This window comes from Streptomyces sp. NPDC005706 (assembly GCF_040631045.1).
In the GTDB taxonomy this organism is placed as follows: domain Bacteria; phylum Actinomycetota; class Actinomycetes; order Streptomycetales; family Streptomycetaceae; genus Streptomyces.
On record NZ_JBEXYS010000021.1, the window covers coordinates 57,179 to 114,849 of the forward strand.

The following is a 57,671-nucleotide window of genomic DNA, read 5'->3' on the forward strand; positions in this document are numbered from 1 at the left end:
CGACGGAGTGATCCAGCGCCGGGACAAGCCCGACGCCGCCACCTACATCGGCTCCGGCAAGGCGCTGGAGCTGCGCGACATTGTCATCGACACGGGCGCGGACACCGTCATCTGCGACGGTGAGCTGAGCCCGGGCCAGCTCATCCAGCTCGAGGACGTCGTCAAGGTCAAGGTCATCGACCGCACGGCCCTGATCCTCGACATCTTCGCGCAGCACGCCAAGTCCCGAGAGGGCAAGGCGCAGGTCGCCCTGGCGCAGATGCAGTACATGCTGCCCAGGCTGCGAGGCTGGGGTCAGTCCCTGTCCCGCCAGATGGGTGGCGGTCGCGGCGGTCTGGCGACCCGTGGCCCCGGTGAGACCAAGATCGAGACGGACCGGCGCCGTATCCGCGAGAAGATGGCGAAGATGCGCCGGGAGATCGCGGACATGAAAACCGGCCGCGAGATCAAGCGCCAGGAGCGCCGGCGCAACAAGGTGCCGTCCGTGGCCATCGCGGGCTACACCAACGCCGGAAAGTCCTCCCTGCTCAACCGCCTGACGGGCGCGGGCGTCCTGGTCGAGAACGCGCTGTTCGCGACCCTCGACCCGACCGTCCGCCGGGCCGAGACCCCGAGCGGGCGGCTGTACACGCTGGCCGACACCGTCGGCTTCGTCCGGCACCTGCCGCACCACCTGGTCGAGGCGTTCCGCTCCACCATGGAGGAGGTCGGCGACTCCGACCTGATCCTGCACGTGGTGGACGGCTCGCACCCGGTCCCCGAGGAGCAGCTGGCCGCCGTGCGCGAGGTGATCCGGGACGTCGGCGCCACCGGCGTACCCGAGATCGTCGTGATCAACAAGGCGGACGCGGCCGACCCGCTGGTGCTCCAGCGGCTGCTGCGGGTGGAGAGGCGCTCCATCGCCGTCTCGGCCCGCACCGGCCAGGGCATCGAGGAACTGCTCGCGCTGATCGACAACGAGCTGCCCCGCCCCTCGGTCGAGGTCGAGGCGCTCGTCCCGTACACCCACGGCAAGCTCGTCGCCCGCGCCCACACCGAGGGCGAGGTGATCTCCGAGGAGCACACCGCGGAGGGAACCCTGCTCAAGGTCCGGGTGCACGAGGAGCTGGCCGCGGACCTGGCGCCCTACACACCGACGCCCGCGGCCTGACCCCAGGGCGACCCGGCGTGTGCGAGAGGCCCGCCACCTCGTTGCGGGTGGCGGGCCTCTCGTCATCGGCTCACGGGTCTCGTCACCGTCCGCCGTACGCGCGGCCCATGTCCGGGTAGAGCGCTTCGGCCTCCTTGCCCAGCCGCGGGGCGGCGAGCCAGGGGTGGCGGACCGGACGACGGCAGGATCCCTCCTGGCCATCTCGCCGCAGTCCGGTCCCGTGCGGTGCGGCAGGCTTTACCGTCCGGCGAACTTCTTGCTGACCGAGTCGTAGACGCCCTTGGCCACCTCACCCAGACGGGGGCCCGCCAGCCAGCCCGCGCGCACCGGGCCGATCGAGGTGTTGGACACCAGGGCGGACTTGCCGTCCGAGCCGGTCTCCACCCAGCCGCCGCCGGAGGAGCCGCCGGTCATCGTGCAGCCGATGCGGTACATCGTCGGGTCCGACTTGGCGAGGGACAGCCGGCCCGGCTTGTCCTGGCACTGGTAGGCCAGCTGGCCGTCGTACGGAGCCGCGGCGGGGTAGCCCGTCGCAGTGATGCTCTGCACCTTCGGCACGGCCGGGGCGCCGAAGTTCACCGGAAGCGCTCCGCCGACCGTCTCCTCCAGCGACTTGCCCGCGTTGCCCTGCTCCGGCGTCACATGGATGACCGCGAAGTCGTACGAGGCGCCGTTGCCGCCGGTGCGGCCGCCCTGGTCGATCCACTGCTGCGAGGTCTTCGCCGCGTCGGCCCACCAGACGCCGTACGGGGCGACCTCGGCCCGGCTCGCGTCCTGCAGCTCGGCGTTCGACCTGCCCTGGTTGTTGTACGACGGCACGAAGGCGATGTTGCGGTACCAGCCACCGCTCTTGCCGGCGTGCACGCAGTGGCCGGCCGTCCAGATGAGGTTGGACTTGCCCGGGTGCGCCGGGTCCTGCACGACCGTCGCCGAGCAGACCATCGTGCCCTCGGGAGAGTCGAAGAAGACCTTGCCCGACGTGGCCGCGTTGGCGTGGTACGGCGGCCTGACCGCCTGGGCCGTGACCGGCGCCGGGGTCGGGTCCGTCACGCCCTGGTCGCCGGAGATGTCGTTGTCGTCGACGCGCTTGGCCGGGTCGTCGGCGTCCCGCATCCGGTCCGGGTCCCACAGACCCTTGATGATGGGGTTGATGAAGTCGTTGGCCTCGCGCAGCCAGTCGTCCCTGTCCCAGTTCTGCCAGGCGCCGTTCTTCCACTTGTCGACATCGATCCCGTGCTCCTTGAGCTTCTGACGGATGTCGTCCGGGATCTTGATCTTGCCGTCACCGGTGCCGCCCTGGGTGGCGGCGGCGGTCGGCCTGTCGTCGGCGTTGTCGTCACCGTCGCCGTTGCAGGCCGTGGCGGTCAGCGCCAGTGCCGAGACGAGGGCGACCGTCGCCGGCACGAGGGAGGTCCTGCGCGGCGCGCCCCTCCCTCGGCGAACGGTGAACGACGGCCGTATGGATCGCATGCTGTTGACTCCCCCTGAGATGAAGGTACTCGGCGCTTCGGTCCCGGCACCGGCACCGCACTCATGGGGAGTTGACGCCGGTCCACTGGTCCGCTGGGAACGGCATCACACACTATGCGTTCGCTGTGGGGGAGTTCCGACGGTCCGGCAACGGTTCGGCTACAAGCGGCCTGACCTGGAAGCACACGAGCCGCGGTTCCGTGCCCTCACGTCGTGGAGGACACGGAACCGCGGCTCGGCCGGTGCGGTGGCACGGGCGCCCGGGAGCCGGGGGAGTCCGGGGGCCCGGCAGCGCCCGGTCGTGCGGGAACCTCAGTCGCCGTGCAGGGCGTTCCTGATGGCGCCGACGGCGATCCTGCGGGCGACGCCGGTCGCGTGGCAGTCGCGCAGGCTGTCGAGCATCAGGAAGTCGTGCACCATTCCGAGCACCCGTACGGCGGTGACCGGGACGCCGGCCTCGCGCAGCCGGGCCGCGTAGGCCTCGCCCTCGTCGCGCAGCACATCGGCCTCGTCGGTGATCACGACGGCGGGCGGCAGGTCCCGGAGGTCGTCGAGGGAGGCACGCAGCGGAGAGGCGTAGCGCTCCTTCCGCTGGGAGTCGTCGGTCGTGTACTGGTCCCAGAACCAGAGCATGCCGTCCCGGGTGAGGTAGTAGCCCTCGGCGAACTGCAGATAGGACGCGGTGTCGAAGTTCGCGTCGGTCACCGGGTAGAGCAGCACCTGAGCGGCGAGGCGGACGTCACCGCGGTCCTTGGCCATCTGGGCGAGGACCGCGGACATGTTGCCGCCGACGGAATCGCCGCAGACGACCATGCGGGAGGCGTCGAGGCCCAGCTCGGCACCGTGCTCCACGACCCACCGCGCGACGGCGTAGTTCTGTTCGATCTGCGTGGGGTATCGGGCCTCGGGTGCCCGGTCGTAGACGGGGAAGACCGCGGCCGCGTCCGTCCCGACGGCCAGCTCGCGCACGAGACGGTCGTGGGTGTTCTCGTCGCCGAAGACCCAGCCGGCGCCGTGGATGTAGAAGATCACCGGCAGCGGGCCCTCGGCACCACCTGGCTTGACGACACGGACGCGGACGGTGCCCCACTCACCGGCGTCGACGTCGGTCCAGCTCTCGTCGACGGCCGGTTTGTCCACCCCTTCGCCGCTCTGCAGGCCGGCCAGGATGTCGCGCCCCTGCGCGGGAGGCACCTCGTAGATGCGGGGGTGCGCGGCGGTGGCGTCGGCGAGTTCCCTGGCCGCCGGCTCGAGCCGCGGCGTGGGCGGCGGGGGCAGGTTCGTCATGATCAACCTCCAGCGGATTCCGGTGCGGTGCGATCAGGGGCGCGGGCGGTGCCGGCCCGGTGCCGGGCACGCTCGCCTTCCAGCTTGCGCGGACATCGGGTGGGCGGCATCACGAGCGGCGAGTGGGTGGGGGCGGGGCGCTGGGGGCACCAGGGGGGGGTGCCACATGTGCGGGGACGCGGGGGCGGGGGCATCGGGAAGTTCGGCCCACCGCCCAGGGATCACAGGGATTACGGGGCAACCCGTAACCCTTGGGCCGGTGCGAGGTTGTAGGGGTGGGGGGTCCGCTGCCTGTGCCCGGTCCCCGCGGATCAACTCGCCTCTGGACAGCGGGGAGGACAGCGAGTCGTGGCCGTGACCGAGTCGATGGCTGAAGGTGCGTACGGGGAAAAGCGTGCGGTGCACGAGGGGATCCTGAGGCGCCAGTCGGCGCGTGAGTCCGCGGCCCGCACCTATGCGCGTGCCCTGCCCATCGTGCCCGTGCGGGCGCGGGGACTGACCATCGAGGGCGCCGACGGCCGCCGCTACCTGGACTGCCTCTCGGGAGCCGGAACCCTCGCCCTCGGCCACAACCATCCGGTGGTCCTGGAGGCCATCCGAAGAGTCCTCGACTCCGGCGCCCCGCTCTCGGTCCTCGACCTGGCGACGCCGGTGAAGGACGCCTTCATCACCGAGTTGTTCCGCACCCTGCCGTCCGGGCTCGCCGGCCGTGCCCGGGTGCAGTTCTGCGGGCCGGCGGGCACCGACGCCGTCGAAGCGGCGCTCAAACTCGTCCGCACCGCGACCGGACGCACCGGCATGCTCGCCTTCACCGGCGCCTATCACGGCATGACGGCCGGGGCCATGGCCGCCTCCGGCGGGGCCGGCGACGTACGGGTCGCGCGGCTGCCGTACCCGCAGGACTACCGCTGCCCCTTCGGGGTCGGCGGCCCGCGCGGTGCCGAACTCGCCGCGCGCTGGACCGAGTCCCTCCTCGACGACCCGAAGTCGGGCGTACCGCTCCCCGCCGGGATGATCGTCGAACCCGTCCAGGGCGAGGGCGGCGTGATCCCGGCGCCGGACGGCTGGCTGCGCCGCATGCGCGAGATCACCGCCGACCGGTCCATTCCGCTGATCGTGGACGAGATTCAGACCGGCGTCGGCCGCACCGGCGCCTTCTGGGCTGTTGAGCACAGCGGTGTCACACCCGACGTCCTGGTCCTGTCGAAGGCCATCGGCGGCAGCCTCCCGCTGGCCGTGGTCGTCTACCGCGACGACCTCGACGCCTGGCAGCCCGGCGCCCACGCGGGCACCTTCCGCGGCAACCAGCTCGCCATGGCCGCCGGAACGGCCACCCTGGCCCACGTGCGTGAGAACGCACTCGACGAGCGGGCCGCCGTCCTGGGCTCGCGGATGCTGTCCCAACTCCGCGAGCTGCGGGCGGCGTTCCCGTGCGTGGGTGACGTCCGGGGGCGGGGGCTGATGATCGGCATCGAGCTGGTGGATCCGGAGAGCGAGGCAACCGGACCGGGCGAGGATTCCTTCGCCGACGATCACCGGCTCGCCGCCGAAGGTCTCCGGCCGAGCCGCACGCCGCACCGCGCCGACCCCGAACTCGCGGCGGCCGTCCAACGCGAGTGCCTCCACCGGGGGCTCATCGTGGAACTCGGCGGTCGCCACGCCGGTGTCGTACGCCTCCTTCCACCGCTGACCATCACCGACGAGCAGGCGGCAGCCGTCATGGACCGCCTGGCCGACGCGGTGGCGGCGGCCCGCCGACAGCAGGACCACGGCCGCCGGCACCGCCATCACGACACCCCCGGCCCCGGCAATCACTAGCAGCCCCACCGGAGCAGCCATCGGAGCAGCCCCACCACCGGGGCCCGAGGAGCCGCCCACACCCGGTCCCTCCGTCGTGCCGAACGCACGCGGACGCGCGCCACGCGGCTGCCCGGCCCCCGTTCGGGCCCGCGACGACCGCACAGCGGCACGACCGCACGGCGGCGGAACGGACGGCGGCCGAGCGGACGCCGGGCGGACGGACGACGGGCCGTCCAGACGCGAACATCCCACCCCCCCCCGTATCCACAGCCCACCCCCTCCCGAGGAGCCGTCTTGAACGCCACCCCCGCACCCGACGGCCGTTCCGGCAGCCCCGACGAACACGGCGACTCCGGGACCCAGCCCTCTCACGTCCCGCTCGCCGAGTCGTTCCCCCAGCAGAAGCGACGAGCCCCGGACAGCATGAGCGCGGGAGCCCCTGACGCCGACCCGCTGGAGGACCCCGATCCCGGCACCGCCGCCCAGGCCGCCGCCGTCGAGAACCTCCTGCGCTGCTGGGTACGGGAGACCGGCCTCGCCGCCCCCGCCACCGGCACCCTTCGTATCCCGCTGCTCCGCAGTGGCACCGCGCTGATCGTCCAGATCCGGCACTGGTCCCCGGCGGGCTGGCACCGCTTCGGGCCGGTCCGCCTCGCCGGCGCCGAGACGGCTCCGCCCGTCGACGCGATCACTCTCGCGGCCCTCCTCGCCAGGGAGACATCCGGTGGCACCCGCGACACCCCCGGTGTCCCGGAGCAGCCCGGAGCCGTAGGCGACGGTGGCGACCTGGTCGCCAGGGTGGCCGACTCCCTGCGCCGCACCACGACGTTCATCAGCGACCGGCGCGCACGCCCGGACGACGGCCCCGACCTCTTCCTCAGCGCCGAGCAGTCCCTCCTCCTCGGACACCCCCTGCACCCGGCCCCGAAGAGCCGGGAAGGCCTGACCGAGGCCGAAGGCCCGCTGTACTCGCCGGAGTCACGCGGCTCGTTCCCGCTGCACTGGTGTGCCGTGGCCCCCTCCCTGCTGGCGGCCGACTCGGCCTGGACCGAGCGCGGCCGCACCGTTCCCGCGGACCGGCTCACCCAGCGGCTCGCCGGAACCGTCCCTCCCCTGCCCGACGGATACGCCGTGCTGCCGCTGCACCCCTGGCAGGCCAGGGAACTCAGGCACCGCGAGGCGGTCGCCGCCCTGCTCGACTCCGGAGCCCTCCGCGACCTCGGTCCGCTCGGCTCACCCTGGCACCCCACCTCCTCCGTACGCACCGTCCATCGACCCGACGCCCCCGCGATGCTGAAACTGTCGCTGGGCCTGCGCATCACCAACTCCCGTCGCGAGAACCTGCGCAAGGAACTCCACCGCGGAGTCGAGGTGCACCGGCTGCTGCGCGGCGGCCTCGCCCGTCAGTGGCGGGCCGCGCACCCCGCCTTCGACATCGTCCGCGATCCCGCCTGGCTCGCCGTCGACGATCCTGACGGGCGGCCCCTGCCCGGCCTCGACGTCATGATCAGGCACAACCCGTTCGCCCCGGCCGACGACGTGAGCTGCCTGGCCGGACTCGTCTCGCCCCGGCCCCTCGCCGAACCGGACACCGCCCCCTGGCCGACCAAGGGACCCTGGGCCCTGCGGTCACGCCTGGCGCGGCTCGTCGCGCGGCTCGCCGCACGCACCGGGCGCCCCGTCGGAGCCGTAGCCGCGGAGTGGTTCCTGCGCTACCTGGAACAGGTCGTCCGGCCCGTGCTCTGGCTGGACGGCGAGGCCGGAATCGCCCTCGAGGCCCATCAGCAGAACACGCTGGTCCTGCTCGACCGCGACGGCTGGCCCGCCGGCGGCCGGTACCGCGACAACCAGGGCTACTACTTCCGTGAGTCCCGGCGAGCCGAACTCGACGCGCGGCTGCCCGGCATCGGCGTGCACAGCGACACCTTCGTCGCCGACGAGGTGACCGACGAACGCTTCGCGTACTACCTCGCCATCAACAACGTGCTCGGGCTGATCGGCGCCTTCGGCTCCCAGCAACTCGCCGACGAACGACTGCTCCTTGCCGCGTTCCGCGGGTTTCTCACCGATGCCGCCTCGGGCCCACTCGCCCTGCGGACCCCGCTGCCCGGCCTGCTGCTCGAATCACCTGTCCTGCGCTGCAAGGCCAACCTGCTGACCCGGCTGCACGGCATGGACGAACTCGTCGGCCCGGTCGACACCCAGTCCGTCTACGTCACCATCGCCAACCCCCTTCACTCCTGAACGAACCGCCCTGCCCTTCCGCGTCTCCCTCGAACCTCCACCCCCTTCGCTGAAAGGAGCGCACCGTGCCCTCCACCGACACCAGTGCGGACACCGCATCCCCCGAGGACGGCGAGGCCACGCTGCATCTGCGCCTGCCCGCCGAGTTCGTCGCCCTCTTCTCCACTGCCGACCTGCTCGACGACGTGTCCGGCTGGGGGCCGGTCCTCACCCCTGCGGGCCTCTTCCAACTGGTCCCCGTGCGCCTGAACGACGACCTTCCGCTCATCCACCGCTGGATGAACGACCCCGCTGTCGCCGCCTTCTGGGAGCTGGCGGGACCCCTGGAGAGGACCGAGGACCATCTTCGGGCCCAACTCGACGGCGACGGCCGCAGCGTGCCGTGCCTGGGCGTGCTGGACGGCGTCCCCATGAGCTACTGGGAGATCTACCGGGCGGACCTCGATCCGCTGGCCCGCCACTGTCCGACTCGTCCGCACGACACCGGGATCCATCTCCTCATCGGGGAGGCCGCAGACCGGGGGAGAGGACTGGGCTCCGCGCTCCTCAAGGCCGTGGCCGATCTCGTCCTGGACCGTCGTCCCGCCTGTGCCCGGGTCGTCGCCGAACCGGATCTTCGTAACACCACCTCCGTCACCGCCTTCCTGCGTGCCGGGTTCCGATTCGCGTCCGAGGTCGACCTGCCCGGCAAGCGGGCCGCCCTCGTGATCCGGGACCGCGTCCCGAACCGGCTGACGTAACGAATTGTGATGACGCCGTCGCATTGAGTACGAACGGCGGCTCGGTGAGGTTCCCGGCCGCCGAGAGAAGATCCGGAAGTCCGGCGAAGCCCGCCACAGCCAACCCCCCGCTCAGGAGTCCCGGCAGTGATCCCACCCCCCGCCCCCGCCTTGACCGCCCGTTTGTCAGTGCCGGGCCGTAGGGTGGTCGGGCTATGACGAAGCCCTCACTCCCCGAACTCCTGCATGCCGCCGTCGCAGCCGTCGGCGGCACGGAGCGCCCCGGCCAGGTGACCATGGCCGAAGCGGTCGCCGAGGCGATCGACGACGGATCCCACCTGCTGGTCCAGGCCGGCACCGGCACCGGAAAGTCGCTGGGCTATCTCGTTCCCGCGCTCGCGCACGGGGAGCGAGTGGTCGTCGCCACGGCCACGCTCGCACTGCAGCGCCAGCTCGTGGAACGCGACCTGCCGCGCACGGTCGACGCCCTGCACCCGCTGCTGCGCCGCCGCCCGGACTTCGCCATGCTCAAGGGCCGGTCGAACTACCTGTGCCTGCACCGCTTGCACGAGGGCATGCCGCAGGACGAGGAGGACGGGCTCTTCGACCAGTTCGAGGCCGCCGCCCCCACCAGCAAGCTGGGCCAGGACCTGCTGCGCCTGCGTGACTGGGCCGACGAGACGGAGACCGGTGACCGCGACGGCCTCACCCCGGGCGTCTCGGACCGTGCCTGGGCGCAGGTGTCGGTGTCCTCGCGGGAGTGCCTGGGCGCGTCGAAGTGCGCCTACGGCGCCGAGTGCTTCGCGGAGATGGCGCGCGAGCGGGCCAAGCTCGCCGAGGTCGTCGTCACCAACCACGCCCTCCTGGCCATCGACGCCATCGAGGGTGCCCCGGTGCTGCCGCAGCACGAGGTGCTGATCGTGGACGAGGCGCACGAACTCGTCTCCCGGGTCACCGGTGTCGCCACCGGTGAACTCACGCCCGGCCAGGTCAACCGCGCCGTGCGCCGGGCGGCCAAACTCGTCAACGAGAAGGCCGCCGACCAGCTCCAGACCGCCGCGGAAGGCTTCGAGCGGCTGATGGAACTGGCTCTGCCGGGCCGTCTCGAGGAGATCCCGGAGGACCTCGGCTATGCGCTGATGGCGCTGCGGGACGCGGCCCGCACGGTCATCACCGCGCTCGGCTCGACCCGCGACAAGTCCGTCCAGGACGAGGACGCGGTCCGCAAACAGGCGCTGGCCTCGGTCGAGAGCGTGCACGACGTGGCGGAGCGAGTGGCCAACGGTTCCGAGTGGGACGTGGTCTGGTACGAGCGTCACGACCGCTTCGGCGCCTCTCTGCGTGTCGCGCCCATGTCGGTCTCCGGACTGCTCAGGGAGAAGCTCTTCGCGGACCGCAGTGTCGTCCTCACCTCGGCGACGCTGAAGCTGGGCGGCGATTTCAACGGCGTCGGCGCCTCCCTGGGGCTCAGCCCCGAGGGCACGGAGGGCGAGGATCTGCCGCACTGGAAGGGCGTGGACGTCGGTTCGCCCTTCGACTACCCCAAGCAGGGCATCCTGTATGTCGCGAAGCACCTCGCGCGCCCCGCGCGGGACGGCGAGCGCTCCGACATGCTCGATGAGCTGACCGAACTGATCCAGGCGGCCGGCGGCCGCACCCTCGGACTGTTCTCGTCCATGCGCGCCGCCCAGCTCGCCGCGGAAGAGCTGCGTTCGAGAATCCCCGAGTTCCCCATCCTGCTCCAGGGCGAGGAGACGCTCGGAGAGCTGATCAAGAACTTCGCCGCCGACCCGCGGACCTGCCTGTTCGGCACATTGTCGCTGTGGCAGGGTGTCGACGTCCCGGGCCCGAGCTGTCAGCTGGTGGTCATGGACAAGATCCCGTTCCCGCGCCCCGACGACCCGTTGATGAGCGCCCGGCAGAAGGCGGTGGAGGACGCGGGCGGCAACGGCTTCATGGCCGTGGCCGCGACCCACGCGGCCCTGCTCATGGCCCAGGGCGCCGGCCGTCTGGTCCGCGCCTCGGGGGACCGTGGTGTTGTCGCGGTACTTGATCAGCGGCTCGCCACCGCGCGGTACGGCAGCTACCTCAAGGCGTCACTGCCCGACTTCTGGTACACCACGGACCGCAACCAGGTGCGCAAATCGCTCGCGGCGATCGACGCGGCCGCGAGGCAGAGGGAAGAGAAGCAGACGCAGGAGGCGTGAGGCGGCTGGTCCGGACGGCTTCGCCCGGACCAGCACCTGCACGACGGTCCGTGCGGCCGCCCCCGGGCGAGTCCGGACAGCACAGGGCCCCGGAACCGGCGCAGGGGTCCCGGGGCCCGGTCTGGGGGACGGGCCGCGTCCGGCCCGCCCGCCACGGCCGTCACACGCGCCGCAGCACAGCGACGACCTTGCCCAGAATGGTCGCGTCGTCGCCGGGAATCGGTTCGTAGGCCGCGTTGTGCGGCAGGAGCCAGACATGACCGTCCTCGCGCTTGAAGCGCTTGACGGTGGCTTCGCCGTCGAGCATCGCCGCGACGATGTCGCCGTTCTCGGCGACCGGCTGGCGGCGGACGGTGACCCAGTCACCGTCACAGATCGCGGCCTCGATCATGGAGTCACCGACGACCTTGAGGACGAACAGCTCGCCGTCGCCGACGAGCTGGCGGGGCAGCGGGAACACGTCCTCGACCGACTCCTCGGCGAGGATCGGTCCACCGGCGGCGATACGGCCGACCAGCGGGACGTAGGACGCGGCGGGCTTGCCGGCGGTGTCGGTGGGCTGCACCGACACGGCCTGGTCGGAGCCGCGCACCTCGTACGCGCGTGGACGGTGCGGGTCGCGGCGCAGGAAGCCCTTGCGCTCCAGTGCCATCAGCTGATGCGCCACCGAGGACGTGCTGGAGAGGCCGACGGCCTGGCCGATCTCGCGCATGGACGGCGGATATCCGCGTCGCTGCACCGAATCCCTGATGACCTCGATCACCCGCCGCTGCCGGTCGGTGAGTCCGGAGCTGTCCGCCCGGATACCCGGAGGTCGGCCAGGCAGGGAGCGCTTGTGCCCCTCGGGATTCGTGGCTTCGTTCATCGCATGTACCGGCTCGACTCGGCCCATGGAGCGGTCCTGGGCGGTGATGGTGGCACTGTCTGCGGTGGTGGTCACGTCGGCCCCTCTCGATGGTCTCCCTGCTGGACAACGGTAGTTGCTTTCGAAAGGTTGCGCCAAACACACGTTCGAGTGAAAAAGTGCGATTCGCCTGACGTGATCATGTGTCTGGGTGTATGGCTAACGCGGTATCTGGCGGGCAAAAGCGCCCATTGCTGTACTCTTCACCGCCGGGATCGGCGACCTCACGGGTTGTGCCCTCAGTCTGCCATCCGGAACCCGGTCCACCCGGATCCGGGCTCCCTTCTGCGCCGGAGTCCCACGCGGTCTCCGTGCGGCGCCCACCGTATCTCCGTAACCGCAGGATCGATACGTCCCTGCGCCCGCGTGTTCGGAAATGCCGCCGGCGGGTATTCGGGGCGTGCTCCGGCGCGGCGACACGCGTGACCGCCTCGGTGTATGGGCCAAGCCCTACATCTAGTGGTTGGATGCTTACCGCAGCCCACAAGTTGTGGTCCCCCGGGTCTGAGATGGCTCCACGATCGCCTATGCTTAGGGCTGCTTCGAGGGGCCCATGTGGTCCGGCGGGGCTATTGAGTCTGCTGTGAGGAGGGTTGGAGATCATGCACTGCCCCTTCTGCAGGCACCCCGACAGCCGCGTGGTCGACAGCCGTACGACCGACGACGGCACGTCGATCCGCAGGCGCCGCCAGTGCCCTGACTGCTCCCGTCGTTTCACGACCGTGGAGACGTGCTCGCTCATGGTGGTGAAGCGGTCCGGAGTCACCGAACCGTTCAGCCGCACCAAGGTCATCAACGGCGTGCGCAAGGCATGCCAGGGACGGCCTGTCACCGAGGACGCACTCGCCCAGCTCGGCCAGCGGGTCGAGGAGGCGGTGCGGGCCACCGGGAGTGCCGAGCTGACCACCCACGACGTGGGCCTGGCCATACTCGGCCCGTTGCAGGAGCTCGATCTTGTCGCCTATCTGCGATTCGCCTCCGTCTACCGGGCCTTCGACTCGCTCGACGACTTCGAGGCCGCGATCGCGGAGCTGAGGCGGGCGCGAGGCCCCGCCGCGGACGACGGGGACGCGGGAACAGGGAGCCAGGAAGACGAACGCGGGCCCGGAGGGACCACCGAGGTCCCCGTGCCCGCCCACGCCGCCGACTGACCGGCGCGACGGAACCCGGACGGACGCCCGGGTTCCGGCTCGGAAGGCGGCGACCGAAGACCTGTCGCGGGTGGCAGTTGAGGGCTCCCGCGATACCAGACAGAACACCGTGCCACGGAACATCGGGGCACTTCAGGGCGTTTTCGCCCGTACAGGGAGGCGGCATGACAGAGACGGCGAGCGGTCCGGCACGAGGTTCCCGAGCCAAGGGAGCCAAGGCGGGTAACAAGGGACTGCACATCGAGCGCATCCACACCACCCCCGGCGTACACCCGTACGACGAGGTGGCCTGGGAGCGCCGTGACGTCGTCATGACCAACTGGCGCGACGGCTCGATCAACTTCGAGCAGCGTGGCGTCGAGTTCCCCGACTTCTGGTCGGTGAACGCGGTCAACATCGTCACCAGCAAGTACTTCCGGGGTGCCGTCGGCACCCCGCAGCGCGAGGTCAGCCTCAAGCAGCTGATCGACCGCATCGTGAAGACGTACCGGAAGGCCGGTGAGGACCACAAGTACTTCGCCTCGCCCGCCGACGCCGAGATCTTCGAGCACGAGCTGGCCTACGCCCTCCTGCACCAGATCTTCAGCTTCAACAGCCCCGTCTGGTTCAACGTCGGCACCCCGCAGCCCCAGCAGGTCTCCGCCTGCTTCATCCTGTCCGTCGACGACTCCATGGAGTCGATCCTCGACTGGTACAAGGAAGAGGGCATGATCTTCAAGGGCGGCTCCGGCGCCGGCCTGAACCTCTCCCGCATCCGCTCCTCCAAGGAGCTGCTCTCCTCCGGTGGCAACGCCTCCGGTCCCGTCTCCTTCATGCGCGGCGCCGACGCCTCCGCCGGCACCATCAAGTCCGGTGGCGCCACCCGCCGCGCAGCCAAGATGGTCGTGCTCGACGTCGACCACCCCGACATCGAGGACTTCATCCAGACGAAGGTCAGCGAGGAGGAGAAGATCCGCGTCCTGCGCGACGCGGGCTTCGACATGGACCTGGGCGGCGACGACATCACGTCCGTCCAGTACCAGAACGCCAACAACTCGGTCCGCGTGAACGACGAGTTCATGACGGCGGTCGAGTCGAGCGGCAAGTTCGGCCTGCGCGCGCGTATGACCGGTGAGGTCATCGAGGAGGTCGACGCCAAGGCGCTCTTCCGCAAGATCGCCGAGGCGGCCTGGGCCTGCGCCGACCCGGGCATCCAGTACGACGACACCATCAACACCTGGCACACCTGCCCCGAGTCCGGCCGGATCACCGCGTCGAACCCGTGCAGCGAGTACATGCACCTGGACAACACGTCCTGCAACCTGGCCTCGCTGAACCTGATGAAGTTCCTCAAGGACGACAGCAAGGGCCACCAGTCCTTCGAGACCGAGCGCTTCCAGAAGGTCGTCGAGCTGGTCATCACCGCGATGGACATCTCGATCTGCTTCGCGGACTTCCCGACCCAGAAGATCGGCGAGAACACGCGCGCGTTCCGCCAGCTCGGCATCGGCTACGCCAACCTCGGCGCCCTGCTGATGGCCACCGGCCACGCCTACGACTCCGACGGCGGCCGTGCCCTCGCCGGTGCCATCACCTCGCTGATGACCGGCACGGCCTACCGCCGCTCCGCCGAGCTGGCCGCCGTCGTCGGCCCGTACGACGGCTACGCCCGCAACGCCGACGCCCACAAGCGCGTCATGAAGCAGCACGCCGACGCCAACGGCGGGGCCGTCCGCATGGACGATCTGGACACCCCGGTCTGGGCCGCCGCCACGGAGGCCTGGCAGGACGTCGTCCGCATCGGCGAGAAGAACGGTTTCCGTAACTCCCAGGCGTCCGTCCTCGCCCCGACCGGCACCATCGGCCTGGCGATGTCCTGCGACACCACCGGTGTCGAGCCCGACCTCGCGCTGGTGAAGTTCAAGAAGCTGGTCGGCGGCGGCTCGATGCAGATCGTCAACGGCACCGTCCCGCAGGCCCTGCGCCGCCTGGGTTACCAGGAGGAGCAGATCGAGGCGATCGTCGCCCACATCGCCGAGAACGGCAACGTGATCGACGCCCCCGGCCTCAAGCTCGAGCACTACGAGGTGTTCGACTGCGCCATGGGCGAGCGCGCCATCTCCCCGATGGGCCACGTCCGCATGATGGCCGCGATCCAGCCGTGGATCTCCGGCGCCATCTCCAAGACGGTCAACATGCCGGAGACGGCGACCGTCGAGGAGGTCGAGGAGATCTACTACGAGGCGTGGAAGCTGGGCGTCAAGGCGCTCGCCATCTACCGCGACAACTGCAAGGTCGGCCAGCCGCTCTCCGCCAAGACCAAGGAGAAGGAGAAGGCCGAGGTCACGGAGAAGGCCGAGGCGGCCATCCGCGAGACGGTCGAGAAGATCGTCGAGTACCGCCCGGTCCGCAAGCGCCTCCCCAAGGGCCGTCCCGGCATCACCACGTCCTTCACGGTCGGCGGCGCCGAGGGCTACATGACCGCCAACTCCTACCCCGACGACGGTCTCGGTGAGGTCTTCCTGAAGATGTCCAAGCAGGGCTCGACCCTCGCGGGCATGATGGACGCCTTCTCCATCGCCGTCTCCGTCGGTCTGCAGTACGGCGTGCCCCTGGAGACGTACGTCTCGAAGTTCACCAACATGCGCTTCGAGCCGGCCGGTATGACGGACGACCCCGACGTGCGGATGGCGCAGTCGATCGTCGACTACATCTTCCGCCGCCTGGCGCTGGACTTCCTGCCCTTCGAGACGCGCTCCGCGCTCGGCATCCACTCCGCCGAGGAGCGCCAGCGGCACCTGGAGACCGGTTCCTACGAGCCCGCCGACGACGAGGTCGACGTCGAGGGCCTGGCGCAGTCGGCGCCGCGCGCCCAGGAGCTGAAGGCGGTCGCCACGCCGAAGGCCGAGGCCGCGGTGGCCGAGCCGGCCCCGAAGCAGGCGCACACCAGCGCCGAGCTGGTGGAGATGCAGCTGGGCATCCAGGCCGACGCCCCGCTGTGCTTCTCCTGCGGTACGAAGATGCAGCGGGCCGGCTCCTGCTACATCTGCGAGGGCTGCGGCTCGACCAGCGGCTGCAGCTGATGACACGCCGTTCCTGAGGTAAGGGGCGCCGGCAATCGCCGGCGCCCCTTACCTGTGCGCCTTCGCGTCAGGGGTGGCGCCTGCTGCCCATGACACGGGGGAAGGCCGCCGGATCCTCGTCGTAGCCGTGGACGCCGGGGTGGAACGTCCACCCACCGGAGTCGTCCCGCAGGAACTCGCCGATCGTGGCCGCCGTGGCTTCGGGGACCGAGGCGAAGTCGTCCTCGGCGAGCACGGTGTAGCCCTCGCGGATGCGCATGGCCGGGCCGAGCACGTCGGCGAAGGTTTGGTGCCCGGTCCGCTGCTGGATGACCACACCGACCACCACGCGCGCGTAACGGCCGTCGAGCCGGTCGAGCTCGAGCGTCATGACCTCGTCCCAGCCGAAGCCCTTGCCGTCGGTGCTGTCCCGGTTGAGGAAGATCGTGCCGTCCGGGGAACGGCTGTCGAAGTGCACCAGATAGGCCGGCGCCCCGTACGGGGCGCCGGACTCGAACGGCCCCGCCACGATGTCCAGATCGGTGGGCGGTCGGCCCGCCGGACTGGGGTCCCATTTGAGCGCGACCTCGACCTTGCGGATTCCCTTGCTGAAGCCAGCCACCGGGCTTCGCCACCCCCTTGAAGTGCCATGCCTGTCAACTGCCCCGAAGTCAGGGCCGTTTGTTCATCGTGCCACGTGCGCGGGGAGCGTGCGCGGGCGATCTAAGCCGGAGCGTGACCGGTGCCACGCCCGGTGGCCTTACGATGGCGCGGTGCTGGTCAAGTGGATTCGCTGCACCGTGGTGGACCGCCGCGGCTTCGAGCGCGGGCAGCGGAAATGGGCGGGGCTTCCGGGGGAGCCGGGTTTTCGGGGGCAGGGCGGAGGCTGGAGCCGGCAGCGGCCCGGGGTGGCGCACCTCTTCACCTTCTGGGAGAGCCGCGCCTTCTACGACTCCTTCATGGCCCGCTCCCACGACCGTCTGGCGGCCGCCCAGACCGGCACGTACAAGGATCCCCAGGTCAAACTGTTCGAGTACCGATTCGACGTGAAGACCGGCTTCGAGCCCCGGTTCACCGACTCCGACCTGATCCGCGTCGCCCTGTGCAGGGTCCACGAGGAGCGCGTGGAGCACTTCACCCTCATGCAGGAGAAGGTCTGGAACCCCGCCATGGCCGGCTCACCCGGCATGATCCGGGGCATGTTCGCCGAGGCGCCCGAGCAGGAGTTCCTGATCCTGTCCATGTGGCGGTCGGCGGCCGAGCACGGCAAGTACCGCACCGAGCGCGTGGAGCGCCTCGCCCTGCGTGCCCAGACGGAGGCGGACATCGCGGCTCTGACCGGTGACATCGTGGAGCTGGAGCCGTCCTGGACGGTCTGAACCGGCGCATCGAGGATGAAGTGGAGCTTCTGGACAGTTGGTGAATCCAACGCGGGGACGACGCGGGGAGCATGCGCCCGTGAGCGCCCCTATGCGCGGGATGCGTGTGACCTACGCCGTATGGGGCCCGTACGAGTCCTCCACCGTCCCCCGTTCGATCTAGGGTTTCGGCATGGCACGACCACGGCGCATCGTCCTTGTCCGGCACGGCGAGTCAACGGGCAATGTTGATGACTCCGTGTACGAGCGGGAGCCCGACCACGCTCTCGCCCTGACCGAGCGCGGCCGGAGACAGGCGGAGGAGACCGGAAAGAAGATCCGGGAGCTCTTCGGCCGGGAGCGCGTGAGCGTGTACGTCTCCCCGTACCGCCGTACCCACGAGACGCTGCGCGCCTTCCATCTCGACCCCGGCCTCATACGCATGCGGGAGGAGCCCAGGCTGCGCGAGCAGGACTGGGGCAACTGGCAGGACCGCGACGACGTGCGCCTGCAGAAGGCGTACCGGGACGCCTACGGCCACTTCTTCTTCCGGTTCCCGCAGGGCGAGTCCGGCGCCGATGTCTACGACCGGGTCGGCGGCTTCCTGGAGAGCCTGTTCCGCAGCTTCGAGGCGCCGGACCATCCGCCGAACGTGCTGCTGGTGACGCACGGGCTCGCGATGCGGCTGTTCTGCATGCGCTGGTTCCACTGGACGGTGGCGGAATTCGAGTCGCTGTCGAACCCCGGGAACGCCGAGATGCGGACGCTCGTTCTCGGTGACGACGGCAAGTACACCCTGAACCGGCCCTTCGAGCGATGGCGGGACCCGGTACCGCACTGGGGTTCCGGATAGAGTGGCAGACCGATGACCGCTGACTCCTCTTCCCTCGAGCGCCTGAACCGCGCCCTGGCCAGCCTGCGCGGACTGGCGGTGGGAGACGCGCTGGGCTCGCAGTTCTTCGTCCCGGCGAACTATCCCCTGCTCAAGCGCCGCGAGCTGCCCGCGGGCCCCTGGCAGTGGACGGACGACACGGAGATGGCCTGCTCCGTGGTGGCCGTCCTGGCCGTCCACCACCGCCTCGACCAGGACGCGCTGGCCGGCTCGTTCGCCGAGCACCACGACTTCGACCGCGGGTACGGCCCGGCCGTCAACCGGCTGCTCCGCCTCGTCCGCGAGGGCGAGGACTGGCGCGAGGTGGCGGCCGGTCTCTTCAACGGGCAGGGGTCCTGGGGCAACGGCGCCGCGATGCGCATCGCGCCGCTGGGTGCCTGGTACGCCGACGACCCCGAGCAGGCGACCCACCAGGCGGAGATCTCGGCGTATCCCACGCACCAGCACCGCGAGGCCGTGGTGGGTGCGATGGCCGTCGCCGCGGCCGCCGCGCTGGCCGGGTCGCTGGGCGGGCCGCCCGGCCCCGAGGCGCTCCTCGACGGTGTTATCGCACTCATTCCGAAGAGCGCTGTCGGCGCGGGCCTGCGCCGGGCCCGCGACATGCTCGACTACGGCGATCCGGCCACCGTCGCGGCCGTGCTGGGCTGCGGTCGCCGCACGTCGGCCCACGACACCGTCCCGTTCGCCCTCTGGTCCGCCGCGCGGGCCCTGGCCGACTTCGAGACGGCGTTCTGGACGACCGCCCAGGTCGGCGGGGACGTGGACACGACCTGCGCGATCGTGGGCGGCGTGCTCGGTTCCGGCAAGGCGGGCACGCCACCCGCGCCGTGGGTGGAGCGGACCGAGGCGCTGCCCGGGTGGGTGCCGACGGGGTTCTGACCCCTGCTCGTCGTCACGCCACAGAGGACCGGAAACTCTCCGTACCCGCCGGGAACTCTGTGTGACCGTCCGCCGTTCTGCAGGTAGCCGTCGCCCGCGTCGATGCGGACGACGGCTCGGTCCTGGCAGGCGAAGGCGGGAGGGGGTGTGCGGTGATGGCGGTCGTCGTCGCTGTGCCGGCCGTGCTTGTCCCGCTGCTGGTCTCCGTGTCCGTATGGGTGATGCGGACGGCCGGGCCGCAGCGTCTCCCGTTCTCCCGGCCGCGGTCCGGCTCGTCGCGGTTCCGCGCGGCCGCGGGCTGGTCAGCCGATGCCCGGGCCCGCCGTGCCGGCGAGGGCTTCGAGATCGCTCTTCCGGACCCTGATCACCAGCCAGGCGGTGAGGAACGCGAGCACGGCCATGGCGGCGGCCGGGACGAAGGCCGCGGAGATCCCGTGAGCGAGCACCTCATGCCCCCAGGGCGCGGGCAACTGGTGCGTCTTGGCGAACTGCGCCTTCTGCTCCGGAGTACCGCCGGCGAGGAACTTCGGCAGTTGCTTCTTCGCCTCGTCCGTGCTCGCGGAGCCGAAGACGGTGGTCAGGATGGACAGGCCCAGCGAACCACCGACCTGCTGGGTGGCGTTGAGCAGCCCGGAGGCCGCGCCCGCCTCGTGCTGGGCCACACCGGAGACGGCCGTGACGGTGACCGTCACGAAATTCAGGCCCATGCCGAACCCGAACACCAGCATCGGTCCCAGCACGCCGCCGAGGTAGGAGCTGTCGGGTGTGATGAAGGTCTGCCAGACCAGTCCGGTCACCACGAGCGCCGAGCCGGTCATCATGAAGGGCTTGGGGCCGAGCGTGGGCAGGAAGCGCTGGGACAGGCCCGCGCCGACCGCGATCGCGAAGGTCACGGGGAGGAAGGCCAGGCCGGCCCTGATCGCGCTGTAGCCGAGCACGTTCTGCACGAACAGCACGATGTAGAAGAACATGCCGAACATCGCGGCGGCGAGGCTCAGCATGATCACGTACGTGCCCGAGCGGTTGCGGTCGGCGAACATCTTGAGCGGGGTGATCGGTTCCTTCGCCCGCAGCTCGGTGAGGACGAACGCCACCAGCAGCACCACCGCGGCGCCGAAGGACCCCAGGGTGAGACCGTCCCGCCAGCCCTCCTCCGAGGCACGGATGAACCCGTACACCAGCGTGGCCATGCCGGCCGTCGACGTGAGCGCACCCGCGATGTCGAACCGCCCCGGGTGCCGCTCGGACTCGCTGATGTACAGCGGGGCGAGGAACGCGATCAGCAGGCCGATCGGCACGTTGACGAAGAGCACCCACCGCCAGTCGAGCCAGTCGGTCAGCATGCCGCCCGCCAGCAGGCCGATGGCGCCACCGCCCGCGGACACGGCGGCGAACACGCCGAAGGCCCGGTTGCGTTCCGGGCCTTCGGGGAACGTGGTGGTGATCAGGGCGAGCGAGGTGGGCGAGGCGATCGCGCCGCCCACTCCCTGCAGGGCGCGCGCCGCGAGCAGTTGCCAGGGCTCCTGGGCGAGGCCGCCCAGCAGCGAGGCGAAGGTGAACAGCAGGATGCCGGCCATGAACACCCGGCGCCGGCCGAGGATGTCGCCGGCCCGCGCGCCGAGCAGCAGCAGACCGCCGAAGGTGAGTGTGTAGGCGCTGACCACCCAAGTGAGGTCGGTGGTGCTGAACTTGAGAGCGTCTTGAATGTGCGGGAGCGCGATGTTCACAATCGTCGCGTCGAGTACCACCATGAGCTGGCAGGCCGCGATGACGGTCAGCGCGATGCCGGGATGCCCGTCCCGGCGGGCCGCGCCGGGTTTCCGTTCCTGAAGCAGCTGAGAGGTTGTCACCATGGGTCCCCCACAAAGGCGTTAGTGAACGCTTGCGTTCACTTTCGTGTCAACGGTAGTGAGTCCCCGACAGTGAACGCAAGCGTTCACTTAATTCCGCGTCACGTATCGCGTCCCCCTTGCTGCGACGTGACGCGGCCCCACCCCGGAACCCCCGCTTCCCTTGCATGCTGGAGAGTCACAGATGGATACCTCGCGCTGGACGGCCGCTCCCGCTCAGGCGGCCACTCCCCGTCGGCGCGGCGCGGTGCTCGAGCGCGCGATCCTGGATGCCACCCTGGAGCAGCTCAGTACGGTCGGCTGGAACGGTCTGACCATGGAGGGCGTCGCCGCCGGCGCCCAGACCGGGAAGGCGGCGGTCTACCGCCGCTGGCCCTCCAAGGAGGATCTGGTCGCCCATGCCCTTGAGGCCGGACTGCCCCGCGTCGAGGAAGTCCCCGACCTGGGCAGTGTCCGGGAGGACCTACTGGCCCTGTGCCGGCGTGCACGGGACGCGATGTTCTCGCTTCCCGGTTTCGCTCTGCGTGCCGTGATTCACGAATGCGATCCAGCGCAGGTGGAACGCTTCCACAGCGTGATCTTCGAAGGGGTGGTCGAGCCGATGATCGAGCAGCTCCGCGAGGTCGTCATCCGTGGCATCGGTCGAGGGGAGGTGCGCCCGGACGCCGACAATGGCTACGTCTTCGACGCCGTTCCGGCGATGATGATGTACCGATCCAAAATGTGCGCCAGCGAATGGAGCGATCAGGAGCTCGAGGAGATGATCGACCGGCTGATGATGCCGCTGCTGAGGCAGTACGGTTCCGGGTCCTGATCGATGGCCTCGCGCCTCCGGCCCGTTCTGGAGGGCCGGGGTGTCGCGCGGCCCTGTCGGCGGCGTAACCTAAGGGCGCCATGCCGTACGAACCACCTACACACACCGTCGAGCGCTCCCTGCGCGCCACGACCGGAGCGAAGGTCATCGCCGGTGTCGACGAGGTGGGGAGGGGCGCGTGGGCGGGCCCCGTCACCGTCTGCGCGGCGATCACCGGACTGCGCCGGCCGCCCGAGGGCCTGACCGACTCCAAGCTGCTGACCGTGAAGCGGCGCACCGCACTGGCCGGGATACTGCAGTCCTGGGTCACGGCCTATGCCCTGGGGCATGCGTCCCCCGAGGAGATCGACTCCCTGGGGATGACGGCAGCGCTGCGGCTCGCCGCCGTCCGCGCCCTGGACCTGCTGCCGGTCCGCCCGGACGCCGTGATACTCGACGGCAAGCACGACTACCTCGGTACCCCGTGGAAGGTGCGCACGGTCATCAAGGGTGACCGGTCCTGCGTGGCCGTCGCGGCGGCGTCGGTGATCGCCAAGGTTCAGCGCGACAAAATGATGGCCGAACTGGGTATCGACCATGCAGACTTCGGATTCGCGGACAACGCCGGGTATCCGTCGCCCGTGCACAAGGCGGCACTGGAGGAGCGGGGGCCCACCCCGTACCACCGCTTGTCGTGGGCGTATCTTGATGCGCTGCCCCAGTGGCGGCACCTCAAGAAGGTCCGCAGCTGGGCGGACGGAAGCGTTCCGGAGATCGAGGGTCAGATCGGCTTCGACTTCTGACGGTTCCGCTCGCACTGATGTGCCACCCGGCTGACCGTGCCGCACCAACGTTTGATAAAAATCAGCTCATGCCTCTCATTCCCGAGGAGCCTCAGATTCACGAGAGTGCCCAGGGTCCCCGCACCGCGCCGACCCCACGCCCCGTACCCGGCCCCCGTCCCGCGGCTCCGTCCCGCCCCGGTCGTCCAGGCCCCCCGCGGCCCGCGCCGCCGGTGCAGCGCGCTTCGCGTGACGCGGCTCCGGCCAAGCCGGCCCCGTCGGGCCCGGCCGCTCCCACCGCCACCGCTCCCACCGCCACACCGGCGACTCCGCAGATCCAGTTGATCCCTGCCTCGGCCGAGGGTGCGCTCGACGCCGCCGAAGAGGCAGTGGACCTCCTCCTGGACTCGGGCCGCGCCCCCGGAGATGTGCTGGTGATCACCACCGATTCCCAGCACCCGTGGGCGGAGCACGAGTTGTCCTTCGGAGAGGCCTCCTACTGGAGGCAGCACGACGCCGGTGACGACGTCTTCTACACGGACGCCGTCCACGCCTCCCGTGCCGCGACCCGGCCCGTGGTCGTCGCGGCCGTCAACGGCGACTCCGCCGCCACCGCCCTCCCGCTGGCCCACTCGCGGGCCGGTGCGCTGCTGATCGTCTGCGGTGACCCGCAGCAGATCAACGCGCTGCTGGGCGCAGGCGTCTGAGACACGTCCCGGCCCCCGCGGGACCGGGCATGACGAAGAGCCGCTCCGACGACATCCGTACGGCGCGGCTTTCGGCATGCCCGGACGACCTTGCAGCGGCTCTTCCCCTCGTGCGAGCCGGCCCCGTTGCCGGGAGCCGGCAGCGGCGGTGTGGGAAGGCGGCGTCCCGTGGCAGTGCGTGGGCGGCCTGCGCAGGGCCGGCGGCCGTCGTCAGCCGTAGCCGCGGCGCGCCCGGTGACCGGCCCGTGCCGTGCGCCGGACGTGTCCGGAGCCCCGAGCTCCCGGACGGGCCGGCGTCAGCGTGCGGCCGCGCGGCGCAGGACCTCGGAGACCGGGCCACCGGTGCGGGGAGGCAGGGGCGGGGCCTGCGACATGGCGAAGGGCTCGGGTTCCGAGTGGGCGTTCGGATGGCGTCCGCCCCGTCCCTCACCGAGGACCTGCCAGCCGTCCCCGGTCAGCGTGATGTACGCCCCGCAGCGCAGCCCGTGCAGCGTGCAGGCGTCACGCAGTCCCCACATCCAGGCCCCGTCCTCTTCGGTCCAACGCGCTTCGCCCTCACGGCAGTAGAGCAGCACGGCGGTGCGCACCGGGGTACGGCGGCGCAGGTCGTGCGGGATCACCCGACGCAGCTGGGCCAGCAGCGCGTTGCGGAACATCCAGCCGTCGGCCGGTGCGGGGCGCCGTATGAACGACGCGCTGGCGCACAGCCGTTCCTCCGGATCCAGGACGGCCACGACCGCCATGGACGGCCGGGGACGATGGCGGGCATGCAGCCCGCTGACGATTTCCCGCGGGTTGCGCAGCAGGGGGATTCCGGCGGCTGCCCACTCCGCGGGCTCGAGCAGGCGACTGGCGGAAGCGGCGGACGCGGACGTCGACAAGGAGGCCGCCGAGGACGAGGCGAATCCGAAGGTCACGTTCCTCCCTTCGGCTACGCGCCCACACTGCGGGCGAGGTCGGATTCGGGGGAGCGCGCACCGCGGCGAAGCCCACGGATCATGGGCGAGCCGTGCGGGGAGCGGACTTCAATTCTTCCTGTCGAACTTGGATGCGGCAACGAGCAATTGGAGCCGCCGACGGTTATCTGGCGGTGCGTGGCTTATATCCCTACCCACAGGGGACGCTGACGACCCCTTTGGCGCTCCTCCGTGGCACCTCCGTGTCCCCCCGAGCCGCGCCTGCCCGGCTCGCGGGGGTGCGCTGTCACCCCTGGACGGCCAGCACCAGGGGCAGCACCCCTTCGGCGCCGGCCCTTCTGAGCAGGCGTGCCGCGACGGCGAGGGTCCAGCCGGTCTCGGTGAAGTCGTCGACCAGCAGGACCGGACCGGGCGCCTCGGCGAGCGCGGAGGCGAGGGCGGGCGGCAGCGTCAGCGAGCCGTCGAGGGCCTTGAGCCGCTGGGCGCTGTTGCTGCGCGGCAGCCGGGGTGCGTCCCCGGCGTACTGCACGGAGCCGAGCAGCGGCAGCCGGCCGACCTCGGCGATGCGGGCGCCCAGGGAGCTGATCAGTGCGGGCCGGGAGCGGGAGGCCACAGTGACCACACCCACAGGCCGGGCCTGGGCACCGGCCGCCCCCGAAGCCCACCCGCCCGGGCCCTTCGCCCAGTCGGCCAGTACGTCCACCACGGCTCGCGCCACGTCGTCGGGCACGGGCCCGTCGGGGGCCTGGGGTGCCAGCAAGGGCCGCAGCCGGTTTCCCCAGCCGATGTCCGACAGCCGTCCCAAGGCCCGCCCGGACGAGGCCTGTTCTGCGACCGCGATGCGGCCCTTGAGACTGATGCCGATCGCCGGGAGTCCCGTCGGCCACATGCGGCGGGGCTCCACCTCGACCCCGGCACGGCCGAGGTCGACGCGCGCGGCGTCCAGCGCCGCCGTCGTGGTGTCGGCGGTGAAGCGCGGCCCCGCGCAATTGTCGCAGCGGCCGCAGGGCTTGGCGCCCTCGTCGTCCAGCTGCCGCTGCAGGAACTCCATCCGGCAGGTCGTGGTGGACGCGTACTCGCGCATCGCCTGCTGCTCGGCCCCTCGCTGCCGGGCCACCCAGGCGTACCGCTCGGCGTCGTAGGACCACGGCTGCCCGGTCGCGATCCAGCCGCCCTTGACCCGCCGCACCGCTCCGTCCACGTCGAGGACCTTCAGCATCGTCTCCAGTCGGGAACGGCGCAGCTCCACCAGGGGTTCCAGGGCGGGGAGGGACAGCGGCCCGTCGGACCGGGCGAGCACGTCCAGAGTGCGGCGGACGAGGTCCTCGGAGGGGAAGGCGAGCGAGGCGAAGTACTGCCAGATCGCCTCGTCCTCCTTGCCCGGCAGCAGCAGCACCTCGGCGTGCTCGACGCCACGGCCGGCGCGGCCGACCTGCTGGTAGTAGGCGATGGGGGAGGACGGCGAACCGAGGTGCACCACGAACCCGAGGTCCGGCTTGTCGAAGCCCATGCCCAGAGCCGACGTGGCGACCAGCGCCTTGACCCGGTTGGCGAGCAGGTCGTCCTCGGCCTGCTGCCGGTCGGCGTTCTCCGTCCGGCCGGTGTACGAGGCGACGGTGTGGCCGCGCTGCCGCAGGAACGCGGTGACCTCCTCGGCGGCCGCCACGGTGAGCGTGTAGATGATGCCGGAGCCCGGCAGGTCGTCGAGGTGGTCGGCGAGCCAGGCCATCCGGTGCGCCGCGTCCGAGAGCCGCAGCACGCCGAGGCTCAGGCTCTCCCGGTCCAGCGGACCCCGCAGCACCAGGGCGTTCGACGTACCGCCGGTGCCGAGCTGCTCGGCCACGTCGGCGGTCACTCGGGCGTTGGCGGTGGCGGTGGTGGCCAGCACGGGGACGCCGGGCGGGAGGTCGCCCAGCATGGTGCGCAGCCGGCGGTAGTCCGGGCGGAAGTCGTGACCCCAGTCGGAGATGCAATGGGCCTCGTCCACGACGAGCAGTCCGGTCGCCGCGGAGAGCTTGGGCAGGACCTGGTCGCGGAAGTCGGGGTTGTTCAGCCGCTCCGGGCTGACCAGCAGCACGTCGACCTCGCCGCGCTCGATCTCGGCCTGGACGGCCTCCCACTCCTCCGTGTTGGCGGAGTTGATGGTCCGGGCGTGGATGCCGGCACGGGCCGCGGCCTCTACCTGATTGCGCATGAGCGCGAGCAGTGGGGAGACGATCACCGTGGGCCCGCTGCCTCTGGCTCGCAGCAGCGACGTCGCCACGAAATACACCGCGGACTTCCCCCAGCCCGTGCGCTGCACGACCAGGGCCCGGCGCCGGTCGGCGACCAGCGCCTCGATCGCCCGCCACTGGTCCTCGCGCAGCCTCGCCGTCGCCGTCGTGTCCCCGACGAGCCGGGCTAGGACGGCGTCGGCCTGCGCCCGGAGGTCCGCGTTGCTCGTGTGCTCCATGCGTCCCATACAACAGGACGAGACTGACAACCGGGCGGGACGGCGGCGGCGAGCGGCCCTCCTCGGCACTCGGACTGTGGAAGAACGCCCGCGACAGCGGTCACCCGTTGGGGGTCTTGTCGTGTCCCTGATTTGAGTTGTCCACAGGCTCAAGCGGAATTACGAGATCCGCGAGATCGTCGGCGCATGACGAATCACGGCGAAACGACCGGACCCTTCGAAAACGGTGACCTCACCGGGCACGTGCCACTGAGCGGACCACCGAGCGACCCGTCCGCGCAGGACCCCCAGGTCACGCTGCGCACCCCCGCCGAGCTGGCCGACGCCCTGCCGTACCTGCTCGGCTACCGCCCCGAGGACAGCATGGTGCTGGTCGCTCTGCACGACCGGGAGGGCCGCGGGCGGTTCGGCGGCCGCGCCCGGCTGGGCATCCCGGCGAGTCGGGAGGACTGGCCGGAGGCGGCCCGGCAGCTGGCCCGGGGCCTGGTGGCCGGCAGCGAGCGACGTGGCACCCGGCCTGAGCAGATGGTCGCCTACGTCTGCCAGGAACCCGACCCCGGCGAGACAGGCGGGGACGTGATGAAGCGGCTCGAGCCGCTCGCCCAGCTCCTGCGCACCGAATGCGGCAGCCTCGACGTGCCGGTGATCGAGGCACTGTGCGTCTCGGACGGCCGGTTCTGGTCGTACTGCTGCCCGGTCAAGGGATGCTGCCCCGACGACGGAACGCCGATGGGCCTGCCCGGCACCTCGGTGCTGGCCGCCGCGGCCACCTACGCGGGGATCCAGGTACGCGGAACGCTCCGCGAGCTGCGGGCCAGGCTGCTGCCCTGGGAAGCGGGTGCCTCCCTGGAACAGGAGGTCGCCCTGGACGCGGCAGGCATGTCCCTGGTGCCCCGCATTCTGGACGACGCCGAGCGTGTGCGCGTGGCCGAGGAGACCCTCGGGCTGGCCGACCGGGTCATCCGCCGGCTCGCCGCGGCGACGCCGGTGTCCGGTGCCCGCCAGGCGGACCTCAGGGACGACGGTCTGCTCGCGCACGATGAGGCGGCGACGCTGATTCTCGGGCTCCAGGACCGCACGACCCGCGATCGTGCGGCCGCGTGGATGGAGGGCGAGGACGCCGGTCCCGCTCTGAGGCTCTGGCGTGCGCTGGCCCGCCGCTGTGTGGGTCCGTACGGCGAGCACGCCGCCGCCCCACTGACCCTGGCGGGCTGGGTGGCCTGGTCGTCCGGAGACGAACTGGAGGCCCGGGAGGCCCTCGCGATGGCCCTCGGCGCCGACCCCGACTACCTGTTCGCCCGGCTGCTGCATCAGGCGTGCAACGAAGGGCTCGACCCCGAGTCGATCCGCCGCGCTCTGCGCGCGGAACGTGAGCGGCCTGTCGGACCGGAGGCCGCGGGCCAGGCCGCTCCGGCGACCGGGGCGGCGTCCGATGAGCCTTCGCCCGCCCCCGTCGAAGGACCCGTGGTCACCACTCGGTCCGGCGGCCCCGGTGCCGAGCGTGCCCGGACGGCAGGTGGCCCACGGCGCCGACGCCGAACCCGAGCCGCGGAGTCCGTCGACGGCACTGCTCGGCCGGCGCGCGGGGACGAAGGGGGCCGACGCCCGGCCGGCTCCCGCCCCCAGCCGTCGGGCACCGGGCCTTCCCGTCCGGGCAGCGTCAAGCCGGGTGCCGCCCGTGTCCGGGCGGGTGACGGCATGTCCCGTGGCACCGCGGCGAGTGGACACCGGGAGAGCGAGGGCGAGGGATGAGAGCCGAATGCGGCCGGCGGCTCCTGGAGGAAAGCGGGGAACGGCCGTCCTCGACGCGTGGCAGCCTGCCTCGGAAGAGCCGGGGCGGGAGAGGGCGTGGGCTTCGGGCGGGGTGGAAGGCACTCCATGTCTCAGGGCCCGCAGCAGGAGTCTGACCTCGTGCGACACCGGCGGCTCGAAGATCTGTAGCCCGGTCCGCGCGCCACACCGGATCGAAGCGTATCCCGTGTCGGGGCGGTCGGGGAAGGGAGTGTTTATCGTCAGGCAGACGACTATGATCGCCGCATGCCCTACGACCCGTCAGCCTTTCCGCCCTTCGCCGTCACCGTGGACCTGGTCGTGCTGACCGTGCGCCGTCATTCGCTGTGTGCGCTGGCGGTGCGCAGGGGTGAGTCGCCGTTCCAGGGGCGGTGGGCGCTGCCCGGCGGTTTCGTACGGGCCGACGAGGACCTGTCCCAGGCCGCGGCCCGGGAGCTGGCCGAGGAGACCGGGCTGAGCGCCCACGACCCCGCGGCGCCGGCCCAGGACAACGGCGCCCATCTCGAACAGCTCGCCACCTACGGTGACCCGAAGCGGGACCCCCGGATGCGGGTCGTCAGCGTCGCCCACCTCGCGCTCGCTCCGGATCTGCCCGCGCCCCGTGCAGGCGGCGACGCGAGCAACGCGCGCTGGGCTCCGGTCGAGGAACTGCTCCAGCAAGGCGGATACGGCCGCGACGGCGAACCCGTGGCGCCGCTCGCCTTCGATCACGCCCAGATCCTTGCCGACGGGGTCGAGCGGGCCCGCTCCAAGATCGAGTACTCCTCGCTGGCCACCGCGTTCTGCACGCCCGAGTTCACCGTGGGGGAGCTGCGACGGGTCTACGAAGCCGTGTGGGGGGTCGCCCTCGATCCGCGCAACTTCCATCGCAAGGTCACCGGAACGCCTGGATTCCTGGTCCCCACCGGCGGCACCACGACCCGCCAGGGTGGCCGGCCGGCCCAGCTCTTCCGGGCCGGGGGCGCCACCCTGCTCAACCCGCCGATGCTCCGTCCCGAGGTCTGACGCACACGGCAGCCGGGACCCGTGTCGGCCGATGCCGGCAGGGGCGTGCCGGTGCCCCTTCCGCCTATTGGCGGACGCGTAGCCCGCCCGACTTGCGCACCACCGAAGAATAGATAGGGGGATACCAGGAAAACCGGACATCGCGCGCTATCTTGCTGCAGGTGATCCAGGCCTTCGGATTGACCAGCAACCCCCGCAAGGCGCACCCGCCCGCCGTCGACGACGTCTCCTTCGAGGCGCGCGCCGGTCATGTCACCGTGCTCCACGGAGCCGGGGGAGCGGGCAAGACGACGACGCTCAGGCTCATGCTCGAACTGCAACAGGGTCGCGGTATCACCCACTTCCGGGGACGGCCCCTGCACCGGATCGCTCATCCGTCACGGGAAGTCGGCGTGCTCCTCGGGGACGTGCCCGGGCATCCGGCCCGCTCGGTCCGCGGCCACCTGCGCATGCTGTGCGCGGCGGCCGGTGTCCCCGTCCGCCGCGCGGACGAGGTGCTCGAGGTCGTGGGTCTCGTCAGCCTCCGCGAGGAGCGCCTCGGGACCCTGTCGCGCGGCATGGACCGCAGGCTCGGACTGGCCTGCGCCCTGCTGGCGGACCCGCACACACTCGTGCTGGACGCGCCCACCGCATGTCTGTCCGCCCGCGAGGCGCGCTGGCTGCACGGCATGCTGCGCGCCCACGCGGACCAGGGCGGCACGGTGCTGTTCACGACGGCCGACCCCAAGGAGGCGGCTCGCACGGCCGACCGGGTCGTCACCCTGGACGGCGGCAGGCTCTCCGCCGACCAGGAGGGCAGGGAGTTCGCCCGCACCCGGCTGCGTCCGCGCGTGGCCGTCCGCAGCCCCCACGCCGCCCGCCTCGCAGCTCTGCTCGCCAAGGAGGCGCGTACCGCGCAGCGCTCCGTCGAGGTCGTGCGAGAGGCCGGCAATCACCTCTCGGTGTACGGCAGTACGACCGCCGATGTCGGCGAGATCGCCTTCCGTCACGGCATCCTCGTCCATCAACTCGCCGACGAAGTCGGTGACATGGGGTCCAGCGCGGGTCCAGAGGGCGGCGAGAGCGCGGACGGAGGGCCGCTGTCCGCCGGGCGGGACCGGGCCGTCGCGGAGCACTCCCCGCAGGGGCGGACGCAGGGCGAGTGCGGCTCGTCGTCGCAGGGGAGGAGCGCCGTACCCGCGTCGGCGGTGCCCGCTCTTCCCTCCGAGGAGCGCAAGCGGTCGTTGTCCCGTGTCTCCCTGCCTGACGACGCGCTGGAGCGGAACGCCGACGGCCCCCGCCCGGTGCCCACGGGGAAGCGCGACGCCCTCTCCAGGAGCGAGGACACCGCAAGGGGGCCGCAAACGGAGGGTCTGCCGAAGTCCGACGCCGCATCCGCTGCCGGCCGCGCACCCGCCGGTGCCGCTTCCGCAGTCGAGGCGCCCACGGGCGGCGCCGATGCGGCGGCCTCCGGCACCTCCATGATCGCCGCCGGTGCCCGTTCGGACGTGCCTGCCCCGGAGGCCGACTCCGCGGAGGCCACCGCCGGCGCACGAGCCAGAGCCGATGCCACGACCATGGTCGCCGACGACACGCCCGCGGCCGGCACCACAGTGCCCGGCGCACGGAACCCGGGCGCCAGGCATCCCGGCAGCGGGCAGCCACGGGCCGAACCGCCGGCGCGCTCGCTCGCCGACGCGGCCCGTACCCTCGACGCCCTGTCCCCCCTCCCGCCGCCCATCACCGTCCGCACCGCTCGCGGTCCCCTCCGCCCGCTGCGCTACGAACTGCGGCGCGCCGCGGGAATCGGCACCGGTTTCCTCAACTGCGGGGCCGCACTGCTGGTGTCCGCGCTCACCGCCGTACTCCTCGCCCGGATCGGTCACACCCCGCAGGCACGGCTGTTCGCCGCGTGGCCGAGGGAACTGCCGCTGCCACCCGCGGCGCTCGCGGCGGGGCTGCTCGGCGCCCTGTCCTTCGGGGACGAGTTCCGTCACCCCGCGCTGGCGGCGGACCGCGGCACCGTGCCACGTCGGCTGGGCCTGCTCACCGCCAAACTCCTCGTATCCGGAGCCACCGCCGTGATGCTGGCCTTTCTCACGGTGGGCTGCGACGCCGAGGTGCTCTACCTCGTCCACGGCCGGGAGCTGACCCAAGTTCCCTCGGACTGGCTTTCCTTGAGCGTGAGTTGGTTCGGACTTGTGGTCGGCTGCGCCTGGGCAGGGGTACTGGCGGCCGGGATCTTCCGGTCCACCACGGCCGGTCTCGCCGCCGTCCTCGCCGTGCCCATCGCCCTCGTTCCCGTCCTGCGGTGGGTGCTGGGCGGACCGGCCGTGCGGACGGCGGCCGGCTTCCCCGTGCGGATGCGTCAGGTGCTGCTGCCGCAGTGGCCCTTCGGAGGTGAGCGCTATCTGCTGGCCACGGCCCGGGTCGTCGCCCAACCGGTCGGCGGCGCACTGGCGTTGTCGCTGGCCGCGCTGTTGTGTGCGTACCTGGTCACGACCGTGCGAACCAGGGTTCGATGACCACCGCTGCGAACGCATCCGGTCCCGGCATGCCAACAACTCCCCGAATACGGCTCGTTTCCTTCCGATAAGGCGTCAATTGCGACGCGGTGAGCGATCACCCTTTCGTGTGCTTTTCACCAAAGACCTCAAGGGAGTTGAAGACGACGCCGACAAAGGATGCGTGAGTACCCTTGCGCACACCATGATGACCGCCGCCCGCTCCTCAGACTCCGGTCTGGTCGGCCCGGGCGAACTCGACCGCTACCCCTACACCGACGCCTCGGTGAACGACCGGGTCGGAGCGCCTGCCTGGGAGGGAGCGGAGCCCGAGCTGGGCCGCGTGGGCCGGCGCGCCACGGGCAGCCGCGGGCGCGGACTGCACGGCCAACTCGTTCAACAGCTCGGTCAGATGATCGTATCGGGCGACCTGGGGGCCGACCGCCCGCTCGTGCCCGAGGAGATCGGCCAGCGCTTCGAGGTCTCCCGTACCGTCGTCCGGGAGTCCCTCCGCGTCCTGGAGGCCAAGGGCCTCGTCAGCGCCCGCCCGAACGTCGGTACGCGCGTGCGCCCCGTCAGTGACTGGAACCTCCTGGACCCGGACATCATCGAGTGGCGGGCCTTCGGGCCCCAGCGCGACGATCAGCGCCGCGAGCTGAGCGAGCTGCGCTGGACGATCGAGCCGCTGGCCGCCCGCCTCGCCGCCGGGCACGGACGGGAGGAGGTGCAGCAGCGCCTGTCCGACGTGGTCGAGATCATGAGTCACGCCATGGCACAGGGTGACGCGCTGACGTTCTCGCGGGCCGACACCGAGTTCCACGCGCTGCTCATCCAGATCGCCGGCAACCGCATGCTGGAGCACCTCTCCGGAATCGTCTCGGCCGCTCTCCAGGTCTCCGGGGGACCGGTCACGGGCTGTGACCGGCCGAACGAGGCCTCCCTCGCGCTGCACGCGCGGATCGTCGACGCGCTGGGCACCGGCGACGGCACGGCGGCGGAGACGGCAATGCGTCAGCTGCTCACCGTCCACCCCGAGGTGGAGCGCGTGGTTCCCGCCCCGCGCGAGCATTGACCCGTTTCCCAGCGGTGCGGTCGTCGGTTTGCCGCGGTGCCGTGGCCGGCGCGGCGGCCGGGCTCGGGGACCGGCCGTCGCCGGCCCCCGCCGGAATCCTCGGAGTCCGGCGGGGCCCGGCGTCGCCGTGGCCGGGCTGCGATCGACCCCGGCCGACGGGGCGGCTGCGCAGGTGATCCTGTATGCCGGTCTTCGATAGCTTTTGATCGCTTATGGGGTGTGACTCGGGCCACGCAGATTGGGCGTAACGCTCGTGGGAGCAGCGCGATGACCTAAGAGGTGACAGCCGCGGAGGGAATACGGACGCCTGGCAAGGCGCTGTGCATCTCCCCGGCCCCCGCCCGCTCCGTCGGCCCATCCCCGGCCGGTGGTCGGCTCCTGTCCGTCGTGGACGGGGCCGGAAGCCGTTTTCCAACGTTCCGAGAGGTTGTTCGTGTCGGCCAGCACATCCCGTACGCTCCCGCCGGAGATCGCCGAGTCCGTCTCTGTCATGGCGCTCATTGAGCGGGGAAAGGCTGAGGGGCAGATCGCCGGCGACGATGTGCGTCGGGCCTTCGAAGCCGACCAGATTCCGGCCACTCAGTGGAAAAACGTACTGCGCAGCCTCAACCAGATCCTTGAGGAAGAGGGTGTGACGCTGATGGTCAGTGCAGCAGAGCCCAAGCGCACCCGAAAGAGCGTCGCAGCGAAGAGCCCGGCCAAGCGCACCGCCACCAAGACGGTCGCGGCCAAGACGGTGACCACCAGGAAGGCCACCGCCACCACGGCCGCCCCGGTCGCGCCCGCCGCCCCGGCCGCCGACGAGCCCGTCGAGGAAGCCGCACCCGCCAAGAAGACCGCTGCAAAGAAGACGACCGCCAAGAAGGCGACCGCCAAGAAGACGGTCGCCAAGAAGACCGCGGCCAAGAAGACGACCGCCAAGAAGGACGACGGCGAACCGGTCGAGGACGAGGCCCTCGAGGAGACCAAGGCCGCCGACGAGCCCGAGGGCACCGAGAGCGCGGGCTTCGTCCTGTCCGACGAGGACGAGGACGACGCTCCCGCCCAGCAGGTCGCCGCCGCCGGTGCCACCGCCGACCCGGTCAAGGACTACCTCAAGCAGATCGGCAAGGTCCCGCTGCTCAACGCCGAGCAGGAGGTCGAGCTCGCCAAGCGCATCGAGGCCGGTCTGTTCGCCGAGGACAAGCTGGCCAACGCCGACAAGCTCGCACCCAAGCTCAAGCGCGAGCTGGAGATCATCGCCGAGGACGGCCGCCGCGCCAAGAACCACCTGCTGGAGGCCAACCTCCGACTGGTGGTCTCCCTGGCCAAGCGCTACACCGGCCGCGGCATGCTCTTCCTGGACCTCATCCAGGAGGGCAACCTCGGTCTGATCCGCGCGGTCGAGAAGTTCGACTACACCAAGGGCTACAAGTTCTCCACGTACGCCACCTGGTGGATCCGTCAGGCGATCACCCGCGCCATGGCCGACCAGGCCCGCACCATCCGTATCCCGGTGCACATGGTCGAGGTCATCAACAAGCTCGCGCGCGTGCAGCGCCAGATGCTCCAGGACCTGGGCCGCGAGCCCACCCCGGAGGAGCTGGCCAAGGAACTCGACATGACCCCGGAGAAGGTCATCGAGGTCCAGAAGTACGGCCGTGAGCCCATCTCGCTGCACACCCCGCTGGGCGAGGACGGCGACAGCGAGTTCGGTGACCTCATCGAGGACTCCGAGGCCGTGGTCCCCGCCGACGCGGTCAGCTTCACGCTGCTGCAGGAGCAGCTGCACTCCGTTCTGGACACCCTGTCCGAGCGTGAGGCAGGCGTCGTCTCCATGCGCTTCGGTCTCACCGACGGTCAGCCGAAGACCCTCGACGAGATCGGCAAGGTCTACGGCGTGACGCGTGAGCGCATCCGCCAGATCGAGTCGAAGACCATGTCGAAGCTGCGCCACCCGTCGCGTTCGCAGGTGCTGCGCGACTACCTCGACTAGGTCCCGGTCGTTCGATGCCGAAGGCCCGGCCCCCTCGGGGGCCGGGCCTTCGTGCTGCGCGCGACGGCAGCCTGAATGACTCTGGGTGTTCCAGTACCACCCCAGAGTGAGGAGGCCGTATGTGCCGTTCGATTGCCCGGGCACTGATCGGGCCCCTGGCCCTCGTGGCCGTGATGACCGCCATACCCCTGACCACCCCTGCCGTCGCGGCCCCCGGCGGCGTGGTCGTCGGGGGGTTCCCGATAGACGTCTCACAGGCTCCCTGGACCGTGGCGCTGTCGAGCCGTGACCGGTTCGGGGGTACGCGGGCGGGGCAGTTCTGCGGCGGCGTGGCGGTCTCACGGACCACCGTGCTCACCGCGGCCCACTGCATGGCCGATGAGGTCCTCGGGGCGCCGCCGAACCAGGTGCGAGACCTGCGAGTCATAGCGAGCCGTACGGACCTGCTGTCCACCGAGGGCGAGGAGATCGCCGTACGGGATGCCCGGGTGAATCCGCGCTACGACGTCGCGGGCAACTCCGGCGACTTCGCGGTGCTCACTCTCGCCCAGCCGCTGCCGCGCGGCGCCGTGGTGGCGATGGCGCCCGAAGGCGATACAGCGTACAAGCCCGGGACGAAGGCACTGGTCTCCGGCTGGGGAGACACCACGGGCGGCGGGGCGTACCCGCGCCACCTCCGCGCCGCGCACGTAAAGGTGCTGGCGGACGACGTCTGCGCCCGCGCCTATCCCGGTGGTCCGGACGGGACCTACCGGGCCGACACCATGCTCTGCGCCGGAGAGCCCGCAGGCGGCCCTGACGCCTGCCAGGGCGACAGCGGGGGCCCGCTCGTGGCATCGGGCCGGCTGATCGGCCTGGTGTCCTGGGGGAGCGGATGCGGCCAGCCCGGAGACCCCGGTGTCTACACACGGGTGTCCGACGTCCTCCGGGGCCTGGGAGTCCTCCGGGGCCCGGGAGAGCCGGCTGCGGGTCCGCAGCGGCCCCGGAAGGACTCCTGAGGGCTTCACAGAGGCATGAACACGGGCGGCCGCTCCTGGGGACAGGAGCGGCCGCCCGTTCACCGGCCTGTGCCGGCGCTGGCTCGTCGTGGGTGCGAGATTCAGCGCTCTTCGTCGGAAGCCTCGCTCGGAGCGGACGTCAGCCGCTCCGTCTCGTCCTGTATCTCAGCGGCGATCTTCTTGAGTTCCGGCTCGAACTTGCGACCGTGGTGGGCGCAGAAGAGCAGTTCTCCGCCGCTGAGCAGGACGACGCGCAGGTATGCCTGGGCGCCGCAGCGGTCGCAGCGATCGGCGGCCGTCAGCGGGCTCGCGGGGGTCAGAACAGTAGTCACGTCGCCTCTTCTCTAGCTCGACGAGCTGTCGTACCAGGGTCAACATCCAACCAGCCCGAAAACGTTCCCGCTCGTGGCTTTTTCTGGAAAAAATCTTCCGGGGCGGCTGTCTGCTGCCGGGTGGCGGCGAATGTGCCGTAGTGCGTCTCTTGGGTGCTTACGGTTTCGCGCGGTATCCGGTCTCTGTCCTCCCGGCTGGCTTGCCGGTTGTTCATGAGGACGTGCCCGGAGCCTAAATGGTTCATGCCTCCAAGGGAACGTGATGTGGACTTCACCCCATCGAGGGATCGAACATCCATGCGACTGTGGACTAGGCTGAGATTTCGACGAGGGTTGCGTTACAACGGCTCTACCAGGCCTCGGTACCCTCTGAGCGGCAACCGAAGCCAACCCCTTACCCACGAGGGGGTCATCTGAAATTCAGCGAGGAGCGAACCGCGTGACCGCCGATACGTCCGTGCCGTCCACAGCGCTGCTGGCAGGAGCAGACCGGGACGGTTCCAACTACACCGCGCGGCACCTGCTCGTCCTCGAGGGCCTCGAGGCCGTGCGGAAGCGCCCGGGTATGTACATCGGCTCGACAGACAGTCGCGGTCTGATGCACTGTCTGTGGGAGATCATCGACAACTCCGTGGACGAGGCCCTGGGCGGCTACTGCGACCACATCGATGTGATCCTCCACGACGACGCCTCCGTCGAGGTGCGGGACAACGGCCGCGGCATCCCCGTGGACGTGGAGCCCAAGACCGGCCTGTCCGGCGTCGAGGTCGTGATGACCAAGCTCCACGCCGGCGGCAAGTTCGGCGGTGGCTCCTACGCCGCCTCCGGCGGACTGCACGGCGTCGGCGCCTCCGTGGTCAACGCCCTCTCGGCCCGCCTCGACGTCGAGGTGGACCGCGGTGGTCACACCCACGCCATCAGCTTCCGGCGCGGCGTTCCGGGGGCCTTCCGCGGTAACGGGGCCGAGGCCAAGTTCGAGGCCGGGAGCGGCCTGGCCAAGAGCAAGAAGATCCCCAAGACGCGTACCGGCACGCGCGTGCGGTACTGGGCCGACCGGCAGATCTTCCTGAAGGACGCCAAGCTCTCCCTGGAGAACCTGCACCAGCGTGCCCGGCAGACCGCCTTCCTGGTGCCGGGCCTGACCATCGTCGTGCGGGACGAGTTCGGACTCGGCGAGGGCGGCAGCAAGGGTGAGGAGTCCTTCCGCTTCGACGGCGGCATCAGCGAGTTCTGCGAGTACCTGGCGAGCGACAAGGCGGTCTGCGACGTCCTCCGCTTCTCGGGGCAGGGCACCTTCAAGGAGACCGTCCCGGTCCTGGACGAGCACGGTCAGATGACCCCGACCGAGGTCGCGCGTGAGCTCGGCGTCGACGTCGCGCTGCGCTGGGGAACCGGCTACGACGCGAAGCTGCGGTCGTTCGTGAACATCATCGCCACCCCCAAGGGCGGCACCCACGTCGCCGGCTTCGAGCAGGCCATCACGCAGACGATGAACGAGGTGCTGCGGGCCAAGAAGATGCTCCGCGTCGCCGAGGACAACATCGTCAAGGACGACGCTCTGGAGGGTCTCACCGCCGTCGTCACGGTCCGCCTCGCGGAGCCGCAGTTCGAGGGCCAGACCAAGGAGGTCCTCGGCACCTCGGCGGCCCGCCGCATCGTGAACAACGTGGTCACCAAGGAACTGAAGGCGTTCCTGACCTCCACCAAGCGGGACGCGGCCGCCCAGGCCCGGGTCGTGATGGAGAAGGTGGTCGCCGCCGCCCGCACCCGGGTCGCGGCCCGCCAGCACAAGGACGCGCAGCGGCGCAAGACCGCCCTGGAGTCCTCTTCCCTTCCGGCGAAGCTCGCCGACTGCCGCAGCGACGACGTCGACCGCAGCGAGCTGTTCATCGTCGAGGGCGACTCGGCGCTCGGTACGGCGAAGCTGGCTCGGAACTCCGAGTTCCAGGCGCTGCTGCCCATTCGCGGCAAGATCCTCAACGTGCAGCGGTCGTCGGTGACCGACATGCTCAAGAACGCCGAATGCGGCGCGATCATCCAGGTCATAGGGGCGGGCTCGGGCCGCACCTTCGACATCGACGCGGCCCGCTACGGCAAGATCATCATGATGACCGACGCCGATGTGGACGGTTCCCACATCCGCTGTCTGCTGCTGACGCTGTTCCAGCGCTACATGCGGCCCATGGTCGAGTCCGGGCGGGTCTTCGCCGCGGTGCCGCCGCTGCACCGCATCGAGCTGATCCAGCCGAAGAAGGGCCAGGACAAGTACGTCTACACGTACTCGGACCGCGAGCTGCGCGACAAACTCATGGAGTTCCAGAGCAAGGGCATCCGGTACAAGGACTCGATCCAGCGCTACAAGGGCCTGGGCGAGATGGACGCCGACCAGCTGGCCGAGACCACGATGGACCCGCGTCACCGCACCCTGCGCCGGATCAACCTGTCCGACCTGGAGGCCGCTGAACAGGTCTTCGACCTGCTCATGGGCAACGACGTGGCACCGCGCAAGGAGTTCATCTCCGGCTCGGCGGCCACCCTGGACAGGTCACGGATCGACGCGTAGCCGCACCACCCCGGCGCCGGCCGGCCGGTCCGCTCCGGGCGAGCGGCCGGCCGACCGCCATGTGGTCACTCCTACGTCGAGACCGGTGAGAGCCGGGGTCTCTTAAACCAACGGTGTGCCTTGCCCGTCTCTCCACCCGGGCGTCTCTCCACCCGTGGGTGGAGAGACGCCGGCCCGTTGATTCCACCCGCGATCCACCCCCGCTCCGATCTCCCGACCGGCGGGTTTCCGTAGCTTCGATGGTGTCGGCGGCACCCGCTCCCGACCGCACCTTCTCGCTCACGGAGGCAGTGATGTCCGGGTTCGTCAACGCGCTGGTGATCGTGGCCGTCGCCGCCGTGGTGATCGTGCGGCAGTTCCGTGCCCGCGCGATCGACACGGACCGGCGCTGGTGGCCGCTGCCCGTGCTCCTCGCTGTGGTGGCACTGCGTGAACCCGGCATAGTCGACGACCACCACCCCACGGCCTCGGTCACCCTGCTCGCCGTCGAACTGCTCATCGGCGCGTTCACGGGCGCCGGCTGGGCCTGGACCACGCGGATCTGGACGGCGCCGGACGGTGTCGTGTGGACCAGGAGCACCAAGGCCAGTGCCGTCGTCTGGCTCGTCGGCATAACCCTGCGAGCCGGCCTCTTCGCCCTCGGCGCCGCGTCAGGCGTGCACCAGGACAGTTCCGCGCTGATGCTGGGCCTCGCCGGCACCCTGCTGGTACGCGCCGGGGTCCTGGCCTGGCGGGCACAGTCCCTCGGCCCCTCGTGCCGCCCGGCCCCCGCGTACGGTGACGACGTGCGGCTCGCCTGGAAGGAGCGCGTGTGACGGAGAACGCTCTGACCCGCTGGCCGACCCGGGAGGCGCTGGGCCGGGCCGGCACCAGCCGGCCCCGGCGGATGCTCGCCTGGGCGGTCCGGTTCCTGGTACTCGCCCTGCTGCTGTGGGGCGCTTTCAGTCAGAGACACGTCGGCATCTGGGGTGCGCTCGCGGCCGCGGCGGCAGTCCTGCTGGCCGGCCTCGTCTCGTGGGCGTTCTTCCACACCACCTATGAGCACCGGCTGGTGTCCTCGCTCGCCCTCATGGCGGTGCTTCTGGGCATCGCGGTGACGGCCGAGGCCACCGGGTTCAGAGGACCGGCCCTGGTGATCTGGTGCGGTTGCGGAGTCTCGGCCCTGGAGCGGCTGCCCCTGGGTGCCGCGCTGCCCGTGACGTCCGTGGCACTGGCCTCGTTCTCCGCCTTCAACAACGACGTGTGGCTCACCACCGCCGCCACGGTGGCGGGCATGGCCCTCGCCGGATACGTACTGCGGCTCGACGCGGAGGCCCGGGGCGGCGCACAGCGGCTACTGGCCCAGGCACGCGCCGCCCGGGCCGCCGAGGCGGAGTCGGCCGCGCTGGCCGAACGGGCGAGGATCGCCCGGGAGATCCACGATGTGCTCGCGCACAGCCTCTCGGCGCAGCTGGTGCACCTGGAGGCCGCCCGGCTGCTCATCGAGCGCGGCGCGGACCGGGACCAGATCCTGGAGCGGGTGGTGGCCGCCCGGGGCATGGCCCGTGACGGCCTCGCCGAGACCAGGCAGGCGCTGAGCGCGCTGCGGGGCGAGCTGACTCCGCTGGAGGAGTTCCTGACCGGACTCGTCAGTGCGGCCGACGGTGCCGATGTCACCGTCACGGGTGAGCGCAGACCTCTGCCGGCCGAGGCGTCGCAGGCCGTGCGACGCGTCGCGCAGGAGGCACTGACCAACGTCCGCAAGCATGCCCAGGGTGCCAAAGTGCAGCTGTGGCTCGACTACGGCGAGCACGAAGTGACACTGGGCGTACGGGACTCGGGTGGGCGTCCGGGCGAACTCACGGGTGCCGGCGGCGGGTACGGTCTGCGGGGGATGCGGGAGCGCGCCGAGCTGCTGGGCGGTTCGCTCGACGCGGGACCGGACGAGGAAGGGTTCGTGGTGACGCTGAAGGTGCCCGTATGACGGAGCCGGGGGAGAGGAAGGCCGCGCGGGTCGTGGTCGCCGACGACCAGACCGTGGTCCGCGAAGGCATCGTGATGCTGCTGGGCCTGCTGCCCGGTCTGGAAGTAGTAGGGTCCGCCGGCGACGGCGAGGAGGCGGTGCGGCTGGTCGCCGAACTCGCCCCGGATGTAGTGCTGATGGACCTGCGGATGCCGCGCTGCGACGGGGTGGAGGCCACGCGCCGGATCCGGTCGGAGTACCCGGGTACCCAGGTGGTGGTGCTCACCACCTTCGGGGACGACGAGTCGCTGTTCCCCGCGCTGCACGCCGGAGCCCGCGGCTATCTGACCAAGGACGCGGGCGGCGACGAGATCGTGCGGGCCGTGGAGAGCGTTCTGTCGGGAGAGGCGGGACTGGCGCCGAGCGTCCAGCGGCGCCTGCTGGAGAGACTGTCGGAGCCCGCGCCCGTACCCGCCGTGACCGAGGCGCCCGACGGGCTGACCGCGCGGGAGGCCGAGGTCCTGGTGCTGATCGCCGAGGGGCTCACCAACCAGGAGATCGCGCGCCGGCTGCACGTCTCCACGGCCACCGTGAAGACCCACATCAACAATCTCTTCGCCAAGACGGGCCTCAAGGACCGGGCGCAGGCGGTGCGTTACGCCTACGCGAAGGGACTGGTGCGGCCTCCCGTGAAATGAGTCACCTGATGGGGTGAAGCGTTCCGGGAAGAGAAGTCACGGAACTTCCCGGTCTGTCCATCCTTGGGTATGCAGTCAAGCGACGGTCGTGCCCGGGGAGCCGGGGACGGTGCCGGGAGTGCGGCCGGCAATCACGAAGACCACGGCACGGCCTCCCGCGAGGTGAGGTACGAGGACCCCTGGTACGACGCCCTGGCCTCCGGCTGGGGCGAACCGGACGGCACCGGCGCGTCGGCCCGGGCCGTACCGGCCGCACGCGGTGAGCGGGACGCGGCGGCGGTCCGCGCCCGCGACGTGTACCTCGAGGTGCAGCGCAGCGAGGCCTTCCAGGAGGTACGCGGCCGGTACCGGAGGTTCGTGGTGCCGGGAGGCGCCGCCTTCCTCGTCTGGTACGTGGGTTACGTGGTCACCGCGACGACCGCTCCGGGGCTCATGGCCAGGCCGGTGGTGGGGGCGGTGAACGTGGGGATGCTGGCCGGGCTCGGGCAGTTCCTCAGCACCTTCCTGCTCACCTGGGGCTACGTCAGGCATGCTCGGCTGCGCCGGGACCGGCTCGCGCTGGAACTGCGCTGGGACACACAAGAACTGACCCGTGGAGCCCGGGGAGGCGCCTCGTGACCGATGAACACCAGACACTGGCACTGCTGTTGTTCAGCGGGTTCGTGGCCGTGACCCTGGCCATCACGACATGGGTGAGCCGCAGACGGCACGGCTCCGCGGAGGAGTTCTACGCCGGCGGGCGGTTGTTCTCCCCGATGGAGAACGGTTTCGCGGTCTCGGGCGACTACGTGTCGGCCGCCTCCTTCCTCGGGGTCACCGGTCTCATCGCGCTCTACGGGTACGACGGGCTGCTGTACGTGGTGGGCTTCCTCGTGGCCTGGCTGGTCGTGCTGTTCCTGGTGGCGGAACTGGTGCGCAACTGCGGGCGCTTCACGCTCGCCGACGTGGTCGCCGCGCGGATGAGTGAGCGGCCGGTGCGGATCGCGGCGGGAACCGCCTCGGTCACGGTGTCCGTTCTGTACCTGGTGGCCCAGATGGTGGGCGCCGGCAGCCTGGTGGCACTGCTGCTGGGGCGCGCGAGCGGGACGGCCCAGGTGTGGGCGGTCATCGCGGTCGGCGCCCTGATGGTGACCTATGTGTCCCTGGGCGGGATGCGGGCCACCACCTGGATCCAGATCGTGAAGGCGGTGCTGCTGCTCGGCGGGACGGTCGCGCTGACCGTGCTGGTACTGGTGCGCTTCCACGGCGACGTGAACCGGCTGCTGGTCACGGCGGCGGAACGAAGCGGCCACGGGGACGCGTTCCTGGCGCCGGGGCTGAAGTACAGCGGGAGCTGGACCGCCCGCCTCGACTTCATCAGCCTGGGCCTCGCCCTGGTGCTGGGCACGGCGGGGCTGCCGCACATCCTCTCCCGCTTCTACACCGTGCCCACCGCACGGGCCGCCCGCCGTTCCGCGGTGTGGTCCATCGGCCTGATCGGCGGCTTCTACCTGATGGCGATCGTGCTCGGATTCGGGGCCGCGGCAGTGGTGGGCCCCGAGGCCCTGCGTCGCTCCAACGCGGCCGGGAACACGGCGATGCCCCTGCTCGCCCTGGATCTCGGCGGGGGCGTCGGCTCCACGGGCGGGACGGTGCTGTTCGCGGTGGTCGCCGCCGTCGCCTTCGCGACGATCCTCGCGGTGGTCGCCGGGATCACCCTCGCCTCCTCGGTGTCCGTGGCCCATGATCTGTACGCGTCGCTGCGGCGGCCGCGCACCAAGGCGCGCGGCGAGGTCGCGGTGGCCCGCGTCGCGGCCGTGGGCATCGGCGTCGTCGCGATCGCTCTCGGTCTGCTGGCCCGCGACCTGAACGTCGCCTTCCTCGTCGGTCTCGCCTTCGCCGTGGCCGCGTCGGCGAACCTGCCGGTGCTGGTGTACTCACTTTTCTGGCGTGCCTTCACCACCCGCGGTGCGGTGTGGGCCGTATACGGCGGACTGATCCCGGCTCTCGTGCTGGTGCTGCTGTCCCCGGTGGTGTCCGGCAGTCCGGGGTCGCTGTTCCCGGACATCGATCTGCAGTACTTCCCGCTGCAGAACCCGGGCATCGTCTCCATCCCGCTGGGCTTTCTGGCCGGCTGGCTGGGCACGGTCACCTCGGACGAGGTCGCCGACGAGGCCAAGTACGCGGAGACCGAGGTTCGGTCGCTGACCGGCGCGGGCGCCGCGTAGCGGGACCGAAACAGAGGCGTGGACAGGCGCGCCGCGCGCGGGCGCGGTGCGGCGCGGTGGCCGGTGGGCACCGGCGCCTACGGCGCCACCCACGCGTAACGGTGTTCCGGGCGGCCGGTGTCGCCGTACTTCAGGGAGAGGCTGAGACGGCCCGCCTGTTCCAGGTGGCGGAGGTAGCGCTGGGCCGTGGAGCGGCTCAGGCCGGTGCGCGCCGCGACCTCGTGGGCGGACAGCGGCTGGTCCGAACCGTGCAGCACATCGCAGATGAGGTCCGTGGTGGGTTCCGAGTGGCCGCTGGGCAAACCCGGCGCGGAGGGCGCGGGGGACGTGCGCAGCGCGCCGAAGATCCGGTCGACCTGCTCCTGACCTGTCAGGCCCCGGCCGCCGACCCGGTCGACGGTGCGGCGCAGGGCCGCGTAGGAGTCCAGGCGGGTGCGCAGGGAGGCGAAGGTGAAGGGTTTGACCAGATAGTGCAGGGCGCCCAGGCGCATGGCCTGCTGGACGGTCGTGACATCGCCGGCCGCCGTGATCATGATGACGTCGGTGCCGTGTCCCTGCTCCCGCATGCGGTGGACGAGTTCGAGACCGGTCCGGTCCGGCAGGTAGTGGTCGAGCAGAACCAGGTCGATGGCGGCGCGTTCGAGGGCGGCCAGTGCCTGCGCGGCGCTGTGCGCGCGGGCGGCCACCCGGAAACCGGGAACCTTTCCCACGTACTTGGCGTTTATCTCTGCGACGCGGAAGTCGTCGTCCACGACCAGGACGTCAATCATCGGGCCTCTCCTCCAAGGCCGGCGAGCGTTAAGCCCGTGTTTCGGCTCCGCAGTTGTAACGCGAGCAAAATGAGCACAACAGGTGCTTGCGAGCAAAAGAACGGCATGTGCTCACAAGACTGCTGCTGTGGCCGGGGCCACATCTACCGTCCCGGGCCATGAGCACAGACACCAGCCCCGCCATCGAGCTACGGGGCGCGAGCAAAACCTTCAGGACCCCGTCGGGGGGTCTGCACACGGCCGTGCGCGGCCTGGACCTCACCGTGCGGCGCGGCGAGTTCGTGGCCGTCGTCGGGCCGACCGGCTGCGGGAAGTCCACCACGCTGACCCTGGTCAGCGGACTGGAGGAGCCCAGCGAGGGCGAGGTGCTGGTGGCCGGGGAGTCGGTCGACGGCGTCGGTGACAAGGTCGGCTTCGTCTTCCAGCAGGACGCCACCTTCCCCTGGCGGACGGTGCTGTCCAATGTGATGGCGGGCCCCCGCTTCCGTGGCGTGCCCAAGGCGGAGGCCAAGCAGAAGGCCCGCGAATGGCTGGCCCGGGTCGGTCTCGCGGCCTTCGAGGACCGCTATCCGCACCAGCTCTCCGGTGGCCAGCGCAAGCGCGTCGCCCTCGCGGCCACCTTCGTCAACGATCCCGAGATCCTGCTGATGGACGAGCCGTTCTCGGCGCTCGACGTGCAGACCCGCGCGCTGATGTCGGACGAGCTGCTGGAGCTGTGGGAGGGCACGGGCGCCTCGGTCGTCTTCGTCACCCACGACCTGGAGGAGTCCATCGCGCTGGCCGACAAGGTCGTCGTGATGACCGCGGGGCCCGCGACCGTGAAGCAGGTCTTCGACATCGATCTGCCGAGGCCGCGCAAAGTCGAGTCGGTACGGCTGGAGCCGCGGTTCATCGAGATCTACCGCGAGATCTGGGAGTCCCTCGGCGAAGAGGTCCGCATCACCCGGGAAAGGGGTGCCGCGAATGTCGCCTGAGGTGCTCAGCACGCCGGTCGTCGACACGGTGAAGGGGCCGGGCCGCGCGCAGTCGCGGGCCCAGGCCGCCCGCAGACGCAAGGTGGTCGTCACCGTCGCGCGGGTGCTCCTCCTGGTGGCCGTGCTCGGTCTGTGGGAGGCGCTGTCCCGGGCCGAGGTCATCGATCCGTTCAACTTCTCGATGCCCTCGAAGATCTGGGACCAGATCAGCACCTGGGTGATGCACGGGACCGCGCAGGGCTCCCTGGGCGAGCAGGTCTGGTACACGCTGCACGAGGCGCTGCTCGGCTGGGCCATCGGTGTCATCGCCGGTGTGGTGTTCGGTATCGCTCTGGGGCGGATCGCCTTCCTCGCCGATGTCCTCGGTCCTTACATCAAGGTCCTCAACTCCCTTCCCAGGATCGTCCTGGCCCCGATCTTCGTGATCTGGTTCGGCCTGGGCCCCGCCTCCAAGGTCGCGTCGGCCGTGGTGCTGGTGTTCTTCCCGGTGTTCTTCAACGCCTTCCAGGGCGCCCGGGAGGTCGACCGCAACCTGGTCGCCAATGCCCGGATCCTCGGCGCGAGCGACCGCAAGGTGACGCTGCAGGTGGTCGTCCCGTCGGCGACCTCCTGGATCTTCACCAGCCTCCACGTCAGCTTCGGCTTCGCCCTCATCGGCGCGATCGTCGGCGAGTACATCGGCGCCACGAAGGGCATCGGCCTGCTCGTCGCCGCGTCCCAGGGAACCTTCAACGCCGCCGGCGTCTACGCCGCGATGGTCATTCTCGCGGTCGTCGCGCTCCTCGCCGAGGGGCTGCTGACCTTCGCCGAACGCCGCATCTTCCGGTGGAAGCCGGCGAACTCCGACCACTGAGCCCGGGCCGCCCGGCGCCGCTGCGCAGCCGTGGCACCCCCAGGACGCCCCCCCTCCCCGCACCGCCCCCTCACAAGGACGTGAACCCTCATGCGCAAGACCGCCAGATACGCCTCGCTCGCCGTCTCCGGCCTGCTCGCCCTCTCCTCGCTCACCGCCTGCGCCAATGACGCGGCGAGCAGCACCTCGGCCGGCGGCAGCAAGGGCGACGGCAAGGGCACGAAGGTCAAGATCATGGTCGGTGGCCTGGACAAGGTCATCTACCTGCCGGCCATGCTCACCCAGCGCCTCGGCTACTTCGACTCCGAGGGCCTCGACGTGGAACTGCTCAGCGAGCCCGCCGGTGTCCAGGCCGAGACCGCGCTCGTCTCCGGCCAGGTCCAGGGCGCCGTCGGCTTCTACGACCACACCCTCGACCTGCAGACCAAGGGCAAGGCCGTGGAGTCCGTCGTGCAGTTCTCGCACGCCCCCGGCGAGGTGGAGGTCGTCGCCGCCAAGAAGGCGGGGGACGTCACCTCTCCGAAGGACTTCAAGGGCAGGAAGCTCGGCGTCACCGGCCTCGGTTCCTCGACCGACTTCCTCACCAAGTACCTCGCGGTCAAGAACGGCGTGAACGTCAGCGAGTTCACCCCGGTCGCCGTGGGCGCCGGCCCCACCTTCATCGCGGCGCTGCAGCAGGGCTCGATCGACGCCGGTATGACCACCGACCCGACCGTCGCCACCATCCTGGACAAGAAGGCCGGGAAGATCCTCCTCGACATGCGCACCCCCGAGGGCTCCCAGGAGGCGCTGGGCGGGCCGTACCCGTCGTCCAGTCTGTACATGCAGACGGACTGGGTGAACGGGCACAAGGAGACCGTCCAGAAGCTGGCCGACGCGTTCGTCAAGACGCTCAAGTGGATGTCCAGCCACAGCGCCTCCGAGATCGCCGCCAAGATGCCCGCCGACTACTCCCAGGGCGACAAGGCGCTCTACGCGGAGGCGATCAAGAGCACGCTGCCGATGTTCACCAAGGACGGCGTGATGCCGGCGAACGGTCCCGAGACCGTCGAGAAGGTCCTCAAGGCGTTCAACCCCAACATCAAGAACGCCAAGGTGGACCTGAAGAAGACGTACACCACCGAGTTCGTCGAGGCCGCCAAGTAGCGCGCGCGACGAACCCGCTCAGACGCGGGTCGCCCACACGTAACGGTGTTCCGGGCGGCCCGCGTCGCCGTATTTGAGCGTCAGCCGGGCCCGTCCGGTCCGCTCCAGGAGCTTGAGATAGCGCTGGGCGGTCTGCCGGCTCACACCGGTGAGATCGGCGATCTCCTGCGCGGACAGGGCGCCTTCGGCCTGCATCAGGGCCCGGCGCACCAGTTCGGCGGTGGTGGGGGAGTGCCCCTTGGGCAGCACGGGCTCCGACGGCGCGGACAGGGCGCCGAACATCCGGTCCACCTCGGCCTGTTCGGCCTCACCGCCGCCGTCCAGCGTCCGGCGCAGCACGGCGTACGCCTCCAGCTTGGCCCGCAGTCCCGCGAACGCGAACGGCTTCACCAGGTACTGCAGCGCACCGTGCCGCATGGCCGCCTGTACGGTCGAGACGTCCCGCGCGGCCGTCACCATGATGACGTCGGTCTGGTGGCCGCGCCGGCGCATCTCCCGCACCACCGCGAGCCCGGTGTCGTCGGGCAGGTAGTGGTCCATGAGGACCAGGTCGAGGCGGGGCAGCGCGTCCAGCAGGCGCAGCGCCTCGGCCGCGTTGTGCGCCTCGCCGGCCACATGGAAGCCCGGCACCTTCCCGACGTAGGCGGCGTTGACGCGGGCGACGCGGGTGTCGTCGTCCACGACCAGGACCTCGATCACCGTGCCTCCTCCCCGGCGGTGGCCGGCGCCCCGGCCGTGGCCGTCCCGGACGCGCCGGGCCCGCTGAGCGCGGGCTCCTGGCCCGCAGCGCCCAGCGCGTCGGTGAGCGCCTCGGGCAGTACGACGGTGAACTCCGCGCCGCCGCCGTCGGCCGTGCCCACCGTCGCGCCACCACCCTGCCGTTCGGCGAGCCGGCGCACCAGCGGAAGCCCCAGGCCCCGCTTGCCGTGCGCGGGCGGCTTCTTGGTGGACCACCCGTCCGTGAAGACGAGCTCCCGCTGGTCCGCCGGAATCCCGGGACCGGTGTCGCTCACTCTCAGCACGACCGTGCGGCCCTCGGTGCGCAACTCGACCTCCACGCGCGCGTGCGGGGTGCCCGCGACCGCGTCCAGGGCGTTGTCCACCAGGTTGCCCACGACCGTCACGAGCCCGCGCGGGTCGACGAGCCGGTCCGGGAGCCGGGTGTGCTCCGACACCCACAGGGCGACCCCGCGCTCGGCGGCGACGGTCGCCTTGCCGACCAGCAGGGCGGCCAGCAGCGGGTCCTGGATCTTCTCCGTGACCTGCTCGGCGGTGACCCGGTGGTCACCGACGACCTCGCCGACGAACTCCACGGCGTCGTCGTACATCTCGAGTTCCAGCAGGCCGAGCAAGGTGTGCATGCGGTTGGCGTGCTCGTGGTCCTGCGCGCGCAGCGCGTCGATCAGGCCACGGGTGGAGTCGAGTTCACGGCCCAGCTGCTCCAGCTCGGTGCGGTCGCGCAGGGTGGCCACGGCGCCCCCGTCGTCGGTGGGCATGCGGTTGGCGACCAGGACCCGCTGTCCGCGCACGGTCAGCAGATCGGTACCGGTCACCCGGCCGGCGAGGACGTCCGCGGTGCGGCCCTCGCCCAGTGCCTCGTCCAGCGACTTGCCGACGGCCTCGTCGCCGAGCCCCAGCAGCCGCCGGGCCTCGTCGTTCAGCAGACGGATGCGGCCGCCGCGGCCGAGCGCGACCACGCCCTCCCTGATGCCGTGCAGCATCGCCTCGCGCTCGGCGAGCAGGGCCGAGATGTCCGAGAAGGCCAGGTCCCTGGTCTGCCGCTGCACCCGGCGCGAGATCAGCCAGGCGGCCAGCGCGCCCACCGCTAGGGCCCCGCCCGCGTACGCGAACAGACCCGGTATCGCGGCGAGCAGCCGGGCGCGCACGCTGTCGTAGGCGATGCCGACCGACACCGCCCCGATGATCCGGTGATCGGCGTCGTACAGCGGCACCTTCCCCCGCGCGGAGCGGCCCAGGGTGCCCTTGTCGATCTCCATGACCTCCCTGCCTTCCAGCGCGTCCCTGGGATCGGTGGAGACCTGCCGTCCGATCTGTTCCGGGGTGGGGTGCGACCACCGCACCCAGTGGAGGTCCAGCACCACGATGTACTCGGCGCTGGTGGCGTGCCGGATCCGTTCGGCCTCCCGCTGCACCGGGCCGTTCCTGCTCGGCGGGGTGGTCAGCACACCCTCGGCGATCTCCGGGTCCTGTGCCGTGGTCTGGGCGATGGCCAGCGCCCGGCGCATGGCCTCCTGGTCCAGCTGTTTGCTCAGCGGCGCCAGGAACAGCCCCGTCGCGAGCACCGCGACTCCCGCGGCGATCGCCACCTGCATCAGCAGCACCTGCGAGAACACCCGCCGGGGCAGACCGAGGCGCAGGCGGCGTGCGGGGGGAGTGGGGCTCATACCGACGACGGTACGTGGGCGGCCCGGCCCGGCCCCAGCCGGTGTGGCGGGGATCTCCCGGCCGGTGCCCGACGGAGCCGTGGCCGGGGCGCCGGGTTCAGCTCGCCAGCGCCGTCGTCCGCAGCTCGCGCACCGCGACCACGTCCATGCGCGCCGGAGCGCCCAGCACCGAGGCGCCGCAGCTCTCCGGGCGGGGCGGCAAGGACGCGCCCTGTGCCACCGAGACGCGCCAGCGGCGGCCGTCGGCATGGGCGACGGTGACCTCCCAGCGGGGCGCCCTGCCCTCGGTCCGTACGACGTTCAGCGCGCCGGCCCGGTGCACACCCGCCACCGAGCGCACGGCCAGCTCGGCGGCCTGGCCGGGCCGTTCCCAGGCGGAACACCCGCGGCAGCCCTCCAGCACCACGCGCCCCTCCTGGACGCCGTGCAGGACCGCCTCGACGGTGTGCGCCTCCACCCGGCCGTAGGCGTAGCCGTACGGCAGCACGAGCACTGTCGGCGAGAAGCGATGACCACCCAGATGGGTGACCTCCCAGACGCCCCGGACACCGGAGGCGGCCAGCTCGGCGGCGAGCGGGCGGCCGAGGAGGGCGCAGCAGCGGTCGCGCTTGCCGTTGGTGCAGACGAGCGCCAGCGGATCGCCGGTGTGCGGCCCGCCGCCGAGCGCCGTGCCGAAGGAGCGGTGGTCGCCGGCGCCGAGAGCGGTGAGGTCGAGGTCGAGCAGACGGCGCGGGTCGCGGATGGTGGCGCTGTGCAGCCACACGCTCCCGGGCACCGTGTGCGCCGCGTACACCTGGCGCGGTTCCGGGGTGCCGGGGTCGGCGTGCCGGCCGGGGCGCCGGACGAAAGCGACGCGGACGCCGGTTCCCTCGGCGGCGGCCTCCAGGGCGCGGCCGACCACGGGGTCCAGATGGCTCGAAGTGAGCGCCTTGGCGCCCCACGGCCCGGACTGCTCCAGCAGCAGCCACGTCGTCGCCGTGGCGGCCGTGGCGGACACGGGCTCGTCGAGGTTCCGGGAGACGGTCGCGCACCTACTCACAGAGGTGAGCCTAACCTGGCTGCCGGTGGGGCGACTTCCGGCCGGGCCCGTGTCCGCTCCGGCGGCGCCGCGGGCTCACCCCGGCGGAGGTTCGGACGGCGTCACTCCGGCAGGGGCTGCGGGGGACGCGGGCCGACGTAGTGACCGCTCGGGCGCATGCGTAGCGGGCGTTCGCCGTACTCCTCCAGGGTGTGCGCGATCCAGCCCGCCGTGCGGGCGACGGCGAAGATCGTCTCTCCGGCGGGGGCGGGCATGCCGCAGGAGGCGGTGAACACCGCGAGCGCCAGGTCGACGTTGGCGTGCAGCGGGGCGTGCCGGGCGGTCGTGGCGACGACGTCGCGGGCCGCGAGAAGCGCGGGCTCCGCGTGCGGCACCTGCTCCAGGAGGCCGAACAGCACGCGCGCGCGGGGGTCCTCGCCGGAGTAGAGCCGGTGCCCCAGCCCGGGAACACGCCGCCCCGCCCGCAGTTCGTCCGCGATCACCGGGACCGCGGTGCCCTGGTCCAGCACATCGAGCAGCATCCGGTGGGCCAGCCCGCTGGCGGCGCCGTGCAGCGGGCCCTCCAGGACGCCGAGCCCGGCCGAGACGGCCGCGTACGCGTGCGCGCGGGCCGACGCGGCGACCCGGACGGCGAGCGTCGAGGCGGCCAGGTCGTGGTCGGCGAGCAGGGCGAGGGCGGTGTCCAGGACGCGCAGCGAGGCCTCGTCGGCGCGGCGGCCGGTCAGCCGGCCCCACAGGCGGTGGGCCAGCGGGCCGTCGTCCTCGTGGTCGTGCCGGACGGGCGGCAGCGCGGCCACGAGCGTGGGGATGAGGGTGCGCCCGGTACCCAGCACCGTCTCCTCGGAGAGATCGAAGCGCAACGGATCCTCGGCCGCCGCGGCGATGGCCGCCACCCGCAGCCGGTCGGCCGGGGAGGTGTGCTCCGGCAGGGCGTTCACGGCGCGGCGGGCGACCTCGACGGTGGTCCCCGGCGCGGTGAAGGCGGCGCCCGGCGTCAACCGGCCCGTCCACAGCCACTCCGCGACCTCCTCGTAGGAGTGGCGCGCGGCCAGCTCGGTGGCGTCGACACCGCGGAAGTAGTAGCGGTCCTCCTCGATGAGGGTGATGCGGGTCCGTACGGACAGCTCACCCCCGGAGCCCGGACTCCCCGCGGCTTCCCGGCGGTTGCGCCGAGCGAGCGTCTCGACCTCCTTCGCGTCGAAGGTGCTGGCGCGGCCACCGGGTTCGCGCCTGCTGCCGAGCAGGCCGCGGCTCACATAGGCGTACACCGTCTCCGGCTTCACCCCGAGCAGCTCGGCGGTCTCCCTGGTGCTCAGCCTTCGCCCGGGCCGCCGGTCGGGAGCGGGGTCGTGATCGCGCATGGAGGTCACCGTAGCCGTCCCTCCCTACCTTGATCGGTAGGGCATGTAAGTATTGATTGAATCAATATTGACAGTACTTGAGTCAAGCATGGACAGTCGGATCAAGTCCAGGGAGGAGACACCATGTCCGTCAACAGGACCGCACCCCGTGTCGAGGTACCGCGTGGCCTCGCCGGGGTCGTCGTCACCGACACCCGTGTCGGAGACGTCCGCGGAATCGAGGGCTTCTATCACTACCGGCAGTACTCGGCCGTCGAACTCGCGCTGACCCGCGGCTTCGAGGACGTCTGGCACCTCCTGGTGCACGGAACCCTCCCCGGGCCCGACCGCGCCGCGTCCTTCGCCGCCGAGACCGCGAGGCTGCGCCGGTTGCCCGAGGAGGTCCGCGCGGCCCTTCCCGCCGTCGCCGCGGCCGGCCGCGGCGACGGGCCACTGGCCGGCCTGCGGACCGCGCTGTCGCTGCTGGGGGCCGCGCGGGGGTTCCGCCCGGTCTACGACACGGACCCGGAGCAGCGGCGTGCCGACACCGTGGCCGCCTGCGCGGCCGTGCCCACGCTGCTCACCGCGCTGTACCGGCTCGGGCAGGGCCTCGAGCCCGTCGAGCCCCGCGAGGACCTGCCCTACGCAGCGAACTACCTCTACATGCTCACGGGCGAGGAGCCGGACCCGCGACGGGCGCGTGCGGTCGAGCAATACCTGATCTCAACCATTGACCACGGATTCAACGCGTCAACGTTCACCGCACGGGTCATCGCGTCCACGGGCGCCGACGTGGCCGCCTGTCTGGTCGGAGCCGTGGGCGCCCTGTCCGGGCCGCTGCACGGCGGGGCGCCGAGCCGCGCGCTCGACACCCTGGACGCGATCGGAACGCCGGACCGGGCCGACGCCTGGATCAGGGAGCGGGTGCTCGCCGGTGACCGCGTCATGGGCTTCGGCCATGCCGTCTACCGCACGGAGGACCCCCGTTCACGGATGCTGCGCGACATCGCCCTCGGCTTCGGCGGCCCGCGCGTCGATCTGGCCGTCGAGGTCGAACGGCACGTCGAGGCGGTCCTCACCGAACTGAAGCCGGGCCGCGAACTGCACACCAACGTCGAGTACTACGCGGGCGTGGTCATGGAACTGTGCGGCCTGCCGAGGGAGATGTTCACCCCCACCTTCGCCGCGGCCCGGGTGGTGGGCTGGAGCGCCAACATCCTGGAACAGGCCGCGGACCCGAAGATCATTCGGCCGGTGGCACGCTACGTGGGCCCGGAGCCGCCGGTCGCGGTGCCGCCGGCGGCCTGAGGCGACGAAGGCGGCGGGAGGCCGGGCCCAGTACGACCTGGAGCCACCCGGGAGCCGACCCCGAATGACCGGAGCCGACCTGGATCCGACCCGGATCCGACCCGAAACGACCCGGGGCCGCGCCGGAGCCGCCCCGGCGCCCGGTCGGCACCCGGGTCGAGCGGCCGTCGCGGGGCGTGCGGGCAAGCACGCCGGCGTGCAAGCCGTCGTGTCTCCTCCCGCTCGTATCCTGGTCGCGCAGTCGATTACCGCAATTCCGCGCGCCCGGCCACGAGCCGGTGCGCGCGTCCGCGTGAGAGAGGTCGCCCGTTGGGGAACAGCCCGGCGAACAGCCGCAGCCCGCAGCAGATCCCGGTGGTCGTGCTCGCCGGATTCCTGGGCTCCGGGAAGACCACGCTCCTCAACCACCTGCTGCACCACAGCGGAGGAAGCCGCATCGGGGCGATCGTCAACGACTTCGGCGCCATCGAGATCGACGCGATGGCGGTGGCGGGCGCCCTCGGCGACTCGACCGTCTCGCTCGGCAACGGCTGCCTGTGCTGTGCCGTCGACGCGAGCGAACTCGACGTCTACCTGGACCGGCTCGCCGCCCCCGCCGCGGGTGTCGACGTCATCGTGATCGAGGCCAGCGGACTGGCCGAGCCGCAGGAACTGGTGCGCATGGTGCTGGCCAGCGAGCATCCGGGGATCGTCTACGGCGGTCTCGTCGAGGTCGTCGACGCCGCCGAGTTCGACGACACCCGCGCCAGGCACCCCGAGATCGACCGGCATCTCGCCCTCGCCGACCTCGTCGTGGTCAACAAGCTGGACCGGGCACCGGACGCCGACCGCGTGCTAGCGCTCGTCCGCTCGCTCACCGACCGTGCCGTGGTCCTCCCCGCCACCTACGGCCGCGTCGACCCGGAGTTCCTCTTCGACTGCAGGCCGAGCGAGGAGCGCGTCGGCCAGCTCTCCTTCGACGACCTGCACGAGCACCGCGAGGACGGCCCCGGCCACGCCGGCCACCTGCACACCGGCTACGACAGCCTGTCCTTCACCTCCGCACCGCCCATGGACCCCCGCCGTCTGATGAGCTTCCTGGACACCCGCCCGGAGGGGCTCTACCGGATCAAGGGATACGTCGACTTCCGGCCGTACGACACCCTCAACCGGTACGCCGTGCACGCCGTCGGCCGGTTCCTGCGCTTCAGGCCGGAGCCCTGGCCGCCCGCCGGCCCCCGCCGCACGCAGCTCGTGCTGATCGGCTCCGGCATCGACGCCGACGCCCTCCACAAGGAACTCGAGGCGTGCGGGAACGACGCCCAGCACGTAGACGAGCACGGCATGTGGGGCGTCCTGCGCTTCGTGCCCGGCTCCGAGGAGGAGCCGGGCACGGAGACCTACGGCGCGTAGCGGCCGGAGGGCGTGAAGCCGGGCGCCCTACGACACCGGTCCCGCGACCACCGACACCGTCTTCGGCAGCGACGTGCCCGAGCCGTCGCGGCGCGGGTCCGGCTCCGGCAGCTCCACCGGGGTGCCGTTCTTCTGCGCCGCGCGCGCCGGGACGGGGCCTGCCCAGGCCAGCGACAGGCAGTCCTCGCCCTTCAGGAACCGCTGGCAGCGCACGCCGCCGGTGGCCCGGCCCTTGCGCGGGTACTGGTCGAACGGGGTCAGCTTGGCCGTCGTCTGCACCGAGTCGTCCAGCGTGCCGCGCGAGCCCGCCACCGTGAAGACCGCCGCGTCGGCGGCCGGGTCGACCGCGGTGAAGGAGATGACCTTGGCGCCCTCGGTCACCTTGATGCCGGCGATACCGCCGGCCGGGCGGCCCTGCGGGCGGACGATGGACGCCTGGAAGCGCAGCAGCTGCGCGTCGTCCGTGATGAACACCAGGTCCTCGTCGCCGGTGCGCAGCTCCACCGCGCCGACGATCCGGTCGCCCTCCTTCAGCGTGATGACCTCCAACTCGTCCTTGTTGGACGGGTAGTCGGGCACCACACGCTTGACGACACCCTGCACCGTGCCCAGCGCCAGGCCGGGGGACGACTCGTCCAGCGTGGTCAGGCAGACCACCGTCTCGTCGTCCTCCAGGGACACGAACTCCGCCAGCGGCGCCCCTCCGGACAGGTTCGCCGTCGCCGCTTCGGGCAGCTGCGGAAGGTCGACGACGTTGATCCGCAGCAGCCGGCCCGCCGAGGTCACCGCGCCGATCTCGCCGCGCGCGGTCGCCGGGACCGCCGAGACGATCACGTCGTGCTTCACGCGCCTGGCGCGGGCCGCCTCGGCGAACGGCTCGTCGGTCGCCGTACGGGCCAGCAGCCCCGTCGAGGACAGCAGCACCCGGCACGGGTCGTCGGCGACCTGGAGCGGCACGGCGGCCACCGGCGCGCCCCCGGACTCCAGCAGGACCGTACGCCGGTCGGTGCCGAACTTCTTCGCCACGGCGGCCAGTTCGGCCGAGACCAGCTTGCGCAGCTCCGCGTCCGACTCCAGGATCCGGGTCAGCTCCTCGATCTCCGCGGTGAGCCTGTCCTTCTCCGCCTCCAGCTCGATGCGGTCGTACTTGGTGAGCCGGCGCAGCGGCGTGTCGAGGATGTACTGCGTCTGGACGTCGCTCAGCGAGAACCGCTCCATCAGGCGCTGCTTGGCCTGCGCGGAGTTCTCGCTGGACCGGATCAGCCGGATGACCTCGTCGATGTCGACCAGAGCGGTGAGCAGGCCCTCGACCAGGTGAAGCCGGTCGCGCCTCTTGCCGCGGCGGAACTCGCTGCGGCGCCGGACCACGTCGAAGCGGTGGTCGAGGTAGACCTCCAGCAGCTCCTTCAGACCCAGCGTGAGCGGCTGGCCGTCGACCAGGGCGACGTTGTTGATGCCGAAGGACTCCTCCATCGGCGTCAGCTTGTAGAGCTGCTCCAGGATCGCCTCCGGCACGAAGCCGTTCTTGATCTCGATGACCAGGCGCAGCCCGTGCTCACGGTCGGTGAGGTCCTTGACGTCGGCGATGCCCTGGATCTTCTTGGAGTTGACCAGGTCCTTGATCTTGGCGATGACCTTCTCCGGGCCGACCGCGAAGGGCAGCTCGGTGACGACCAGGCCCTTGCGGCGGGCGGTCACGGGCTCGACGGTGACCGTCGCCCGGATCTTGAACGTGCCGCGTCCCGACGCGTACGCGTCCCGGATGCCGTCCAGGCCGACGATCCGGCCGCCGGTGGGCAGGTCGGGGCCCGGGACGTGCTTCATCAGCGCGTCCAGGTCCGCGTTCGGGTGCCTGATCAGATGGCGGGCCGCCGCCACGACCTCGCGCAGATTGTGCGGAGGCATGTTGGTCGCCATGCCGACCGCGATGCCCGAGGAGCCGTTGACCAGCAGGTTCGGGAAGGCGGCGGGCAGTGCCACCGGCTCCTGCTCCTGGCCGTCGTAGTTCGGCGCGAAGTCGACCGTGTCCTCGTCGATCGACTCGGTCATCAGGCTCGTCGCCTCGGTCATCCGGCACTCGGTGTACCGCATGGCGGCCGGCGGGTCGTCGTTGCCCAGGGAGCCGAAGTTGCCGTGGCCGTCCACCAGCGGGACGCGCATCGAGAAGCCCTGCGCCATGCGCACCAGGGCGTCGTAGATCGACGAGTCGCCGTGCGGGTGCAGCTTGCCCATGACCTCGCCGACGACGCGGGCGCACTTCACGTAGCTCCGCTCGGGACGCAGGCCCATCTCGTTCATCTGGTAGACGATCCGGCGGTGCACGGGCTTGAGTCCGTCACGGGCGTCCGGCAGGGCGCGCGAGTAGATGACCGAGTACGCGTACTCGAGGTAGGAGCCACGCATCTCGTCAACGACGTCGATGTCGAGGATCCTCTCCTCGTACGAATCGTCGGGCGGCGGGGTCTTCGTGCTGCGGCGGGCCATCGCTGCCGGCTCCTCCAGATTTCTGTTCGCTCGGGGTTGACGGATCTGACGCGGACCATTGTGGACCGCGGCACTGACAACCCGGGCCGCGACCCGGTCCCCCGCGGTGCGGCCCAGTGCCGGGAAGCCCTCCCACGGCACGCGGGACGCAGGCTACGCGATCCGCTGTGGGCGTACGTCCGGCGGGAACTTCGCCGAGGCTCCGCACGCTTGCATACAGTGGCAGGACCGGCAGGAAAACCGCGGTTTCCATCAACCGCCTCCGCTCGCGAAGGGACGTACATGCCCATG

General features: G+C 71.2%; 44 protein-coding genes and 1 pseudogene (2 of these 45 running past the window's edge). 31 read left to right on the forward strand and 14 right to left on the reverse strand.

Going from position 1 to position 57,671, the window contains the following annotated elements; translation table 11 throughout:
• Positions 1-1,150, forward strand: the 3' portion of a protein-coding gene (gene hflX, locus ABZ478_RS27505) for a GTPase HflX (RefSeq protein WP_359553331.1). It extends 341 nt beyond the left edge of the window; the window shows 1,150 of its 1,491 coding nt (coding positions 342-1,491); its start codon lies off the left edge, out of view; its stop codon occupies positions 1,148-1,150.
• A 237-nt stretch (positions 1,151-1,387) separates the two neighbouring features.
• Here hflX and ABZ478_RS27510 read toward each other — a convergent pair whose 3' ends face one another.
• Positions 1,388-2,620: a hypothetical protein gene (locus tag ABZ478_RS27510; protein WP_359553332.1), complete on the reverse strand. Its 1,233-nt coding sequence runs from the start codon at positions 2,618-2,620 to the stop codon at positions 1,388-1,390.
• Between the two features lie 312 nt (positions 2,621-2,932).
• Positions 2,933-3,907, reverse strand: coding sequence for an alpha/beta hydrolase (locus ABZ478_RS27515; protein ID WP_359553333.1), 975 nt, complete (start codon positions 3,905-3,907; stop codon positions 2,933-2,935).
• A gap of 366 nt (positions 3,908-4,273) precedes the next feature.
• Here ABZ478_RS27515 and ABZ478_RS27520 point away from each other — a divergent pair, with 366 nt between their 5' ends.
• From ABZ478_RS27520 to ABZ478_RS27535, 4 genes are all read left to right on the forward strand, one after another.
• On the forward strand, positions 4,274-5,725 hold the full coding sequence (locus ABZ478_RS27520; protein WP_359553416.1) for a diaminobutyrate--2-oxoglutarate transaminase family protein: 1,452 nt from the start codon (positions 4,274-4,276) through the stop codon (positions 5,723-5,725).
• A 405-nt stretch (positions 5,726-6,130) separates the two neighbouring features.
• A complete protein-coding gene (locus ABZ478_RS27525; protein ID WP_359553417.1) occupies positions 6,131-7,951 on the forward strand; it encodes an IucA/IucC family protein in 1,821 nt (606 codons plus the stop codon).
• Positions 7,952-8,016: 65 nt separating this feature from the next.
• Positions 8,017-8,691, forward strand: a complete 675-nt coding sequence (locus tag ABZ478_RS27530; RefSeq protein ID WP_359553335.1) for a GNAT family N-acetyltransferase — start codon at positions 8,017-8,019, stop codon at positions 8,689-8,691.
• Positions 8,692-8,885: 194 nt separating this feature from the next.
• A complete protein-coding gene (locus ABZ478_RS27535; protein WP_359553337.1) occupies positions 8,886-10,877 on the forward strand; it encodes an ATP-dependent DNA helicase in 1,992 nt (663 codons plus the stop codon).
• A 160-nt stretch (positions 10,878-11,037) separates the two neighbouring features.
• Here the strand turns inward: ABZ478_RS27535 and lexA are convergent, their stop codons facing one another.
• Positions 11,038-11,817 (reverse strand): transcriptional repressor LexA, encoded by a 780-nt coding sequence (lexA, locus tag ABZ478_RS27540; protein ID WP_358936707.1) that lies wholly within the window; start codon positions 11,815-11,817, stop codon positions 11,038-11,040.
• A 566-nt stretch (positions 11,818-12,383) separates the two neighbouring features.
• On the opposite strand from lexA, the gene nrdR reads away from it, so the two are divergent.
• Positions 12,384-12,932 (forward strand): transcriptional regulator NrdR, encoded by a 549-nt coding sequence (gene nrdR, locus ABZ478_RS27545; RefSeq protein WP_359553338.1) that lies wholly within the window; start codon positions 12,384-12,386, stop codon positions 12,930-12,932.
• Between the two features lie 164 nt (positions 12,933-13,096).
• Positions 13,097-15,994, forward strand: a complete 2,898-nt coding sequence (locus ABZ478_RS27550; RefSeq protein ID WP_359553340.1) for a vitamin B12-dependent ribonucleotide reductase — start codon at positions 13,097-13,099, stop codon at positions 15,992-15,994.
• A gap of 67 nt (positions 15,995-16,061) precedes the next feature.
• Here the strand turns inward: ABZ478_RS27550 and ABZ478_RS27555 are convergent.
• Positions 16,062-16,655 (reverse strand): annotated as a pseudogene (locus ABZ478_RS27555) (TerD family protein); the annotation flags it as partial.
• Positions 16,656-16,746: 91 nt separating this feature from the next.
• On the opposite strand from ABZ478_RS27555, the gene ABZ478_RS27560 reads away from it, so the two are divergent.
• The 3 genes from ABZ478_RS27560 (at position 16,747) to ABZ478_RS27570 (ending at position 19,102) form a co-directional block, all read left to right on the forward strand.
• Positions 16,747-17,352, forward strand: coding sequence for a YdbC family protein (locus tag ABZ478_RS27560; RefSeq protein ID WP_359553342.1), 606 nt, complete (start codon positions 16,747-16,749; stop codon positions 17,350-17,352).
• A 172-nt stretch (positions 17,353-17,524) separates the two neighbouring features.
• On the forward strand, positions 17,525-18,184 hold the full coding sequence (locus ABZ478_RS27565) for a histidine phosphatase family protein (RefSeq protein WP_359553343.1): 660 nt from the start codon (positions 17,525-17,527) through the stop codon (positions 18,182-18,184).
• 12 nt (positions 18,185-18,196) lie between these two features.
• Positions 18,197-19,102, forward strand: a complete 906-nt coding sequence (locus ABZ478_RS27570) for an ADP-ribosylglycohydrolase family protein (protein ID WP_359553345.1) — start codon at positions 18,197-18,199, stop codon at positions 19,100-19,102.
• 302 nt (positions 19,103-19,404) lie between these two features.
• On the opposite strand, the gene ABZ478_RS27575 is transcribed toward ABZ478_RS27570, so the two are convergent.
• Positions 19,405-20,952: an MFS transporter gene (locus ABZ478_RS27575; protein WP_359553418.1), complete on the reverse strand. Its 1,548-nt coding sequence runs from the start codon at positions 20,950-20,952 to the stop codon at positions 19,405-19,407.
• Between the two features lie 184 nt (positions 20,953-21,136).
• Between ABZ478_RS27575 and ABZ478_RS27580 the strand changes: the two genes are divergently transcribed.
• From ABZ478_RS27580 to ABZ478_RS27590, 3 genes are all read left to right on the forward strand, one after another.
• Positions 21,137-21,766, forward strand: a complete 630-nt coding sequence (locus ABZ478_RS27580) for a TetR/AcrR family transcriptional regulator (RefSeq protein WP_359553347.1) — start codon at positions 21,137-21,139, stop codon at positions 21,764-21,766.
• Between the two features lie 80 nt (positions 21,767-21,846).
• Positions 21,847-22,548: a ribonuclease HII gene (locus ABZ478_RS27585; RefSeq protein WP_359553349.1), complete on the forward strand. Its 702-nt coding sequence runs from the start codon at positions 21,847-21,849 to the stop codon at positions 22,546-22,548.
• 68 nt (positions 22,549-22,616) lie between these two features.
• Complete coding sequence (locus tag ABZ478_RS27590) at positions 22,617-23,234, forward strand: hypothetical protein (protein WP_359553350.1); 618 nt, start codon at positions 22,617-22,619, stop codon at positions 23,232-23,234.
• Between the two features lie 296 nt (positions 23,235-23,530).
• Here the strand turns inward: ABZ478_RS27590 and ABZ478_RS27595 are convergent, their stop codons facing one another.
• Together ABZ478_RS27595 and ABZ478_RS27600 are read right to left on the reverse strand one after the other, a co-directional pair.
• On the reverse strand, positions 23,531-24,151 hold the full coding sequence (locus tag ABZ478_RS27595; RefSeq protein WP_359553351.1) for a hypothetical protein: 621 nt from the start codon (positions 24,149-24,151) through the stop codon (positions 23,531-23,533).
• A gap of 286 nt (positions 24,152-24,437) precedes the next feature.
• Positions 24,438-26,603 (reverse strand): RecQ family ATP-dependent DNA helicase, encoded by a 2,166-nt coding sequence (locus ABZ478_RS27600; RefSeq protein ID WP_359553353.1) that lies wholly within the window; start codon positions 26,601-26,603, stop codon positions 24,438-24,440.
• Between the two features lie 186 nt (positions 26,604-26,789).
• Between ABZ478_RS27600 and ABZ478_RS27605 the strand changes: the two genes are divergently transcribed.
• The 6 genes from ABZ478_RS27605 to ABZ478_RS27630 all read left to right on the forward strand — a co-directional run bounded on the left by ABZ478_RS27605 (position 26,790) and on the right by ABZ478_RS27630 (position 35,927).
• On the forward strand, positions 26,790-28,355 hold the full coding sequence (locus ABZ478_RS27605; RefSeq protein ID WP_359553354.1) for a DUF4192 domain-containing protein: 1,566 nt from the start codon (positions 26,790-26,792) through the stop codon (positions 28,353-28,355).
• 285 nt (positions 28,356-28,640) lie between these two features.
• Positions 28,641-29,399, forward strand: a complete 759-nt coding sequence (locus tag ABZ478_RS27610) for an NUDIX hydrolase (RefSeq protein ID WP_359553356.1) — start codon at positions 28,641-28,643, stop codon at positions 29,397-29,399.
• Positions 29,400-29,551: 152 nt separating this feature from the next.
• Positions 29,552-31,903 carry an ATP-binding cassette domain-containing protein gene (locus tag ABZ478_RS27615; RefSeq protein ID WP_359553358.1) on the forward strand — a complete coding sequence of 784 codons (2,352 nt, stop codon included), beginning with the start codon at positions 29,552-29,554 and terminating at the stop codon, positions 31,901-31,903.
• 163 nt (positions 31,904-32,066) lie between these two features.
• A complete protein-coding gene (locus ABZ478_RS27620) occupies positions 32,067-32,954 on the forward strand; it encodes a FadR/GntR family transcriptional regulator (protein WP_359553360.1) in 888 nt (295 codons plus the stop codon).
• Between the two features lie 433 nt (positions 32,955-33,387).
• Entirely contained in the window at positions 33,388-34,929 is a 1,542-nt protein-coding gene (locus tag ABZ478_RS27625; RefSeq protein ID WP_359553361.1) for an RNA polymerase sigma factor, read from the forward strand.
• 119 nt (positions 34,930-35,048) lie between these two features.
• Positions 35,049-35,927 (forward strand): serine protease, encoded by an 879-nt coding sequence (locus tag ABZ478_RS27630; RefSeq protein ID WP_359553363.1) that lies wholly within the window; start codon positions 35,049-35,051, stop codon positions 35,925-35,927.
• Positions 35,928-36,028: 101 nt separating this feature from the next.
• On the opposite strand, the gene ABZ478_RS27635 is transcribed toward ABZ478_RS27630, so the two are convergent.
• The gene (locus ABZ478_RS27635) at positions 36,029-36,259 is read right to left on the reverse strand and encodes a hypothetical protein (RefSeq protein ID WP_359553365.1); all 231 of its coding nucleotides are present in this window, start codon (positions 36,257-36,259) and stop codon (positions 36,029-36,031) included.
• A gap of 439 nt (positions 36,260-36,698) precedes the next feature.
• Here ABZ478_RS27635 and ABZ478_RS27640 point away from each other — a divergent pair, with 439 nt between their 5' ends.
• The 6 genes from ABZ478_RS27640 to ABZ478_RS27665 all read left to right on the forward strand — a co-directional run bounded on the left by ABZ478_RS27640 (position 36,699) and on the right by ABZ478_RS27665 (position 43,669).
• A complete protein-coding gene (locus ABZ478_RS27640) occupies positions 36,699-38,822 on the forward strand; it encodes a DNA topoisomerase IV subunit B (protein WP_359553366.1) in 2,124 nt (707 codons plus the stop codon).
• Between the two features lie 293 nt (positions 38,823-39,115).
• Positions 39,116-39,637, forward strand: coding sequence for a DUF1453 domain-containing protein (locus ABZ478_RS27645; protein ID WP_359553368.1), 522 nt, complete (start codon positions 39,116-39,118; stop codon positions 39,635-39,637).
• Positions 39,634-40,785 carry a histidine kinase gene (locus ABZ478_RS27650; protein ID WP_359553370.1) on the forward strand — a complete coding sequence of 384 codons (1,152 nt, stop codon included), beginning with the start codon at positions 39,634-39,636 and terminating at the stop codon, positions 40,783-40,785. The genes ABZ478_RS27645 and ABZ478_RS27650 overlap by 4 nt, the downstream gene beginning before the upstream one ends.
• Entirely contained in the window at positions 40,782-41,462 is a 681-nt protein-coding gene (locus tag ABZ478_RS27655; protein WP_359553371.1) for a response regulator transcription factor, read from the forward strand. Before ABZ478_RS27650 ends, ABZ478_RS27655 begins: the two co-directional genes overlap by 4 nt.
• 69 nt (positions 41,463-41,531) lie before the next feature.
• The gene (locus ABZ478_RS27660; RefSeq protein ID WP_359553373.1) at positions 41,532-42,080 is read left to right on the forward strand and encodes a DUF485 domain-containing protein; all 549 of its coding nucleotides are present in this window, start codon (positions 41,532-41,534) and stop codon (positions 42,078-42,080) included.
• The gene (locus ABZ478_RS27665) at positions 42,077-43,669 is read left to right on the forward strand and encodes a cation acetate symporter (RefSeq protein ID WP_359553374.1); all 1,593 of its coding nucleotides are present in this window, start codon (positions 42,077-42,079) and stop codon (positions 43,667-43,669) included. The genes ABZ478_RS27660 and ABZ478_RS27665 overlap by 4 nt, the downstream gene beginning before the upstream one ends.
• A gap of 77 nt (positions 43,670-43,746) precedes the next feature.
• On the opposite strand, the gene ABZ478_RS27670 is transcribed toward ABZ478_RS27665, so the two are convergent.
• On the reverse strand, positions 43,747-44,439 hold the full coding sequence (locus tag ABZ478_RS27670) for a response regulator (RefSeq protein ID WP_359553376.1): 693 nt from the start codon (positions 44,437-44,439) through the stop codon (positions 43,747-43,749).
• Positions 44,440-44,597: 158 nt separating this feature from the next.
• Between ABZ478_RS27670 and ABZ478_RS27675 the strand changes: the two genes are divergently transcribed.
• The 3 genes from ABZ478_RS27675 (at position 44,598) to ABZ478_RS27685 (ending at position 47,412) form a co-directional block, all read left to right on the forward strand.
• On the forward strand, positions 44,598-45,413 hold the full coding sequence (locus ABZ478_RS27675) for an ABC transporter ATP-binding protein (protein ID WP_359553377.1): 816 nt from the start codon (positions 44,598-44,600) through the stop codon (positions 45,411-45,413).
• Positions 45,403-46,266 carry an ABC transporter permease gene (locus ABZ478_RS27680; protein WP_359553378.1) on the forward strand — a complete coding sequence of 288 codons (864 nt, stop codon included), beginning with the start codon at positions 45,403-45,405 and terminating at the stop codon, positions 46,264-46,266. Before ABZ478_RS27675 ends, ABZ478_RS27680 begins: the two co-directional genes overlap by 11 nt.
• Before the next feature lie 90 nt (positions 46,267-46,356).
• Positions 46,357-47,412 (forward strand): ABC transporter substrate-binding protein, encoded by a 1,056-nt coding sequence (locus ABZ478_RS27685; RefSeq protein ID WP_359553380.1) that lies wholly within the window; start codon positions 46,357-46,359, stop codon positions 47,410-47,412.
• An 18-nt stretch (positions 47,413-47,430) separates the two neighbouring features.
• Here ABZ478_RS27685 and ABZ478_RS27690 read toward each other — a convergent pair whose 3' ends face one another.
• From ABZ478_RS27690 to ABZ478_RS27705, 4 genes are all read right to left on the reverse strand, one after another.
• Positions 47,431-48,111 carry a response regulator gene (locus ABZ478_RS27690; RefSeq protein ID WP_359553382.1) on the reverse strand — a complete coding sequence of 227 codons (681 nt, stop codon included), beginning with the start codon at positions 48,109-48,111 and terminating at the stop codon, positions 47,431-47,433.
• Positions 48,108-49,817 (reverse strand): sensor histidine kinase, encoded by a 1,710-nt coding sequence (locus ABZ478_RS27695; protein ID WP_359553383.1) that lies wholly within the window; start codon positions 49,815-49,817, stop codon positions 48,108-48,110. The genes ABZ478_RS27690 and ABZ478_RS27695 overlap by 4 nt, the downstream gene beginning before the upstream one ends.
• A 97-nt stretch (positions 49,818-49,914) precedes the next feature.
• Positions 49,915-50,856: a sucrase ferredoxin gene (locus tag ABZ478_RS27700; protein WP_359553384.1), complete on the reverse strand. Its 942-nt coding sequence runs from the start codon at positions 50,854-50,856 to the stop codon at positions 49,915-49,917.
• A 101-nt stretch (positions 50,857-50,957) separates the two neighbouring features.
• Positions 50,958-52,217: a citrate synthase gene (locus ABZ478_RS27705; RefSeq protein WP_359553385.1), complete on the reverse strand. Its 1,260-nt coding sequence runs from the start codon at positions 52,215-52,217 to the stop codon at positions 50,958-50,960.
• A 123-nt stretch (positions 52,218-52,340) separates the two neighbouring features.
• Here ABZ478_RS27705 and ABZ478_RS27710 point away from each other — a divergent pair, with 123 nt between their 5' ends.
• Both ABZ478_RS27710 and ABZ478_RS27715 read left to right on the forward strand, forming a co-directional pair.
• Complete coding sequence (locus tag ABZ478_RS27710; protein WP_359553386.1) at positions 52,341-53,504, forward strand: citrate synthase/methylcitrate synthase; 1,164 nt, start codon at positions 52,341-52,343, stop codon at positions 53,502-53,504.
• A gap of 309 nt (positions 53,505-53,813) precedes the next feature.
• Positions 53,814-54,896 (forward strand): GTP-binding protein, encoded by a 1,083-nt coding sequence (locus ABZ478_RS27715; protein ID WP_359553388.1) that lies wholly within the window; start codon positions 53,814-53,816, stop codon positions 54,894-54,896.
• 27 nt (positions 54,897-54,923) lie between these two features.
• Here the strand turns inward: ABZ478_RS27715 and ABZ478_RS27720 are convergent, their stop codons facing one another.
• Entirely contained in the window at positions 54,924-57,380 is a 2,457-nt protein-coding gene (locus ABZ478_RS27720) for a DNA topoisomerase IV subunit A (RefSeq protein WP_359553390.1), read from the reverse strand.
• A 282-nt stretch (positions 57,381-57,662) separates the two neighbouring features.
• On the opposite strand from ABZ478_RS27720, the gene ABZ478_RS27725 reads away from it, so the two are divergent.
• Positions 57,663-57,671, forward strand: partial view of a pitrilysin family protein gene (locus tag ABZ478_RS27725; protein ID WP_359553392.1) — the 5' portion only. The gene runs 1,386 nt beyond the window's last position; only the first 9 of its 1,395 coding nucleotides appear in the window; it begins with the start codon at positions 57,663-57,665; its stop codon lies beyond the right edge, outside the window.

What these genes read in the sequence shown, in the direction of transcription:
- ABZ478_RS27510 (WP_359553332.1), bottom strand. Translation starts at nt 2,620, where the DNA reads ATGCGATCCATACGGCCGTCGTTCACCGTTCGCCGAGGGAGGGGCGCG.
- ABZ478_RS27515 (WP_359553333.1), bottom strand. Translation starts at nt 3,907, where the DNA reads ATGACGAACCTGCCCCCGCCGCCCACGCCGCGGCTCGAGCCGGCGGCC.
- ABZ478_RS27520 (WP_359553416.1), top strand. Translation starts at nt 4,274, where the DNA reads ATGGCTGAAGGTGCGTACGGGGAAAAGCGTGCGGTGCACGAGGGGATC.
- ABZ478_RS27525 (WP_359553417.1), top strand. Translation starts at nt 6,131, where the DNA reads ATGAGCGCGGGAGCCCCTGACGCCGACCCGCTGGAGGACCCCGATCCC.
- ABZ478_RS27535 (WP_359553337.1), top strand. Translation starts at nt 8,886, where the DNA reads ATGACGAAGCCCTCACTCCCCGAACTCCTGCATGCCGCCGTCGCAGCC.
- nrdR (WP_359553338.1), top strand. Translation starts at nt 12,384, where the DNA reads ATGCACTGCCCCTTCTGCAGGCACCCCGACAGCCGCGTGGTCGACAGC.
- ABZ478_RS27550 (WP_359553340.1), top strand. Translation starts at nt 13,097, where the DNA reads ATGACAGAGACGGCGAGCGGTCCGGCACGAGGTTCCCGAGCCAAGGGA.
- ABZ478_RS27565 (WP_359553343.1), top strand. Translation starts at nt 17,525, where the DNA reads ATGGCACGACCACGGCGCATCGTCCTTGTCCGGCACGGCGAGTCAACG.
- ABZ478_RS27570 (WP_359553345.1), top strand. Translation starts at nt 18,197, where the DNA reads ATGACCGCTGACTCCTCTTCCCTCGAGCGCCTGAACCGCGCCCTGGCC.
- ABZ478_RS27580 (WP_359553347.1), top strand. Translation starts at nt 21,137, where the DNA reads ATGGATACCTCGCGCTGGACGGCCGCTCCCGCTCAGGCGGCCACTCCC.
- ABZ478_RS27585 (WP_359553349.1), top strand. Translation starts at nt 21,847, where the DNA reads ATGCCGTACGAACCACCTACACACACCGTCGAGCGCTCCCTGCGCGCC.
- ABZ478_RS27590 (WP_359553350.1), top strand. Translation starts at nt 22,617, where the DNA reads ATGCCTCTCATTCCCGAGGAGCCTCAGATTCACGAGAGTGCCCAGGGT.
- ABZ478_RS27600 (WP_359553353.1), bottom strand. Translation starts at nt 26,603, where the DNA reads ATGGAGCACACGAGCAACGCGGACCTCCGGGCGCAGGCCGACGCCGTC.
- ABZ478_RS27605 (WP_359553354.1), top strand. Translation starts at nt 26,790, where the DNA reads ATGACGAATCACGGCGAAACGACCGGACCCTTCGAAAACGGTGACCTC.
- ABZ478_RS27610 (WP_359553356.1), top strand. Translation starts at nt 28,641, where the DNA reads ATGCCCTACGACCCGTCAGCCTTTCCGCCCTTCGCCGTCACCGTGGAC.
- ABZ478_RS27630 (WP_359553363.1), top strand. Translation starts at nt 35,049, where the DNA reads ATGTGCCGTTCGATTGCCCGGGCACTGATCGGGCCCCTGGCCCTCGTG.
- ABZ478_RS27645 (WP_359553368.1), top strand. Translation starts at nt 39,116, where the DNA reads ATGTCCGGGTTCGTCAACGCGCTGGTGATCGTGGCCGTCGCCGCCGTG.
- ABZ478_RS27655 (WP_359553371.1), top strand. Translation starts at nt 40,782, where the DNA reads ATGACGGAGCCGGGGGAGAGGAAGGCCGCGCGGGTCGTGGTCGCCGAC.
- ABZ478_RS27660 (WP_359553373.1), top strand. Translation starts at nt 41,532, where the DNA reads ATGCAGTCAAGCGACGGTCGTGCCCGGGGAGCCGGGGACGGTGCCGGG.
- ABZ478_RS27670 (WP_359553376.1), bottom strand. Translation starts at nt 44,439, where the DNA reads ATGATTGACGTCCTGGTCGTGGACGACGACTTCCGCGTCGCAGAGATA.
- ABZ478_RS27675 (WP_359553377.1), top strand. Translation starts at nt 44,598, where the DNA reads ATGAGCACAGACACCAGCCCCGCCATCGAGCTACGGGGCGCGAGCAAA.
- ABZ478_RS27680 (WP_359553378.1), top strand. Translation starts at nt 45,403, where the DNA reads ATGTCGCCTGAGGTGCTCAGCACGCCGGTCGTCGACACGGTGAAGGGG.
- ABZ478_RS27685 (WP_359553380.1), top strand. Translation starts at nt 46,357, where the DNA reads ATGCGCAAGACCGCCAGATACGCCTCGCTCGCCGTCTCCGGCCTGCTC.
- ABZ478_RS27695 (WP_359553383.1), bottom strand. Translation starts at nt 49,817, where the DNA reads ATGAGCCCCACTCCCCCCGCACGCCGCCTGCGCCTCGGTCTGCCCCGG.
- ABZ478_RS27705 (WP_359553385.1), bottom strand. Translation starts at nt 52,217, where the DNA reads ATGCGCGATCACGACCCCGCTCCCGACCGGCGGCCCGGGCGAAGGCTG.
- ABZ478_RS27710 (WP_359553386.1), top strand. Translation starts at nt 52,341, where the DNA reads ATGTCCGTCAACAGGACCGCACCCCGTGTCGAGGTACCGCGTGGCCTC.
- ABZ478_RS27720 (WP_359553390.1), bottom strand. Translation starts at nt 57,380, where the DNA reads ATGGCCCGCCGCAGCACGAAGACCCCGCCGCCCGACGATTCGTACGAG.